The organism is Streptomyces sp. NBC_00045 (assembly GCF_045041095.1).
In the GTDB taxonomy this organism is placed as follows: domain Bacteria; phylum Actinomycetota; class Actinomycetes; order Streptomycetales; family Streptomycetaceae; genus Streptomyces.
Genome location: NZ_CP108271.1, coordinates 2,404,213 through 2,460,863 on the forward strand (window position 1 = coordinate 2,404,213; position 56,651 = coordinate 2,460,863).

Sequence of the window (56,651 nt, forward strand, 5' to 3'; positions counted from 1 at the left end):
TGCGCTCGTCGCCGATGCGCATCTCGACGGTCCCGACCAGGCCGGTGCTGCGCCCGGCCCCGCGCAGGCCGCCCTCGACGAGGTACGCCGTGGTGGTCTTGCCGGAGGTGCCGGTGATGCCGATCTGGAGCAGGTCTTCACCGGGACGGCCGTAGATCGTTGCGGCGAGCTCACCCATGCGGGCGCGCGGGTCGGCGACGGCGAGGACCGGCAGCCCGGTCGCGGACGCACGCTCCGCGCCCGCCGGGTCGCTCAGCACGGCCGCGGCGCCGAGTGCGGCCGCCTGGGCCGCGAAGTCGGCGCCGTGCAGCTTCGCGCCGGGCAGGGCCGCGTACAGGTCGCCGGGGCGCACCGCACGGGAGTCGTGCGTGATCCCGGTGATCTGCTGCGCGGCGCCGGCGCCTGCGCCGGGGGCTTCGATGCCCAGCAGGGTGGCCAGCTCGCCCAGAGGGGTCGGGCGGGCGGTCACGGGCCGGGGCGCTCCCGGCGGCGTTGCCGGGGCGTCTTCCTGGGCGGTTCTGGGCTGATCAGCGTGGGGCACGGCGGTGAGCGTACCGGGCGCGGCGGGCCGCTCGCGAAGTGAGGGCCCGGCCGCGCTGGCGGCGGGCGACGGGTTCCCGGGTTTCGGGGTGATCGTTGTCACTGATGGTGCCTCACGGATTTCTGGCGGGCCGGCGGGCCCGCCGGGTCACTGGCCGGGCTGCCGGCTGGGCTGGGATGCGGGCGGGGGGCCGGCGTCGAAGGTGACCGGGAGCCCGGCGGGGGCGGTTCCGGTCGGGGCGACCTGGAGGGTCTTGAGGGCGAACTCCATGACCTTCTTGTAGATCGGGCCGCAGATCTGGCCGCCGAAGTAGTTGCCCTTGGTGGGGTTCTGGATGGCGCAGTACACGGTGATCCGCGGGTTGTCGGCGGGCGCGAACCCGGCGAAGGAGGCGGTGTAGCCCTTGTAGCGCCCGGTGGCCGGATCTACCCGGTTGGAGGTGCCGGTCTTGCCGCCGACCCGGTAGCCGGGGATGCGGGCCTTGGTGCCGGTGCCCTCCTGGTCGTCGACGACCGACTCCAGCATCTCGGACAGGGCCTTGGCGGTCTCCGGGCTGATCACACGGTTCTGCTCGGGTGCCGGGGCCGGGGTGAAGCGGCCGTCGGGGCCCTTGGTGCCGCGGACCAGGGTGGGTGTGATCCGGACTCCGCCGTTGGCGATCGTCGAGTACACGGAGGCCGCCTGCATGGCGTTGAGGGACAGGCCCTGGCCGAAAGGGATCGTGTACTGCTGGGAGGTGGACCAGGCCTCGGGCCGGGCGAGGATGCCCCGGGACTCGCCCGGGTAGTTCAGGCCGGTGGGCTGCCCGATGCCGAACTTGTTCAGGTACGAGTAGAGGACCCGGTTGGCCTCGGGCTGGGTGGCGCCGAGCTGGCCGGTGGCCAGGATCGTGCCGATGTTGGAGGACTTGGCGAGGACCCCGTTGAGGGTCAGGTACCAGGTCGGGTGGTCGATGTCGTCCTTGAACAGCCGGTCGCCGCGGTGCAGCCGGTTGGGCACCTCGACGTGCGTTTCGGGCGTGGCCTTCTTCTCCTCCAGTACGGCGGCCATCGACATCACCTTGGCGGTGGAGCCGGGCTCGTACACGTCCTGGAGGGCCGCGTTGCCCATGGCGGCGGAGCTGGCCTTCGACAGGTCGTTGGGGTCGAAGCCGGGGGCGTTGGCCATGGCCAGCACCTCGCCCGTGCGGGTGTCCTGGACGACGACGTAGCCGCGGTCGGCCTCGGACTTGGCGACCTGCTCGGTGATGGCGCTCTGCGCCGCCCACTGGATGTCGCGGTCGATCGTCAGCTCGATGTCCTCGCCGGGCACGGCGGGCTTCTCGCTGGACCCGGCGGTGGGCACGCGGCGGCCGCCGGACTGGGCGTACGTGATCGCCCCGTCCTTGCCGGCCAGCTTCTTGTCGAGGGAGGACTCCAGCCCGCCGGCGCCCTTGCCCTCGGCGTTGACGTAGCCCAGTATCCCGGCGGCCAGGTCCCCGTTGGGGTACACGCGCTTGCTGCTGTCCTCGTTGAACACGCCGGCGAGGACGTTGGCGCCGGGGCCGTTGTTCTTCTTGTCGGCGGCAGCCTTGTCGGCGAAGACCCGCTTGAGGTCCTTGATCTGGTTCCAGACCTGCGGGGTCTGGCGGCGGGCCAGGACGACGTAGCGGGTGTTCTTGGTCTTGAGGCGGGCCGTGAGCTCCTTGGCGTCCTTGCCGAGGATCGGCCCGAGCAGGGCGGCGGCCTGCTCGGGGGCGTCCGGAGCCTTGCTGTCCTGCGGGGTGAACATCTTCGGGTCGGCGGTGATGTCGTACGCGTCGACGCTGGCGGCGAGGGCCACGCCCTTGCGGTCGGTGATCTCACCGCGCTCGGCGGCCAGGGTGTAGCTGGCGAAGCGGTTCTCGGAGGCCTTGGCGGAGTACGCGGAGGCGTCGAAGGCCTGCACCTGGAGCAGTCGCACGACGAAGGCCACCATGACGAGGGTCAGCCCGACGCTGACGAGGCGCAGCCGGGGCTTGGGGCTGCCGAGGCGGATGGTGTGCGATGTCCTGGCCGGGACGGGTCTGCGCGTTGCGGGCCGGGAGTTGACGCGGGCCCGATCGGCGCCCCCGGGCCGCACACGCCCGGGTCCGGGCACCCGGCGCCGCACGTCCTGCCCCTTCACGCCGCCACCCCGCACGACCCGGCGCCCGGCCCCGGCACGCCCGGGCCCGTCGACGCGTCCGCGTGCGCCCTGCCGCCGGTGGGCCGGACCGAGCCCGGGGAACGGGAGGGGGGTGGGGAGGGGAAAGCCCCGCGCAGCGGCTGGCCGCCGGGCCTGGCGGGGGCGGGGGCGGGGGCGGGGGCGGGCAATCCGGTGCAGCGTCCCGCAGCAGCTGTCCGCGTCACGGCGTCACCTTCCGGGGGTCGGGTTGGGCTGAGGAGCTCCCCCCGGCACGGGCTGCGCGCTCGGGGGCGTACCGGCCGGGGTGGCGCCGGGGGCGGGCCCCGGGGTCCCGGCGGGGGTGGAGCCGGGAGCCGCGCCGGGGGCGGGCTGGTTCGGGGTCGCCGCCGGCGGTGGCGCGGGGGCCTCAGCCGGCGCCGCGGTCCCGGTGACCTTGCCGTCGGGCCCGATGAAGACCGGGCTGCCGCCGGGGACCAGGCCCAGCTCGTGGGCCCGCCGCTGCAGCGCGTCCGGCGCCGAGTAGCCGTCGACGTCCCGCTGCAGCGCCTGTTCTTCGTCCGTGAGTGCGGTGGTCTCCTTCTTCAGCTTGCTCAGCTGGAAGGAGCCCTGGTTGAGTGCCGAGTTCAGCAGCAGCAGGCTGATCAGGCCACCGGCCAGCAGCGCCACCACCAGCAGGACGAACGGGGTCCGCGCCGCCTGCCCCGAGGGGCCGCCGCGCAGCCGCCCCAGTCCCCCGGCCTTGCTCACAGCCGCGCCTCCCGGATGCGCTCGACGCCGCGGAAGCGGGCCGGGGCGGCCCGCCGGTTCTCGGCGATCTCCTCCTCCGTGGGCAGCTCCGCGCCACGGGTGAGCAGCTTCAGCTTGGGCTGGTACTTCTCCGGTACCACGGGCAGCCCGGGCGGGGCCGTGGAGGTCGCGCCCGCCGCGAAGACCTGCTTGACGAGCCGGTCCTCCAGCGAGTGGTACGAGAGCACCGCGATCCGGCCGCCCACCGCGATCCGCTCCACCGCGGCCGGGACGGCCCGCTCCAGGACCGACAGTTCGCCGTTGACCTCGATGCGCAGCGCCTGGAAGGTCCGCTTGGCCGGGTTGCCGCCCGTCCGCTTGGCCGCCTGCGGCAGCGCGTCGCGGATCAGGTCGACCAGCCGTGCACTGTTCGTGAACGGCTCCTTGTCCCGCTCGCGGACGATCGCCGACACGATCCGCTTGGCCTGCTTCTCCTCGCCGTACTGGCGCAGGATCCGTACGAGCTCGCCCGGCGGGTAGGTGTTGAGAACCTCGGCGGCGCTCATCCCGGTCGTCTGGTCCATCCGCATGTCCAGCGGCGCGTCCTGCGCGTACGCGAACCCGCGGTCGGCCTCGTCGAGCTGCATGGAGGAGACGCCGAGGTCGAACAGGACGCCCTGGACGGTGGGGATGCCGAGCCGGTCCAGTACCTCGGGCAGCTCGTCGTAGACGGCGTGGACGAGGGTGGCGCGGTCGCCGAAGGGCGCGAGCCGCTCGCCGGAGAGCCGCAGGGCCTCCTTGTCGCGGTCGAGGCCGATGAGGTGGGCCTCGGGGAACCGGGTGAGCAGGGCCTCGCTGTGGCCGCCGAGGCCGAGGGTGCAGTCGACGACGACGGCCCCGGGCCTCTCCAGCGCCGGGGCCAACAGGTCCAGGCACCGCTGGAGCATCACCGGGACATGTCGGGACTCGCTAGTCAAAGCGCCCTCTCAGATAACGGCGCGGCAGGCATACGCCGCGCCGCGCACGCGGAGTGTTACCAGGGGGCCGGGCGGCCGGTCAGGGCCGGGCTCCGGCCGGTTCGCGTCACTTTAGTGCAACGGTCGCCGCGGTCAACGAACCGCCCCGCGCGCCGTGCACCCCTCTCGTACGGAACTCGCAAAAGCCGCTTATCACCCGAACGGCGCCGCCACCCCACCCCTGTGGGTTAACTCACAACAAGGACGGTTGACGTTCTTTGTCCACCCTCTCTCCATGCCTTTACCAGCGGTGACCACTAACGTCGTAGGCATGACGACTTCCGCATCCCTGCCCGCAGAGTCCACCACCCAGGCAGCCGGCGGCGACTCGGTCACGGACCGGCTGGTGGCAGCGAACGGACGGTACGCCGCTCAGTTCGAGGATCCCGGTATGGACGCCCGCCCGGTCCTGCACGTAGCCGTGGTGGCCTGCATGGACGCCCGCCTCGACCTGCACAAGGCCCTCGGCCTCGAACTGGGTGACTGCCACACCATCCGCAACGCGGGCGGCGTCGTCACCGACGACACCATCCGGTCGCTCACCATCAGCCAGCGCGCCCTGGGCACCCGCGCGGTCATACTGATCCACCACACCGGCTGTGGCCTCGAAAGCCTGACCGAGGACTTCCGGCACGAGCTGGAGGACGAGGTCGGGCAGCGCCCCGCCTGGGCCGTCGAGGCCTTCCGTGACGTGGACCAGGACGTCCGCCAGTCCATGCAGCGGGTCCGGACGAACCCCTTCCTGCCCCACCGCGACGATGTGCGAGGCTTCGTCTTCGACGTGCACACCGGACTCCTGCGGGAGATCGATCCCGCCTCGTGAGTGACACAAGGCCACAACGCCGTCAAGAATGCGGGAAGACGCCGCCCGGAAAACCGTCCGGGCCGGCGTCCGTGTCGGGGTGGGCCGGAGTGCGCTGAGGGCGTCGGCCCTGCGGAAAGGGCCGAGGAGAACCAGGTGACGACGTATGACGACCGAGCGAGCCTCGCGGATCTGACGAGCACGGCCGAGCGGGTGCGCCGCTCGATCGAGAGCGTGATCGAGGGCAAGCCCGAGGTCGTACGCATCGCGCTGACCGTGCTGCTCGCCGAGGGGCACCTGCTGATCGAGGACGTCCCCGGCGTCGGCAAGACGATGCTCGCCAAGACGCTGGCGAAGTCCATCGACTGCTCGGTGCAGCGCATCCAGTTCACGCCGGACCTGCTGCCCTCCGACATCACCGGTGTCAGCATCTACGACCAGCAGCGCCGCGAGTTCGAGTTCAAGCCGGGCGCGATCTTCGCGCAGATCGTCATCGGCGACGAGATCAACCGCGCCTCGCCCAAGACCCAGTCCGCGCTGCTGGAGTCGATGGAGGAGCGCCAGGTCACCATCGACGGCACGACCTACACGCTGCCCAGCCCGTTCATGGTGGTGGCCACCCAGAACCCGGTGGAGATGGAGGGCACGTACCCCCTCCCCGAGGCCCAGCGCGACCGCTTCATGGCCCGCGTGTCCGTCGGCTACCCGAGCCCCGACGCCGAGCTCCAGATGCTCGACGTGCACGGCGGGGTCTCCCCGCTCGACGACCTCCAGGCCGTCGCGCACGCCCACGACGTCGTCAAGCTCATAGAGGCCGTCCGCGAGGTGTACGTCGCCGAGCCCGTCCGCCGCTACGTCGTCGACCTGGTCTCGGCCACCCGCAGCCACCCGGACCTGCGCCTGGGCGCCTCGCCCCGCGCCACCCTCCACCTGCTGCGCGCCGTGAAGGCCTCCGCCGCCCTGTCCGGCCGGGACTACGTACTGCCCGACGACGTGCAGGCGCTGGCCGCCCCCGTCCTCGCCCACCGGCTGCTGCCCACCACGCAGGCCCAGCTCAACCGGCGCACCGCCGAGCAGGTCGTCCACGACATCCTCCAGCGCACCCCCGTCCCCGCCGCGCACGCCCGCGGCGAGATGCCGCCCGGCGCGGGCATCCGGGGCTTCTGATGAGCGCCGGTGCCCCGCGCGGCGCCGGCGGCGAGGGCCGGGGCGCCGGCGGGCTGCGCGCCTCGCTCGCGGGGCTGACCACCCGCGGCCGGTCCTTCCTGGCCGCCGGGGTCGCCGCCGCCCTGTGCGCGTACGTGCTCGGCCAGGGCGAACTGCTCCGGGTCGGGCTGCTGCTCGCCGTCCTGCCGCTGGTCTGCGTCCTCGCCCTGCACCGCACCCGCCACCGGGTCTCCGGCAGCCGCCGGCTGACCCCGATGCGGGTGCCCGCCGGATCCGAGGCCCGGGTCCAACTGCGCATGGAGAACGTCTCCCGGCTGCCCACCGGGCTGCTGATGCTCCAGGACCGGGTCCCTTACGTACTCGGTCCCCGGCCCCGTTTCGTCCTGGACCGCGTCGAGCCCGGCGGGCGCCGCGAGGTCTCCTACCGGGTCCGCTCCGACCTGCGCGGCCGATACCCGCTGGGCCCGCTCCAGCTGCGGCTGACCGACCCCTTCGGGCTCGTCGAGCTGACCCGCTCGTTCAGCACCTACGACACGCTCACCGTCATCCCGCGCACCGAGGCACTGGCCCCGGTCCGGCTGACCGGCGAGACCTCCGGCTACGGCGACGGCAGCCGCCGCTCCCTCGCCCTGGCCGGCGACGACGACGTGATCCCCCGGACCTACCGGCGCGGCGACGACCTGCGCCGGGTGCACTGGCGTTCCACCGCCCGCTACGGCGAGCTGATGGTGCGCCGCGAGGAGCAGCCGCAGCGCAGCAGGGCCACGGTCCTGCTGGACACCCGCGGCGCCGCCTTCGAGGGCGCCGGACCCGACTCGGCCTTCGAGTGGGCGGTCTCCGGGGCCGCCTCGGCCCTGGCGCACCTGCTCGAACAGGGTTTCTCGGTGCGGCTGCTGACGGACACCGGGACCTCGGTGTCCGGCGACGGCGGCGGCGGCTTCTCCTCCGGCGGACAGGAGTCCGCGGAGGCCGCCGGGCTGATGATGGACACCCTCGCGGTCGTCGGGCACTCCGACGGCGCCGGCCTCTCGCGCGCGTACGACGCGGTGCGCGACGGCGGCCACGGCGGCGGGGCCTTCGCCGGAGCCGGCGGTGACGGGCTCCTCCTCGCCTTCTTCGGGGACCTGGACGACGTACAGACGGAACTGGCGGCCAAGATGCGCGGCCGCTGCGGGGCCGCGGTGGCTTTCGTACTGGACTCCGCGCTGTGGGCCGGACGGCCCTCGAAGGTGGAAGCACGGGTGCGCAGGCTGCGCGACGCGGGCTGGACGGCGCTCGCAGCGCCGCCCGGGGTGGCGTTCGGGGAGCTGTGGCGCCAGGCCGGGAACGCTCCGCTCGGCACGGGTACTTCCGGAGGTTGGGGATGAGCGGGCGAGCGCGCGTGACGCTCTTCGCGATGCTGGCGACGCTGCTCACCTCGTGGTCGCTGGCCTCGCTGGTGGACTCCTCGGGCTGGCTGCTCCAGGCGGCGGCCCTGCTGGCCGTGCAGAGCGGGGTGGGGGCCGGGGCCCGGCGGGTGCCGCTGGGGCGCACGCTCACCGTGGCCGCACAGGTGCTGGTGTCGCTGCTGGTGCTCGTGTTCCTGTTCGCGGGCAAGGGCGAGTCCACCGGGACCGGGCCGGTGGCCTACCTCGTGACGGACTTCGGCGCCCTGTTCCAGCGGGGCGTCCAGGACGTCGGCGAGTTCGCGACCCCCGCGCCGCTGACCGACGGCATCCGGCTGCTGCTGCTCACCGGGGTGCTGCTGATCGGGCTGCTGGTGGACCTGCTGGCGGTGACCCTGCGGACCGCCGCCGCGGCCGGGCTGCCGCTGCTCGCGCTGTACTCGGTCGCCGCGGGGCTCTCCGGCGGCGCCGGGGCCTCCGCGGTCTCCTTCGTACTGGCCGGCTGCGGCTACCTGTTGCTGCTGCTGGCCGAGGGCCGCGACCGGCTCGCCCAGTGGGGACGGGTCTTCGGCGCGGCACCCGGCGGGCGGGCGGCGGAGGCCTCCGGGTACGGCGGCCTCGGGGCCCCGACCCAGGCCGTGGCCCCCGTACGCACCGGCCGGCGGATCGGCGCCGTCGCGCTGGGCATCGCCCTGGCGGTGCCCACGGTGCTGCCCTCGCTCAGCGGCGGGCTGCTCGGCGCGCAGGGCGACGCCGAAGGCGGCGGCACCGGCATCGGCGGGACGATCTCGGCGGTCAACCCGCTGGTGTCCCTCCAGAGCAGCCTGAACACACAGGACAACCGGGTGGTGCTGAAGTACCGCACGGACAGCCCGCAGCTCGGCGAGCAGTACCTGCGGATCCTGGCGCTGGACGAGTTCAACGGCGTGAAGTGGGAGGCTTCCGGGCGGGCCCTGAGCGACGTACCGGAGCGGCTGCCGACCCCGCCGGGACTGAGCGAGCAGGTGCGGGCCACCGGAACCGAGGTGCGGACGAGCATCTCGGCGGCCGACACGTACGCGCAGCGCTACCTGCCGATGCCTTACCCGGCGACGTCCGTGGACATCCCGGGCAAGTGGCGGTTCGAGCCGGCCGGCCGGACCCTGGTCGGGGACCAGCTGGGCAAGGACAGGTTCCAGAACGTCCAGGGCGCCATGTACACGGTGCGCAGTCTGCTGCTGCGGCCGACGGCCGTCGAGCTGCAGGCGGCGCCGCAGCCGGATCCGGCGATCAAGGCCGAGTACACGAAGCTGCCGGACAACCTGCCGCCCGTGGTAGCCGACACGGCCCGCCAGGTCACGAGGGGCGCGAAGGACGACTACGCACGGGCGGTGAAGCTCCAGGACTACTTCGCCGAGGACGGCGGCTTCCGCTACGACACCAAGGTCGCCTCGGGTACGGGGCCGCAGGCCATCGCCCGGTTCCTCGCGGACAAGGAGGGATTCTGCATCCACTTCGCGTTCTCGATGGCGGCGATGTCGCGCACCCTCGGGATCCCGGCGCGGGTCGCGGTGGGCTTCACGCCCGGCGAGAAGCAGTCGGACGGCAGCGTGAACGTCTCGATGCGGGACGCGCACGCCTGGCCCGAGCTGTACTTCGAGGGCGTGGGCTGGACCCGGTTCGAGCCGACGCCGCGCCAGGGCATCACGGTTCCGGACTACTCGCGTCCCGAGGCGCCGGCGCCCCAGCCGTCCGCGCCGACGGCGCTGCCCTCGACGGGAGCGGCCCAGCCGTCGGCGGCGCCCTCGAAGGCGGACGCCTGCCCGCCGGAGGCGAAGAAGCTGGGCGAGTGCGGGGCCTCGGCGCCGCACCAGGACGCGGGCTCCGGTGGCGGTGGCCCGTCGCTGACCGCGGTCCTGGGCTGGACCCTGCCGATCCTGGCCCTGCTGGCCCTCCCGCTGCTGCCGCTGCTGTGGCGCAAGCGGGTACGGGACGGCCGGCTGGCGGCGGGAGGCGTACTGGAGGCCTGGCAGGAGCTGGGTGATGCGGCCTGGGACGTGGGCATCGCCCCGGACGGGGCCCTGTCGCCGCGGCGGGCGGCGGGCCGCGTGGTGGTGCTGGGCCGGCTGGAACTCGACGCAGCCGATGCGGTGCACCGGGTCGCGGGGGCGGTGGAGCGGGCACTGTACGCCCCGCCCGGCGCGGAGGTCTCGTACGAGACCCTGGCGGCGGACGTCCTGCTGGTGCGCGGCGCGCTGCTCGGCTCCCTGAGCCGCGGCTCCCGGCTTCGGGCGCTGCTGCTGCCGCGTTCGGCGGTGCGCCTGCGCTGGGCGGCGGCGGCCCGCTGGGCGGCCCTGACGGCCCGCGCCGCAGCCCCCCTGGCGAAGGCCGCCGGGGTCCTGACCCGCACCCGCGCCCGCCTCCCCCTCCGCAACCGCGGCTGAGTCGAGCCGGCGGGGCCGGCCCCGCCGGCATGCGCGGCGCTGGGGCTCCCCCGGACGAAGTCCCGGGGGCAGAGTCCCGGGGGGGCAGAGTCCCGGGGGCAGAGTCCCGGGGGCCGCCCCGTACAGGCGGGTGCACGCACGGAGCGGCGAGGCTCGATCCCCCCGAGCCCCGCCGCTCCGCGTTCCCTCCCCCGTCCGGCGAAGCCCGGCCCGCACCTGCCGCCCCGTGTCGGCGGTCCGGGCCGGATCCCCGTCCGTTGTCCCCAGTCTGGCGTCCGCGCAGGTGGGGGCCCATCCGCGCCCGTACTCATTTCCGCGCCTAGGTACACGTACTCAGGCGGCGCGGCGAACGACACGCGGAGCGGGCGGCGCCACCAGTTCTACGCCGTCCCGCCGCACCACGGCACCGCCGATCGGGGGGCACCGGCCTCCTCAGCGGTTCCCGCTGACCCGTCCCCGCAGCAGCAGTGACAGGGCCGAGTGCACGTCGTCCAGCGACCTCTCGCTCTGGAACGACTGCCAGTCGAGCGCGGCCACCAGCACCATGCCCACCATCGCGGCGGCCGTCAGCTGCACGTCGATCTCCGCGCTGAGCTCCCCGCGCTCGACGCCCTCCCGCAGCACCGTCTCCACGACGGCGACCGCCTCCTGCCGGACCACCATCAGCGTGGACTGCCACGCCCGGTTGGTCCGCCACAGTTCGGCGACGTACAGCTGGGTGAAGGCCGGGTACCGGTCGATGAAGACGAGACCGGCCCGGATCATCGCGTCGAGCGCCTCGACCCGGCTGCCACCGCGCCGCTCGGTCTCCTCGGCCGCGTCGCGCAGCGAGGCCGTCAGCAGCCCGACGCCGTGCCGCAGCAGTTCCTCGAAGAGTTCGTTCTTGCTCGCGAAGTTGTAGTAGACCGTGCCCTTCGCGACGCCCGCCCGTTCGGCGATCTCGTCGACCGTGGTGGCCGAGAAGCCCTGCTCGGCGATGAGCGTGACGGCCGCCTCGTAGAGCTTCTGGCGGGTCGCCTGCCGGCGGCTGCCGCCGGTACCGGTGTTGCTGGTGTCCATGGCGCTGATTCTCACAGGTCAACCGATCTCTACAGGCTCAGTTCCGGGTGCAGCCGGTCCATCGTCCACACCTGCTTGCCGCGGGCGGCGAGCGCGGTCAGGGCGAGGGAGCCCGCGGTGAAGGCGACCAGGACCGCGCAGCCGACCCAGACCCGGGTGAGGTCGCCGCCGGAGATGAGGCGGCGCAGCCCCTCGACGATGTACGTCATCGGCAGGTAGGGGTGGATCCAGTTGAAGAAGGCGGGGCTGGTCTGAACGGGGTACGTACCGCCCGCCGAGGTCAGCTGCAGCATCAGCACGACGAGGACCAGGATGCGCCCGGCCGCCCCGAACTTCGCGTTGAGCCACTGGACCATCGCCGCGAAGCAGGCGGTGGCCAGCGCGAGGAAGCCGATGGTGAGGGCCGGGCGTTCCATCTCCAGGCCGAGGCCCCAGTGCAGCACGGACATCAGTGCGAGCACCTGCAGGACGCCGATGCCCACCACGGGCAGCCAGCCGGCGAAGGCGATCCGCCAGGGCGAGGCGCCGACGGCGAGGGCGCGCCGGTTCAGCGGCGCGATGAGCATGTAGGCGACCATCGCGCCGACCCAGAGGGAGAGGGGGATGAAGTACGGCGCGAAGCCGGTGCCGTAGTTGGGCGCCTTGTGCAGGGACTGGTTGGCGAGCTTGACCGGGTCGGCCATCACCTGGGTGCGGGTGTCGCGCTGCTGCTGGTCGTAGTCCGGGATCTTGCCGACGCCGTCGTGCAGGCCGCCGGCGAGCTCGCCGGTTCCGTCGACGAGCTTGAACATGCCGCCGTCGAGGCGGTGGGCCCCGTCGCCGAGCTTGCCGACGCCGTCACCGAGGGCCTCGGAGCCGTCGGTGGCCTTGCCGAGGCCGGTGTGCAGCTGGCCCATGCCGGTGGCGACCTTGTGGGCGCCGGTGTTGAGGGCGTTGGCGTCGGCGACGGCCTGGTCCAGCTTGCCGGAGAGGGCGGGGGCGCCCGCGGCGAGCTTGCGGGCCTGCTTCTCCAGGTCGGTGAGCTCCTTGCGCAGGTCGGCCAGATCGCCGTTGGAGTCGTTGACCAGGGTGTCGACGTCGCCGGTGAGCTGGGCGGCTTCGGCGGTGACGTCCTTCAGCCTCTTCATGTCGGCGCAGGTGACCGGCAAGGGCTTTGCGGCAGCGCCCGTGCAGGTGCGGGTGTACGTGTCGGCGGCCAGGGCGGCAGCCTGCTTGCTGACCTTGGCTGCGGCGGGGGCCTTCTTGCTGAAGATTTCGAGGTGGTTGTTGACGACCCGGGCGGTGTCCGCGACGAGCAGCGCGGTGTCGGCGAGCTGCTTGGGGTTGTCGAGGTAGGGACGGACCTGGGAGGCGGTGCCGTTGATCTTGTCCGCGACCTGCTGGGTGCCGTCGGCGATGTCCTTCGTGCCGGTCTCCAGCTTGCCCGCGGCCGAGTCGAGCTTCTTCAGCCCGCCGGTGATCTCGCCGTTCTTCTCCTCGACCGTGTCGAGGCCGTCGGCGATCTCCTTCGCCCCCTGCTGGGCCTTGCCGGCTCCGTCCTTGAGCCGGTCGGCTCCGTCGGCGGCCTCGGCGGTCTTGTCGTGGAGGTCGGAGAAGGAGACGAAGATCTTGTCGAGGAAGCCGCGGGAGGCGTTGGTGGACGCCGCGGAGCGGACCTCGGAGAAGACGGTGCGCGAGATCGATCCGACGATGTAGTTGTTCGCGTCGTTCGTACGGACCTGCAGGGCGCTGGTGGTGGGGTCGTCCCCGGCACTGGAGGTGATCTTCGTGCTGAAGTCGGCGGGCATGGTGAGGGAGAGGTAGTACGTCCCCTTCTCCACCCCCTTGGCGGCCTCGGCGGCGCTGACCTCGCGCCAGTCGAAGGTCTTGCTGTCGTGGAGCTTCTTGGCGATCTCGCCGCCGGCGTCCAGGTGCTTGCCGTCGACGGTGGCGCCCTTGTCGGCGTTGACGAGGGCGACGGGCACCTTGTCCAGGTTCTTGTACGGGTCCCAGAACGAGCACAGGTACAGCGCGCCGTACAGCAGCGGCAGCAGGAGCAGCGCGATGAGAGCGGCGACGGGCAGCTTCCCCCGCCCGAACCGCTTCAGCTCAAGCGCGGCCAGCTTCGGCGAGCGCATCGTCGGCCCCCTTCGTGTCTTCGGTCTTGTCGGTCTTTTCGGTCTTCTCTGTGGTCCCGGCCTTCGCTGTGGCGCCCGTGCGCAGGACCGTCGCGTCGTCCGGCGCGTCGCTGCACACGGCGAGGACCGTGGTCCCGCGGTCGGCGATCGAGCGGAGCAGGGTCCAGGCCTCGGAGCGTTCGGCTTCCGAGAGCTTGAGGTCCAGGTCGTCGAGGGCCAGCAGCCGCGGCGAGCCCAGCAGGGCGATGGCCACGGACAGCCGGACCGCCTCCAGGCGCTCCAGGTCCCGTACGGAGGTGCGCGGGCCCTTGGGCAGCGCGGCGAGGTCCAGTCCGGCGGCGGCCAGCGCCGCCTCGATCCGGGCCCCGGTGCCGGTGCGGCGCTCGGCGCGCGGCCGCAGCAGGACGCGGACGGGGCCCTCGTAGCGGCGCTGGAGCAGGGCTCCCTCGCGCAGCTGCTCGGCGACGGTGAGGGACTGGTCGAGCTCGTTGACCCCGGTGACCGGGCCGAGGGCGGCGATCCGGCGGACCGCGGCCATGTGCTTCGGCAACCGGTGGCCGGCGACCTCGGCGTGGCCCTCGGTCGCCTTCATACGTCCGGTGAGGGCCAGGAGGAGGCAGGTCCGGCCGCTGCCGGAGGGGCCTTCGACCGCGATGAGCGAGCCGGGCGGCACGTCGAGGCCCACCCCGCGGAACACCCAGCCGCGCGGGCCCTTGAGTCCGAAGTCCTCGGCCTTGACGGCCGCACCGTGCGGGCTGTCCACGCCGTCCCCCCTTCTTTTGAACTGACCGGTCAGTTCAAAAACTAGCAGCTTGAGGAGCACCACATGCGCACAGGGGGGCAGTTGACCGGACAGAGCGGGCAAAACAGCAGGTCAGGGCGATTGTCAGTGGTGAGCGTCACGATGGGGGCAGGCACAAACGCAGACACAGCAGTACGCAACGACAGGAGGTTCGTCATGGCCACACCGTCCCCGTCCCCTGTCCACCCCGTCCCGCGCAGGTCGGCAGCACCTCCGGCCGCGCTCGATCTGCTCGCCAAGGCCCGCTCCGGCCTCACCGAGGCCGTCCGGCTGACCCGGCCCAACGAGCGGTACGCCACCGCCCACCTCGCTGCGCTGCGCACCGCCGCGGCCGTGCTCGCCGCGCGCGGGCGGCCCGAGCCGGCCGGCGCGCGGCGCCGGCCCCGGATCCGCAGCGCGTGGGAGGTACTGCCGGAGATAGCGCCGGAGTTGACGGAGTGGAGCGCGCTGTTCGCCTCCGGCGCCGAGCGCCGGGCCCGCGCGGAGGCGGGGATACGGGATGCGGCGACGGTCCGGGACGCGGACGATCTGGTGCGCGCCGTGGAGATGTTCCTGCGGCTGGTCGAGCGGATGCTCGCCCTCCAGCCGCAGGCGCCGATGCTGCCGCAGCCCCGTCCCGATCATCCGCGGCCCGCGGACGCGGGCTGAGCTGCCCTGGGTGACCGGCGGGACATCCCCCAGGCAATAGGGTGGGACACGCATCTCTCACCCCTTGTCGCGCCGAGGAGTCATCAGCCGTGTCGGACACTTCCCGCCCCCGCGCCTCCCTTCGCACCGCCGTGGTGTGGGAGGTCCTCAAGGAGGCACTCGACCGCCGGGTGAAGGCGACCGGGCGGGACGTGCTCGACGTGCTGGACACCGGTGGCGGCACCGGCAAGTTCGCGGTGCCGGTGGCCCGGCTGGGCCACCGGGTGACCGTGGTCGACCCCAGCCCGAACGCACTGTTCGGGCTGGAGCGCCGCGTCGCCGAGGCCGGTGTCGCCGACCTCGTCCGCGGGGTGCAGGGCGACGCCCAGGGCCTGCTGGACGTCGTCGAGCGCGACGCGTACGACGTGGTGCTGTGCCACGGCGTGCTGGAGTACGTGGACGACCCGGCCGAGGGCGTGGCCAACGCGGTCGCCGCCCTGCGCCCCGGCGGCAGGCTCAGCCTGCTGGCCGCCGGCCTCGGCGGGGCCGTGCTGGCCCGTGCGCTCGCCGGCCACTTCACCGAGGCCCGTACGGCCCTCAACGACCCGGCCGGCCGCTGGGGTGCGGGCGACCCGGTACCGCGCCGCTTCACCGCCGAGCAGCTCGCCGAGCTGGTCGGCGGGGCCGGCCTGGAGGTCGGTGCGGTGCACGGGATCCGCATCTTCGCCGACCTCGTCCCCGGCGTCCTGGTCGACACCGAGCCGGGCGCGGTCGAGGCGCTGTTGCGCCTGGAGGAGGCCGCCGCCGAGCTGCCGGCGTTCCACGCGGTAGCCACCCAGCTGCACGTCCTCGGCACCAAGCCCCCGCGCGAGCAGCACGCCTGATCTGCGGAGTTCCTCTCACCGAGTACTGCGGACGCCCTCCGATCCGCCGTTCGGCACCGTATGATCGTTCCCAGTGACCGGCATGGTGGACGGGCCGACGGGGAATAAGCGCCCCAGTGACCGCCCACTCGGCGGTACGGTTTCGCGCAGGGTTTTTCCCGGGCAGCGCCTTTTCGGGCGGCGCCTTTTTCGGGCAGTGTTTTTGTAACCTGGCGTAGAGGGCGGGTGTCACGGGGGCGATTCCCCGCCTATCCTGAAGGGGACCCCTGGTCGCTACCCCCCGCGACCGACGGATGAGGAGGACTCCCGTGCCGCTCTCGGAGCACGAGCAGCGAATGCTCGAGCAGATGGAGCGAGCGCTGTACGCCGAAGACCCCAAGTTCGCGACAGCGCTTGAGGGAAGCGGACTGCGTACGTACACCCGGCGACGGGTCTACCAGGCAGTCGCAGGCATTGTGGTGGGTATCGCGCTCCTCATGACCGGTGTGATCATTCCGAACGTACTCTGGGTCAGCGTGGTGGGATTCCTCGTCATGCTGGGCTGTACGGTCCTCGTGGTCACCGGTTGGCGCAAGGCACCCAAGCCTGGCGAGCAGCCCGTCTCCGGCAGTTCTGGCGGTTCGGCCCATGGCCGGAACCGGCAGCGTCGGTCGATGATGACCCGCATCGAGGAGCGGTGGCAGCGCCGCCGCGACGAACATGGGCAGTAGGGCCACGCAGACATGACGTGAGGGGACGGCCGCCGTGCGGCGGCCGTCCCCTCACGTCTTCGCTCCGCCGGTCCGCCCGCCCGTCCACCGGATCGCCCGCGCCGCGGCCCGGTCCTACGGCATGATGCCCCGGTGAGTGTGCTCCCCCTGGTCTTCACCAGCGGCTGGGCCAGCGGGATCAACGCCTACGCCGTGGTCCTCCTGCTCGGCGCCTTCGGCGCGACCGGACTGACCGACGAGGTCCCCGCGTCCCTCCAGCGCACCGACGTGCTGATCGTCGCCGGTGTGCTGTTCCTCTGCGAGGCCGTCGCCGACAAGATCCCGTACGTGGACTCGGTCTGGGACACGGTGCACACCGTGATCCGTCCGCTGTCCGGAGCGGTGGTCGGCGCCCTGCTGGCCGGCCAGAGCGGCTCGCTCTCCGACATCGCCGCCGGCGCCGTCGGCGGCTCCACAGCCTTGGCCAGCCATTTCGTCAAGGCCGGCACCCGCATGGCCGTCAACACCTCACCGGAACCCTTCAGCAACATCGCGCTGAGCACCGCCGAGGACCTGGCCGTGGCCGGCATCGTCACCTTCGCGATGTTCAACCCGCAGGCCGCCGCGATCATCGCGGCCGTCCTGCTGGCCTCCGGGCTGGCGATACTCGTCTTCCTCTGGACCCGGATCCGCCGCTTCCTGCGCCGCCGGGCCCAGCGCCGCGAGGAGAAACGGCTCGCCGCCGAGGAGCGCGGGGCGGCCGCCCGGGCCCCGGCCCCACCCCGCTGACCTCCCGCTGACCTCCCGCTGACCTCCCGCCGAGCTCCCCCGGTCCCGCTCGGTAGGGTCATCCGCATGGCACGAATTGCGGTGATCGGCGCCGGCATGGGCGCGATGGCTACGGCGGCCCGGCTGGCCGTGGCAGGGCACCAGGTGACGGTGTACGAGCGCAGGTCCACGTACGGCGGCTCCGTCGGCCGGTACGAGCGCGACGGCTTCGCCTTCGACACCGGGCCCGGTCTGCTGCACCTGCCCGCCGTCTACCGCGACCTGTTCGTCAAGACCGGCAAGCGGCCCCTGGAGGACTGCGTCGAGCTGGTCCAGGTCGACCCGGCCGTCCGGCACGTCCTCGCCGACGGCACGGCCGTCACGCTCCCGGGCGGCTCCCGCGGCGGCGCCGCCGCCGTCCTCGACCAGGCCTTCGGTGCGGGCGCCGGCGACCGCTGGAACGGTGTGCTGGGCCGGGCCCGAGACGCCTGGGACGCCACCCGCCGCCCGCTGCTGGAGGAGCCCCTGCGCCCCGACTGGCAGGTGCTGGGGCGCGATCCGTACCCCGCCCTGCGCGGGAGCGGCCTGTTGCGCCGCCGCCCGCCGACCCTCGCCGAAGTGGCCGGGCGCGAGCTGGGCGGGGAGCTCGGCGAGCTGCTGGCCGCCCGGGTGCGGGCGTACGGGGTCGACCCGGCCACCGCGCCGGCCTCGGCGGCCGTGCTCCCGTACATGGAGCAGACGTTCGGCAGCTGGTACGTGCGCGGCGGGATGCGGGCGCTGGCCACCGCCGTGTACGAGCGCTGTCTGGAGCGGAAGGTCACCTTCGTCTTCGACGCTCCGGTACGGGAGGTCCTGGAGCGGGAGGGCCGGGCGGCCGGGCTCGTGCTGTCCGACGGCTCCGGGGTCGCCGCCGACCTCGTGGTCTGCGGCGTCGACCCGCGGCAGCTGCGGGCCCCGGTGCCGGCCGGCGGCGCCCCCGCCCGCGGGCCGGGGGTGGCCAGCCGGCTCACCCTGCTGCTGGCGCTGCGCGGCGCGCGCCCCGCGGACGCCGTCCACCGCACCCTGGTCCACTCCCCCGGCGCCCAGCTGACCGTGCTGCGCCCCGACGACCCGGCCGTGCGGCCCGACGCGGACCACGAGGCGGTCACCGTGAGCGCCGTCTGCGGCCCTGGGGGCGCCTCTGCTGGCCATACGGAGGAGCTGCTGGACCTGGCGGCCCGGGCCGTGCCGGAGCTGCGTGAGCGGCTGTTGTGGGCGCACGCGCGCACGCCCGCGGACATCGAGGCGGAGACCGGCGCACAGGACGGCGCGGTGCCCCCGCCCGCGCTGGCCGGAGCGGACGGCCGGATGCTCTACCCCGCCAACACCACTGCCCTGCCGGGGCTGTTCCTCGCCGGCGGCTGGGCGCACCCCGGCGGCGGCCTCGCGCACGCCGGGATGACCGGGGCGCTGGTGGCCGGGCTGATCGTGGAGGGCGCGGGGTTCCGCGGCTCCCAGTGACACGGGCGCCCCCGGGAGCAACTCCCGGGGGCGCGGCCCGCATCGGTACGGGGGCGTCAGTAGCGGTACTGCTCGTACTCGCCGGTGCCCTGGTACGGGTACTGCTGGGGCTGTTGCTGCGGGTACGGGTTCTGCTGCTCGTCACCGGGGTGGGCCGGGGCGGCCCCTTCGGTGGCGCGTTGCTGCGGCACCCACACTCCGCCGGGCGGGGTGTCCATGGAGTACTGCTGCTGCCCGCCCGCGCCCGCGTACGGGTCGGCCGTGTATTCGGGGTAGGAAGTGTAGTCGTAGGGCTGTTGCGGGATGACGGCCCCGCCGGTGCCGATGTACGGGTCCGAGTAGGCGGCGTAGACCTGCTGTTCGCCGCCCGCCGGATAGCCCGCGGAGTAGTCGTAGCCGCCCTGGTTCTGCGGGGCGTAGGCCTGCGTGTCGTAGTGGGCGGCGTACTGGTGGGCGTCCTGCTCGGCCGTGGAGTACGGCGAGGCGAACGCCGCCGTCCCGCCCGCGTCGGCAGTGGGGGCGAAGCTCTGTATCCCGTACGACCCGGTGTCCTCGGGCAGCGGCTCCGGGCTGTAGAACTCCGCGGCCGCGGCCTGGAACCGCGGTTCGGGCCGCGCCTCTTCGGGCGTGCCGGCGCCGTCCGGGTCCGCCGTCGCCCCGTCGGACCCGTACTCCAGCGCGGTCACCTCCAGCGCGGGCTCGGGGCGCGGACCGCCCGCCCGCCGGCGTCGGGTCTGCCGTACGGGCTTGCCGCCGCGGCGCAGCGCCCAGCCGGCCTCGAAGCCCTTGCGGAAGGAGAGGGTCACCAGGGTCTGGCCCACGGCGAACGCGGCCGCGCCGAGGCCGATGACCGGCACCGACGGCAGCACCACCCCGGCGACCACTCCGAGGAACCCGGCGAACGCGAGCAGCCGCCAGCGCAACCGGGCCTTGTACTGCATCAGGACCTCGGCAAGCAGCCACAGCGCGACGAAACCGAACGCGATGTAGAGGACCGTCATTCCCATGCGTGGCACCTCTCGGTACGGCCAACCGCCCAGGAAACGGGGGCCGGCCGATCAGGCCCGCTGGTGCAGGCCCAGGTTCTCGTAGATTTCGAGAGTCGCCGTGGAATTGTTCAGCGTGATGAAGTGCAGCCCCGGGACACCCTCGGACAGCAGCCGCGCGCAGAACTCCGTGGCGAACTCGATCCCAATGGAGCGTACAGCGGCCGGATCGTCCTTGACGGCGAGCATGCGCTCTTTCACGGTTGCGGGGAAGGCCGCGTTGCTGAGTTGGGGCAGCCGGTCGAGCTGCTTGATGCCCACAACAGGCATGACCTCGGGGATGATCGGGGTCTCGCAGCCCGCCTTCTGGGCGCTGTCGCGCAGGCGCAGATAATTCTCCGGATCGAAGAACATCTGGGTGATCGCATAGTCGGCGCCCGCACGGCACTTGTCCACGAAGTGACGGATGTCCGTGTCCCAGTCCTCCGAGCGCGGGTGCATTTCGGGGAACGCCGCGACGCCCACGCAGAAGTCGCCGGACTCCTTGAGCAGCCGGACCAGGTCGGCGGCGTAGTGCACGCCTTCGGGGTGCGCGACCCAGGGACCCATGGGGTCGCCCGGCGGGTCACCGCGCACGGCGAGCATGTTGCGGATGCCGGCGTCGGCGAACTGGCCGATCACGTGGCGCAGCTCGGCGATGGAGTGGTCGACCGCGGTGAGGTGCGCGACGGGGGTCAGGGTCGTGTCGGCGGCGATCTCCTGGGTGGCCTTGACGGTGCCGCCGCGGGTGGAGCCGCCGGCCCCGTAGGTCACGGAGACGAAGCTCGGGCCCACCGCCTCGATCCGGCGCAGCGCGTTCCAGAGGTTGCGCTCGCCCTTCTCCGTCTTGGGGGCCCAGAACTCGAAGGAGTACGACGGGCTCCCGGACGCCAGCAGGTCACGGACCGTGCGTGCACGGTCCGTACGGGTGGAAGCGGTACCAAGGGCCATACGGGCAGGTTAGACGCGCCTACGCGGACCCCGAAGCCGTGTCCGCCTTTTGGACACGTTTTTGGACACCTGCACGGGCGCCCCGAGAAGACTTAGGCGGAAACGCGCTCCCGGACCCGCTTGGCCAGGTCGGCGGCGACCGCACCCGGATCGGAGGCCTCGGTCAACGCGCGGACGACCACGATGCGGTCGGCTCCGGCGTCGAGGACCTCGTCGAGGTTGCCGGCGTCGATGCCGCCGATGGCGAACCAGGGGCGGGCCGGGGCCAGCGAGGCCGCGTAGCGGACCAGCCCGAGGCCGGGGGCGTACCGGCCGGGCTTGGTGGGGGTGGGCCAGCAGGGGCCGGTGCAGAAGTAGTCCACGCCCGGCTCGGCGACGGCGGCGTCGACCTCGGACTCGGCGTGGCAGGACCGGCCGATCAGGAGGTCCTCGCCGAGGATCGCGCGGGCGGCGGGCACCGGGATGTCGCCCTGGCCCAGGTGCAGGACGTCGGAGCCGATGGCGTGGGCGACGTCGGCGCGGTCGTTGACCGCGAGGAGCTTGCCGTGCCGGCGGGCCGCGTCCGCGAAGACCCGGAGGTGTTCGAGCTCCTCGCCGGCCTCCATGCCCTTGTCCCGGAGCTGGACGATGTCCACGCCGCCGGCCAGGACCGCGTCGAGGAACTCGGGGAGGTCCCCCTGCCGCTTGCGGGCGTCCGTGCACAGGTAGAGCCGTGCGTCGGACAGCTGGGCCTTCACGGACATGGGTACCCCCCGGGGTGGGAGCGGTGCACGGGCCGTCCGGGGCCCGCGCACCGCGGTTGGATCAAATGGCGCGGTTCAGAGGGCGAGCGCCTGGGCGCGGCGCTTCACCTCCGTGCCGCGATTCTCGCTCAGCGCCTGGACGGGGGTGCCGGGCAGGGTGTCGTCGGCGGTGAACAGCCACTCCAGGATCTCCGCGTCGGTGAAGCGGTCGTCGCGGAGCACGGTCAGCAGGCCGACCAGGCCCTTGACGATCTTGTCCCCGTCGATGAAGGCCGCGGGGACCTGGAGGGAACGGTTCTCGCCGCGGCGCACCGCGAGCAGCTGACCTTCCTTGACCAGCTGGCGAACCTTGGTCACTTCGATGTCGAGCATCTCCGCGATGTCGGGGAGGTACAGCCACGCGGGGACAAGGGCATCGATCTTTGCGTCAATCTCGGTCACGGGCACAAGCCTGCCACCTCGGACCGACACCCGGTACCCGAGCCGGCCCGTCCGGGGCGCGGCGGCTCCGCCGCGCCCCGCGCACCGCTCCCGGACGGGGCTCCGGACGGGGCTCCGGACGTTCCGGCGCGGCTCGCAGGCGCGGCCCCTAGACCAGCGCGGATTTCAGGGGCGTGGCGGGGTCCGCGATCTTGGTCGGGTCCACCGGGGCGCCCGTCTCGATCAGCTTCCGCCCCTGCGCCAGGTCCCGCGGCCGGCCCACCGCCAGGACCGCGACCAGCGCTCCGGCCCGCAGCCAGCACACCGACCAGGTCGCCTCGGCGGGGTCCCCGCGCCACATCAGCTCGTCCGCTCCCGCGTGGTGCCCCGCATACTGCACGAAGCGCCCGAACTGCTCCGACCAGAAGTACGGCACCGGGTCGTAGACCTGGGCCGGAGCCCCCGCCAGGATGTTCGCCGCGACCACGCGCGGCCCCTGCAGGGCGTTGTCCCAGTGGTGCACCAGCAGCCGCGCCCCGTAGCGCGCCGAGGGGAACGACGCGCAGTCGCCGACCGCGTACACCCCGGGCAGGGAGGTCTGCAGGTAGGCGTCCGCCGTGACCGAGCCGTCCGGCCCGAGCTCGATCCCCGAGCCCTCCAGCCACCGGGTGGCGGGCCGGGCGCCGATGCCCACGACCACCGCGCCCGCCGGCAGCTCCCGCCCGTCCGCGAGCAGGACCCGCCCGGACTCCACCGAGGCCACCTTGGCGCCGGTCAGCAGGGCGGCCCCCGCCTCCTCGTACCAGCGGGTCATGGGTGCCGCGACCTCCGCCGGCAGCGCCCCGGCCAGCACCCGGTCCGCCGCCTCGACCACGGTCACCGCACAGCCCGCCTCGCGCGCGGCGGTGGCGAACTCGGCGCCGATCCAGCCGGCCCCGACCACCACGGTCGCCGGCGCCGCGGCCAGCACCGGGCGCAGCCGGGCCGCGTCGTCCAGGGTGCGCAACAGGTGCACGCCCTGGACGCCCTCGGACCCGGGCAGGGTCAGCGGTTCGGCGCCGGTCGCCAGGACGAGCACCCCGTACGGGACCGGCCCCGCCTCGGTGTCCAGCTCGCGCTCGGCGGCCCGCAGCCCGGTGACCTCCACACCGAGCCGGAGCTCGATCCCGAGCCCCTCGAAGTCCACGTCGAAGGCGGAGTCCTCGGCCTTGCCGAGCAGTACCGCCTTGGACAGCGGGGGCCGGTCGTAGGGTTGGTGGGGCTCGGCTCCCAGCAGGGTCACGGGGCCGCTCCAGCCCTGCTCCCGAAGGGCGACCGCGGTCTGCACCCCGGCCATTCCGGCGCCGACGATGACGACACCGCTCTGAGTCTGTTCCGTCTGCTCGCTCACACCGCCCAGCCTAGCGATCTGACGCACAGTCAGTAACAGTGGACCCGGGGAGGCAGCCTTACCCGGCCCCGTCGCCGGGGTTAGGCTGGCGGTCGTACCTATCGCGGGAGTCCGGGCGCACCGGGCTGAGAGGGAGGCTGAGCGGCCTCCGACCGTACGAACCTGATCCGGGTCATGCCGGCGAAGGGAGGGGCTGGACGCCCATGCACTCATCTCGGAAGGGAACCGCCGCGGGATCCGCCGCGGGATCCGACGTCCTCGTCATCGGGGGCGGGATCATCGGCCTGGTCACCGCCTGGCGGGCGGCCCGGAGCGGGCTGCGGACCGTGCTCGCCGACCCGGCGCCCGGCGGCGGCGCCGCGCAGGTCGCGGCTGGCATGCTCGCAGCCGTCACCGAACTGCACTACGGCGAGGAGACCCTGCTGGGCCTCAACCTCGCCTCCGCCGCCCGCTACCCGGAGTTCGCCGCAGAGCTTGCCGAGGCGTCCGGCGGGATGGACATCGGCTACCGCGCCTGTGGCACGCTCGCCGTCGCCCTCGACGCCGACGACCGGCTCCACCTGCGCGAACTGCACGCCCTCCAGCGCCGCTGCGGCCTGGAGTCAGAGTGGCTCACCGGCCGCGAGTGCCGCCGCCTGGAGCCGATGCTGGCCCCGGGCGTACGCGGCGGCCTGCGCGTGGACGGCGACCACCAGGTCGATCCGCGCCGGCTGGCGGCCGCGCTGCTGACCGCCTGCGAGGGCGCCGGCGTGGAGATCCGCCGGGCGGGCGCGGAGCGGCTGCTCACCACCGCCGACCGGGCCGTCGGCGCACTGCTCGACGACGGTACGGAGCTGCGCGCGGACCAGCTGGTCCTGGCCGCAGGCTCGCTCAGCGGCCGCCTCGCCGGCGTACCGCCGCAGGTGCTGCCCCCCGTACGGCCGGTGAAGGGCCAGGTGCTGCGGCTCGCGGTACCGGCGCCGTACGCCCCGTTCCTCTCCCGGACGGTGCGGGCGGTCGTCCGCGGCAGCCACGTGTACCTGGTGCCGCGCGAGAACGGCGAGCTCGTCATCGGAGCCACCAGCGAGGAACTCGGCTGGGACACCACGGTCACCGCCGGCGGCGTGTACGAACTCCTGCGCGATGCACATGAGTTGGTACCCGGCATCACCGAGCTTCCACTGACCGAGACCCGGGCCGGGCTGCGGCCCGGCTCCCCCGACAACGCCCCGCTGCTCGGCCCGACCGACCTGCCCGGCCTGCACCTGGCCACGGGCCACTACCGCAACGGGGTGCTGCTCACCCCGCTCACCGGCGACGTGATGGCGCAGCTGCTGACCACCGGCACGGTGCCGGAGATCGCCCGCCCGTTCACCCCGCGCCGCTTCAGCGCCGCACGTCAGGAGTCGTACGCATGACCATCTCCGTCAACGGCGAGCCGCGCGAGATCGCGGCCGGCACCACCCTCGACGCGGTGGTCGCCACCCTGACCGCGGCGCCGTCCGGCGTCGCGGCCGCACTGAACGAAACCGTGGTCCCGCGCGGACAGTGGCCGCTCACGGCGGTGGGCGAGGGCGACCGGGTCGAGGTCCTCACCGCGGTACAGGGAGGCTGAGCACGATGGCGGACGACGCTTTCGAACTGGGCGGCCGGACCTTCTCCTCCCGCCTGATCATGGGGACCGGCGGGGCACCGAGCCTGGACCTCCTGGAACGCGCCCTGATCGCGTCCGGCACGGAGCTCACCACGGTCGCGATGCGCCGGCTGGACCCGACCGTCCAGGGCTCGGTCCTGTCGGTCCTGGACCGGCTCGGCATCGCGGTCCTGCCGAACACCGCGGGCTGCTTCACGGCGGGTGAGGCCGTGCTGACGGCACGCCTCGCGCGAGAAGCCCTGGGCACGGACTGGATCAAGCTGGAAGTCGTGGCCGACGAGCGGACCCTGCTGCCGGACGGGGTGGAGCTGCTGGACGCGGCGGAAACCCTGGTGGACGAGGGCTTCACGGTGCTGCCCTATACGAACGACGACCCGGTGCTCGCCCGCAAGCTGGAGGACGCGGGCTGCGCGGCGATCATGCCGCTGGGATCTCCGATCGGCTCGGGCTTGGGCATCCGCAACCCGCACAACTTCGAGCTGATCTGCGAGCGGGCCGGGGTCCCGGTGGTCCTGGACGCCGGCGCCGGCACGGCCTCGGACGCCGCCCTGGCGATGGAGCTCGGCTGCTCGGCGGTGATGCTGGCTTCGGCGGTGACCCGCGCCCAGTCGCCGGTCCTGATGGCGACGGCGATGCGGGACGCCGTGTCCGCGGGGCGGCTGGCGTTCCGTGCGGGCCGCATCCCGCAGCGCCGCTTCGCACAGGCCTCGTCCCCCACCGACGGCCAAGCCGCCCTCGACCCGGAACGCCCGGCCTTCTGACCCGGCCCTCGAACGTCGGACGGGCTGGAAAAACCGGCCCCGCCGGCGTTCGAGGCGATGGGCGCACCCCCGGCCGGACGTCACAGCTGCGCTGCAACAATCACCACCCTGGCCGGGAGCCCGGAAGGCGCTCGTAGAATCGCCGGGTGGATACGACCCTGGATGACCCCCTCGTCGGGCAGACACTCGACGGCCGCTACCGCGTCGACGCCCGAATCGCGGCCGGCGGCATGGCAACGGTCTACCGGGCCGTCGACACCCGTCTCGACCGCGTGCTCGCGCTGAAGGTGATGCACCCGGCGCTCGCCGCCGACGGCGGCTTCGTCGACCGTTTCATCAGAGAAGCCAAGTCCGTCGCCCGCCTCGCGCACCCCAACGTCGTCGCCGTTTTCGACCAGGGCACCGACGGGCCGTACACCTACCTCGCCATGGAGTACGTGTCCGGCTGCACGCTGCGTGACGTCCTGCGCGAGCGCGGCGCGCTCCAGCCCCGTGCGGCGCTCGACATCCTTGAGCCCGTCCTGGCCGCGCTCGGCGCCGCGCACCGCGCGGGGTTCGTGCACCGGGACATGAAACCGGAGAACGTCCTGATCGGCGACGACGGCCGGGTCAAGGTGGCGGACTTCGGGCTGGTCCGGTCCGTCGACTCGGTCACCAGCACCACCGGCTCCGTCCTCGGCACCGTCTCCTACCTCGCCCCGGAGCAGATAGAGAGCGGCAGCGGCGACACCCGCGTGGACGTCTACGCCTGCGGCGTCGTCCTGTACGAGATGCTCACCGGCTCCAAGCCGCACAGCGGCGGCACCCCCGCCCAGGTGCTCTACCAGCACCTGCACGAGGACGTGCCGCCCCCGTCGGCCGCCGTCCCGGGGCTGCCCGCCGGCCTGGACGAGCTCGTCGCGTACGCCGCCGCCCGCGATCCGGAGCTGCGCCCCGCCGACGCGGCCGCCCTGCTCGGGCTGACCCTCGACGCCCGCGCGCGGCTGAGCGACGCCGAGCTGGACTCGGTACCGCCCCAGGCGTACGCGCAGGTACGGAGCGCCACCGAGGACCGCACCAGCGTGATCGCGCGGTCCGTGGCGGCGCAGCCCGCGAACCCCACGTCGCGGCTGGAGCTCCCGGACCGCGCGCAGGTGCGGCAGGCCCAGGCGGCGCCGCCGGCCCGGCGCGGGCCGCGGCGCGGCACGCTGCTCGTCATCGCCGGGGTGCTGCTGGCCCTCGGCCTGGGCACCGGGGTCTGGTACATCAACGCCGGACAGTTCACCCAGGTACCCAACCTGCTGGGCAAGAGCGAGGCGCAGGCCAAGACCGAGCTGTCCGCGGCCGGCCTCGGCGTGAAGCGGATCGACCGGAAGTTCAGCGACGCCTTCGACCGCGGGACGGTGATGAACTCCGACCCCGCCGGCGGCAAGCGGATCCGCGGCAACGGTGCGGTGGTGCTCACGGTCTCGCGCGGCCCCGAGGTCGTCGTCGTACCGGACGTGAAGGGCAAGACGCTGGAGGACGCGAAGGCCGAGCTGACCAAGAGCGGTCTGGCGCCGGGCCTGGTCACGCAGGCATTCAGTCAGGACGTCGCCCAGGGTTCGGTGATCTCCACCGACCCGACGGGCGGGCAGAAGCGCCCCACCGACACGGCGGTCGCGATCCTGGTCAGCAGGGGCCGGCCGGTACAGGTGCCGAACGTGGCAGGACGGCCCCTCGACCAGGCGCGGGCCACGCTCCAGGACGCCGGCCTCAAGGTCGAGACGGCCGCCGACCAGGTCAATTCGCAGTTCCCGGCCGGTACGGTCGCCAACCAGTCGATCGGCGCCGGCGTCCAGGCCTCGACCGGTGACACGGTGACGCTCACCGTGTCCAAGGGCCCGCGGCAGATCCCGGTGCCGAACGTGACCGGCCAGGAGGCGGACGTGGCCCGCAAGACGCTGGAGGCGGCCGGCTTCAAGGTGAAGGTGGAGCGTCCGTTCCTCTCCTTCAGCAACACGGTGGACGCGCAGTCGGTGCCGGGCGGCCAGGCCGCCCCCGAGGGCAGCACGATCGTCCTGCGGACCAAGGGGCTGTAGCGGTAGATGGACCAGGTGATGCGCAATCCCGTGGGCGGGCACGTCCCCGTCGCCGGCGGGCTCGCTTCGGTGGGGCTGGCGTACGCGCGGGAGATGGGTGCGGAGGCCGTCCAGGTCTTCGTGGCCAATCCGCGCGGCTGGGCGACCCCGGTCGGGAACCCGGCGCAGGACGAGCTGTTCCGTGCGGGGTGCGAGGCCGGGTCGATCCCGGCGTACGTGCACGCCCCGTACCTGATCAACTTCGGCTCGCACACCGAGGCGACCGTGGAGAAGTCGGTGGAGTCGCTGCGGCACTCGCTGCGCCGCGGGCGGGAGATCGGCGCGCTCGGGGTGGTGGTGCACACCGGCTCAGCGACCGGAGGACGCCCGCGCGAGGCGGCGTATGCGCAGGTCAGGGAGTACATGCTGCCGCTGCTGGACGAGCTGGTGCACGACGATGACCCGTTCCTGCTGCTGGAGTCCACGGCCGGGCAGGGCTCCTCGCTGTGCTCCCGGACGTGGGACTTCGGCCCGTACTTCGAGGCGCTCGACCACCATCCGAAGCTCGGGATCTGCCTGGACACCTGCCACATCTTCGCGGCGGGGCACGATCTGGCGGAGCCGGGCGGGGCCAAGCAGACGCTGGACCTGCTGGTGGACACGGTGGGCGAGGGGCGACTGAAGCTGATCCACGCCAACGACTCGAAGGAGGGCGTGGGCGCCCACAAGGACCGCCACGCCAACATCGGCCAGGGTCACATCGGCCGGGACGCCTTCGGCGAGCTGTTCGCGCACCCCGCGATGGAAGGTGTCCCTCTGATCATCGAGACGCCGGGCGGCAAGGAGGGGCACGCGGCGGACGTGGCCCTGCTGAAGGAGCTGCGCGAACTCCACTGACCCGTTGAGGAATACCCCTGGGGGGTATGCGGTTGTGCTCGTACGCAGGACCGTTTTCAGGCGTCCCCAGGGGGTCACGATGGAACACGCACACCACACGCAGGCGGAACACTCACACGCAGAGCATGCGCACCACGGGCACCACGACGCCGGCCGGGCGAGCTGGGCCACGGCCGCCAAGGCCACCCTCCACTGCCTCACCGGATGCGCCGTGGGCGAGGTGCTCGGCATGGTCGTCGGCACGGCGCTCGACTGGGGAAACGTTCCGACGACGATCCTGGCGATCGCCCTCGCGTTCTTCTTCGGCTACGCGCTCACCTTGCGCGGGATCCTCGCCGCGGGCGTGGACCTGCGTACGGCCTTCCGGGTGGCCTTGGCGGCGGACACGCTTTCGATCGCCGTCATGGAACTGATCGACAACGGCGTGATCGCGGTGTGGCCCGGAGCGATGGACGCACACCTCTCGCAGGCGCTGTTCTGGATCGCGCTGGCGGTCTCGCTCGCGCTCGCCTTCCTCGTCACGACCCCGGTCAACAAGTGGCTGATCGGCCGCGGCAAGGGGCACGCGGTCGTCCACCGCTACCACCACTGACGGGCGGGCCCGGCCGGCTACAGCTCGGGGCCGTCCCCCGGCTCCTCCTGGTACGAGTAGCGCTGCTCACGCCAGGGGTCGCCGATGTTGTGGTAGCCCCGCTCCTCCCAGAAGCCGCGGCGGTCGGCGGTCATGTACTCGATGCCGCGGACCCACTTGGGGCCCTTCCAGGCGTACAGGTGCGGAACCACGAGCCGCACCGGGAAGCCGTGCTCCGCAGTGAGCAGTTCACCGCCCTCGTGGGTGGCGAAGACGGTCCGCTCGGAGGCGAAGTCGGCCAGCCGCAGATTGGAGCTGAAGCCGTACTCGGCCCACACCATCACATGCGTGACCTGCGGCGACGGCGGCGCCAGGGCGAGGATTTCGCGGGCGAGGACCCCGCCCCACTCGGCGCCCGGCATGCTGAACTTCGTCACGCAGTGCAGGTCGGCCACGACCGTTTCGAACGGCAGGGCCGTGAACTCCTCGTGGTTCCAGCAGTGCTTCTCGCCGTCGGCGGTGGCACCGAAGACGCGGAACTCCCAGCGGTCCGGCTTGAACTTGGGGACCGGGCCGTAGTGGGTGACCGGCCAACCGCGCTGCAACCGCTGCCCCGGTGGAAGCTCCGGCTGTTCTGCTCCCGGAGATTCCCGGCTTTCCGGCTGACCCATGACTCCATGGTGACAGACGCAGCAGGGTGGTCACGACCAGCTACGACCCTATGAGGGCAAGTCACGCCAACTCGCACTAAGGAGGTACTTACTGGACGACCCCCTGCGGCGGTGCGAGGATGCGCGCACTCCCCCAGCCGCGGCTGGGGCGGTGCCCCAGCCCCGTCACACAGCTGACACTGCCTGGAAGGAGCCTCTGCGATGCAGGGCGACCCCGAGGTCCTTGAGTTTCTGAACGAGCAGTTGACCGGCGAGCTCACGGCGATCAACCAGTACTGGCTCCACTACCGGATCCAGGACAACAAGGGTTGGACCAAGCTCGCGAACTACACCCGTGCCGAGTCCATCGACGAGATGAAGCACGCGGACAAGCTCACCGAGCGCATCCTCATGCTGGACGGGCTTCCGAACTACCAGCGGCTCTTCCACGTACGGGTGGGCCAGACCCTGACGGAGATGTTCCAGGCGGACCGGCAGGTCGAGGTCGAGGCGATCGACCGCCTCAAGCGCGGGATCGAGGTGATGCGCGGCAAGGGCGACGTGACCTCGGCGCGCCTCTTCGAGGACATCCTGGCGGACGAGGAGCACCACATCGACTACCTCGACACCCAGCTGGAGCTCATCGAGAGCATCGGGGAGCCGCTCTACATCGCGCAGCTGATCGAGCAGCCGGAGGGCTGAGTACCGGGGGGCTGCGCGCGGACCTTGTGCGCGGGTCCTGCGCCTGAGCCCTACGCGGCTTCCGCGAGCTCCGGGTCGGCGGCGAGCACGGCGGCCGCATTGCCCTTCTCCAGGAGTTCCCGGCGCGGGCAGGCCCCGCGGCCCAGGAGGCCCTGGATGGTGCGCACGCAGGATCCGCAGTCCGTGCCGGCCTTGGTGACCGAGGCGATCTGGCGGGGGGTGCAGGCCCCGGCAGCCGCGTGGTCCTTGACCTGCTTGTCGGTGATCCCGAAGCAAGAGCAGACGTACACGCGGTTCACCTCCCTGGCAGGAACGGTCTCTGTAGCCATCCCCTATTCGGTGAGGCTTACCTAACCGTACCCAAAGCGAGGCTCGCCCAAAAGCCCTGAGAACGACGGTGGGGCACGGATCACATCGATCCGTGCCCCACCGTCGTACGAAGCCACTTACTGATCGCGGTACATTTCCGCGACCAGGAAGGCCAGGTCCAGGGACTGGCTGCGGTTGAGCCGCGGGTCGCAGGCCGTCTCGTAGCGCTGGTGCAGGTCGTCGACGAAGATCTCGTCGCCGCCGCCCACGCACTCGGTGACGTCGTCACCGGTGAGCTCGACGTGGATGCCGCCCGGGTGGGTACCCAGGGCCTTGTGGACCTCGAAGAAGCCCTTGACCTCGTCGAGCACGTCGTCGAAACGGCGCGTCTTGTGGCCGGAGGCCGCCTCGAAGGTGTTGCCGTGCATCGGGTCGGTGACCCAGGCGACGGTCGCGCCCGAGGCCGTGACCTTCTCGACGAGCTCGGGGAGCTTGTCGCGGACCTTGTCGGCGCCCATGCGGACGACGAAGGTCAGCCGGCCCGGCTCGCGCTCGGGGTCCAGGCGGTCGATGTAGGTCAGCGCCTCGTCCACCGTGGTGGTCGGGCCGAGCTTGATGCCGATCGGGTTGGCGATCTGCGAGCAGAACTCGATGTGCGCGTGGTCCAGCTGGCGGGTGCGCTCGCCGATCCAGACCATGTGGCCGGAGGTGTCGTACAGCTTCCCGGTGCGGGAGTCCGTACGGGTGAGCGCGCCCTCGTAGGCGAGCAGCAGCGCCTCGTGGGAAGCGTAGAACTCGACGGCCTTGAACTCGGCCGGGTCGGTGCCGCAGGCCTTCATGAAGTTCAGCGCGTTGTCGATCTCCCGCGCGAGCTGCTCGTAGCGCTGCCCGGACGGGGAGGACTTCACGAAGTCCTGGTTCCAGGCGTGCACCTGGCGCAGGTCCGCGTAGCCACCGGTGGTGAAGGCGCGCACCAGGTTCAGCGTCGACGCGGACGCGTGGTACATCCGCTTCAGCCGCTCGGGGTCCGGGATCCGGGCCTCTTCGGTGAAGGCGAAGCCGTTGACGGAGTCGCCGCGGTAGGTCGGCAGGGTGACGCCGTCGCGGGTCTCGGTGTCCTTCGAGCGCGGCTTGGAGTACTGGCCGGCGATCCGGCCGACCTTGACGACGGGCACGGAGGCCGCGTACGTCAGGACGGCGCTCATCTGGAGCAGCGTCTTCAGCTTGGCGCGGATGTGGTCGGCGGACACGGCGTCGAAGGCCTCGGCACAGTCGCCGCCCTGCAGCAGGAACGCCTCGCCCTTGGCGACGGCTCCCAGGCGGGCGCGCAGCTGGTCGCACTCACCCGCGAAAACAAGCGGAGGATACGATTCGAGGTCCGCGACGACAGCGCGCAGTGCCTCGGCATCGGGGTACGAAGGCTGCTGCGCCGCGGGAAGGTCTCGCCATGTCGCCTTGGCGACGGGGGCTTGGGTTTCAGCGTTCACGGTCACCTCGTACACATTACGGCGTCTTGCGCCACGTCCAGCCCGGTGCCCACTCCGTGAGACGGGTGTCTCTGCGGGACTCCTGTGGCGGTGCGGGGGCTGCGGCCGCGGCTGCGGGTGGGCTATGGTCGCCAGCATGTACGCGCACTCGAACCAGAACTGGTGGTGGCCCGCTTCCGGCGGCCCACTTCTCGCGCGTACCCACTGACACGCACGACGCGAAGGCCGCCCGAGGGGCGGCCTTCGGTGTTTTCCGGGCCCGGCCGCTCCTCTTCACCTCACCGACGGAGAAGGACGCCGCCCCATGGAACCCAGCCGCCTGCTCGAACTGCTCGACGACTCCTGCCCGCCGTTCGCCCTGCTGCGCCGCCGGACCCCCGGCCGCGACCACGACACCGTCGAGGTGCTGATCGGCGCGGTCCACGAGGCCGGGCTCCTCGCCGAGCTGCCCGTACGGGAGCTGCCCACACTCGCCCTCGTCCCGTTCCGCCAGATCCGGGAGCGCGGGTTCGACGTGCGCGACGACGGCACGCCGCTGACCGTGTTGGCCGCCGAGGAGGCGTACGAGGTCCCCCTCGCGGAGGCGCTGGCCGCGCTGCCGGACCACCCGGTGCACGTCGCGGGCGGCGGCTTCGACGTGCCCGACGAGGAGTACGCGGCCACCGTCGAGCGGGTGATCCGGGACGAGATCGGCCGCGGCGAGGGCGCGAACTTCGTCATCCGGCGCACGTACCGGGGCCGGATCGACGGCTTCGGGCGGGCCGACGCGCTCGCGCTGTTCCGGAGGCTGCTGCTGGGCGAGCGCGGCGCGTACTGGACGTACGTCGTGCACACGGGGGAGCGCACGCTGGTCGGGGCCAGCCCCGAGGTCCACGTGCGGATGTCCGGCGGCACGGTCGTGATGAACCCCATCAGCGGGACGCACCGCTATCCGGCCGGCGGCCCGACCGCCGAGTCCCTCCTCGCCTTCCTCGACGACCGCAAGGAGACCGAGGAGCTGTCGATGGTGGTCGACGAGGAGCTGAAGATGATGTGCACGGTCGGCGACCGCGGCGGGGTCGTCGTCGGGCCGCGGCTCAAGGAGATGGCACACCTCGCGCACACCGAGTACGAGCTGCGCGGCCGGTCCTCGCTGGACGTGCGGGAGGTGCTGCGCGAAACCATGTTCGCGGCGACGGTGACCGGCTCTCCCGTACAGAACGCCTGCCGGGTGATCGAGCGGTACGAGGCCGGCGGGCGCGGTTACTACGCGGGCGCGCTGGCGCTGCTGGGCGTCGACGGGGCCGGGACGCAGACGCTGGACTCCCCGATCCTGATCCGGACCGCGGACATCGCGGCGGACGGCGCGCTGCGGGTGCCGGTGGGCGCCACGCTGGTCCGCCACTCGGACCCGGCGGGCGAGGTCGCGGAGACCCACGCGAAGGCGGCCGGGGTGCTGGCGGCGCTCGGGGTCCGCCCGGCGGCCCCGCGGGCCGGGTCCGCCGCGCCGGGCCTGGCCGGCGACCCGCGGGTCCAGGCGGCCCTGGCGGCGCGCCGCCAGGACCTGGCGCCGTTCTGGCTCCGGATGCAGGAGCGGCCGGCCGCGGAGAGCGGCCACGCCCTGGTGGTGGACGGCGAGGACACCTTCACGGCGATGCTGGCCCATGTGCTGCGGGTGTCGGGGCTGGAGGTGACGGTACGCCGCTACGACGATCCCGGACTGCGGGCGGCGGCCCTGTCCTGGACGGGCCCGGTGGTCCTGGGACCGGGACCGGGCAACCCTGCGGACGCCGCCGACCCGAAGATGCAGATGCTGCGCGGGCTCACGGCGGAGCTCCTGGCGGGTCACCGGTCCGGGCTCCTGGGCGTCTGCCTCGGGCACGAGCTGTTGGCGGCCGAGCTGGGCCTGCCTCTGATCCGCAAGGCGGAGCCGGCGCAGGGGGCGCAGACCCGGATCGACTTCTTCGGCGAGGAGGAGGTGGTGGGCTTCTACAACACGTACACGGCGCACTGCCCCGACGAGCTCGCCGGCCGGCTGGCCGTGTCGGGCGTGGAGGTCTCCCGGCACCCGGTGACGGCCGAGGTGCACGCCCTGCGCTCGGCCGCCGGCGGCTTCGCGGGAGTCCAGTTCCACCCGGAGTCGGTGCTCACCCTCCGCGGCGCGGACCTGCTGCGCGAGCTGCTGGCCGCAGTGACGGCCGCCACGGTCTAGCCGACCGGCCCCGTCGGCCCGGCCCCGGCCGGTGCGCCCCGGTCCGCCGTCCCGGGCCGCCGCACCGGGCCGCCGCACCGGGACGGCGACCCCCGCACGGGTGCGGCCACGGCTCACACGCCCGGCCGGCCCGCCGCCGTGCCGCAGTCGCCGTCGGCGGGACCGGTCGCTCCGGTTGCGGCCTTGGCCTCGCGGCGGGCCCGGACGTCGCGTACGCCCTTCCAGACGATGACCGGCCCGAGCAGGAGCATGGTGCAGAAGGCGAGGGTCCCGTGGGGATAGGCGAGGGCTGTGGCCAGCACCGCGCCGATCCCGTGGTCGGCGGCGTCCAGCGACGGCCCGGTCCGCTGCCCCGGACGGGCCCGCAGCGCCCGGCGCAGCGCGCGGACGGCGAGGAGGAACTGCAGGAGGGCGAGGGCGAGCAGCGCCCAGCGGGCCACCACGGGTATGTTCACGCGACTGAACCTAGCCGCCGGACCCGCGCGGCACGGATGAAGCACACCTGAACTCCGGCCGAACTCGCGTCACGAGGGACACAGGGTGTTCTCGGAGCGGCGGCCGGCCAGGTAGTCGGCCACGTTGCGGACCGTGGCGTCGACGATCTGGCCCACCGCGTCGTGCGTGTAGTACCCCTGGTGCGAGGTGACCACCACGTTCGGGAAGGTGATCAGGCGCGCCAGGGTGTCGTCCTCCACGGCCTCCAAGGACTTGTCCAGGAAGAAGACGCCCGCCTCCGCCTCGTACACGTCCAGTCCGACCCCCTCGAAGCGCCCGGCCCGCAGCTCCGACACCAGGGCCTGCGTGTCGATCAGACCGCCGCGGCTGGAGTTCACCAGGATGGCGTCGTCCTTCATCGTCCGCAGCGCGGCCGCGTCGATGACGTGGTGCGTCGACTCCAACAGCGGTACGTGCAGGCTGATCAGGTCCGCGGAGGCGAGCAGCTCGTCCTTGTCCACGTACTTCATGCCCAGCTCGACGCACGCCGGGTTCTGCACGACGTCCCAGCCCAGCAGGTTCATGCCGAAGCCGTGCGCGATGCGGGTGAACGCCTCGCCGATCTTGCCGGTGCCGAGGACGCCCGCGGTGCGGCCGTGCATGTCGCGGCCCATCAGCCCGTTCAGCCGGAAGTCGAAGTCCCGTGTCCGGTTCGAGGCGCGGACGATCCGCCGGTTCACGGTCATGGCCAGGGTCCAGGCGAACTCGGCCACGGAGTACGGGGAGTAGTACGACACCCGGCTCACCGTCATGCCGAGCTGCCGGGCCACGTCCAGGTCGATGTTGTTGAAGCCGGTGGAGCGCTGGGCGATCATCTTCGTTCCGCCGCCGGCCAGGGTCCGCAGCACCCGCCCGCCCAGGTCGGCGTTCACGCTCGACGAGACGACCTCGTACCCGGCCGCGATCGGGGCGGTGTCCTCGGTGAGGAAGACCTCCAGGCAGCGCGCCTCGTGCTGCCCCGCGGCCGCGAACGCGCTCTCGATCAGCGGCTTCTCGTCGTCCTGCACCCCGAATGCCAGGATTTCCACGTTCGCTCCCGTGCTGCGTGAAGAATCGGACCATGGGTCGTTCGTCACCTTACGGCGCGGTACGACCCACGATCCGTTCACGCGCTCCGGCTCAGCCGAAGAACACGCCGACCTCCTGGTAGAGGGCCGGGTCCACGGTCTTGAGCTTCGCCGTCGCGTCGGCGATCGGCACCCGCACGATGTCCGTCCCCTTCAGCGCGACCATCTTCCCGAAGTCGCCCTCGTGCACGGCGTCGATCGCGTGCAGCCCGAACCGCGTCGCCAGCCACCGGTCGAAGGCGCTCGGCGTGCCGCCGCGCTGGATGTGCCCGAGCACCGTGGTCCGGGCCTCCTTGCCGGTCCGCGCCTCGATCTCCTTGGCCAGCCACTCCCCCACGCCCGACAGCCGCACGTGCCCGAACGAGTCGGTGGTGGCGTCCTTCAGCACCATCTCCCCGTCCTTGGGCACGGCCCCCTCCGCGATCACCACGATCGGCGCGTAGCTCGCCTTGAACCGGGAGGTCACCCACGCGCAGACCTGGTCCAGGTCGAAGCGCTGCTCCGGAATGAGGATGACGTTGGCGCCGCCCGCCAGCCCCGAGTGCAGGGCGATCCAGCCGGCGTGCCGGCCCATCACCTCGACGACGAGCACCCGCATGTGCGACTCGGCCGTGGTGTGCAGCCGGTCGATGGCCTCCGTGGCGATGCCCACCGCCGTGTCGAAGCCGAAGGTGTAGTCGGTGGCCGACAGGTCGTTGTCGATGGTCTTCGGGACGCCGACGCAGGGGATGCCGTACTCCCCGTACAGCGTGGCGGCCACGCCCAGGGTGTCCTCGCCGCCGATCGCGACGAGGGCGTCGACCTCGTACTTGGCGAGGTTCTCCTTGATCCGCCGGACCCCGTTCTCCTGCTTGAGCGGGTTGGTCCGCGAGGAGCCGAGGATGGTGCCGCCGCGCGGCAGGATGCCGCGCACCGCGGAGATGCCGAGGGGGACGGTGTCCCCCTCGACGGCGCCGCGCCAGCCGTCCTTGAATCCGATGAACCCGCACCCGTACTCCTGGACGCCCTTGCGGACGACGGCCCGGATGACCGCGTTGAGACCGGGGCAGTCGCCGCCGCCCGTGAGCACTCCGACCTTCATGGAATCTCCCTTCGCCATGACGGTCACGCTAGTGGTGACCCAGGTCACAACAAGGGCCCTGGAGGGGCAATTCCGTTGGAGTCACGGGTTGTTGCGCACGCATGTTCACTCGTACGAGGACACGGGTGCGGGCGGCGCCACCCGCTAGGCGTCGTCGAGCCCGCGCTCTATCGCGTACCGGACCAGCTCCACCCGGTTGTGCAACTGGAGCTTGCCCAGGGTGTTCTGCACGTGGTTCTGCACCGTGCGGTGCGAGATGACGAGGCGCTCCGCGATCTGCTTGTACGAGAGTCCCTTGGCCACCAGTCGCAGCACCTCGGTCTCCCGGTCGGTCAGTTGGGGGGCCTTCGGCTCGTCGGAGGCGGCGGGCGCCGGGTCGGTGGCGAGGCGCCGGTACTCGCCGAGGACCAGCCCGGCCAGGCCCGGGGTGAACACCGGGTCGCCGGCCGCGGTGCGGCGGACCGCGTCGATCAGTTCCTGGGCGCCCGCGGACTTCAGCAGGTAGCCGGTCGCGCCGGACTTCACCGCCTCCAGGACGTCGGCGTGCTCGCCGCTGGCGGACAGGACCAGGACGCGCAGCGCGGGGTCGGCGCCGACGAGCTCCTTGCAGACCTGCACGCCGGGCATGCCCGGCAGGTTGAGGTCCAGGACCAGGACGTGGGGGGCGGCGGGCACGGCCCGGCGGACCGCCTCGGGGCCGTCGCCGGCCGTGGCGACCACGTCGAAGCCCGCGGCGGCGAGGTCGCGGGCGACCGCGTCCCGCCACATCGGATGGTCGTCGACGACCATGACCTTGATCGCGCCGAGCTCGTTCGGTGCTTCGGGCCCGCCGGCCCCGTCGGTCTGGCTCACTGGGTTCTCCCCCTCGGTACTTTCAGTTCCACTTCGGTGCCCTGCCCGGGGACGGACAGCAGCTCGGCGCTGCCGCCGAGGTCCCGCAACCGGCCGCGGATGGACAGGGCGACCCCCATCCGGCCCTCGCCCTCGGCCTGGTCGAGCCGGCCCGCCGGGATGCCCGGGCCGTCGTCGCGGACGGTCACGATCACTTCGTCGCCCCAGTCCTCGACCAGGATCCAGGCCCGGGCCCCGTCCCCGGCGTGCCTGCGCACGTTGTCGAGGGCGGCCCCGACCGCGGCGGCCAGCTCCTTCGCCGCGGGCACCGGCAGCAGCACCGGGGTGCCCGGCTCGGCGAAGCTGACCCGGGATCCGGCGTGCGGGGCGAGGAGGGTCCTTAGATCCAACTCGCCCCCGTCGGCGCCGGGCTCCTCCACCTCGTACGCGGCGACCAGCGCGCCGAGCGACTCGTCGCGGGAGACCCGGGAGGCGGGCAGCAGCCCGCTGGAGACCAGGGTGCGCAGCGCCACCTCCTGCTCCCCGGCCATCCGGCCGAGCTCGGCGGCCTCGCCGCCCAGCTCGGTGCCGCGCCGCTGGACCATGGCGAGGACCTGGAGGACCCCGTCGTGGATGTCGCGGGCCAGCCGCTCGCGTTCGCGGGTGGCGGCCTCGATCTCCAGGGCGCGGGCCAGGGTGGCCTCACTGGCCCGGGCGACCTCGACGACGTACCCGATGGCGATCGAGGCGACCCAGACCAGCAGCACGTTGTGCAGGGTGTCGCGGGTGGGGTCGCCCCCGTGGACGAGGACGTTGGCCGCGGCCACGAAGGTCGAGGCGAATCCGGCCCAGCGCCAGCCGCCCTTGATCGCGAAGGCCAGGACGGAACCCGCCGTCCAGATGCTGGGGAGGGTGGGCCCGCCCGCGGCGATCCGCTCGTGGGTGTCCGCGTACGGGGTGAGCAGGATGCCGGCCAGGGCGACGGTCAGGTCCGCGCACAGGAAGCGCTTGGTGCAGCTGGCCGCGTTCGCGACCTTGCGGAAGGTGACCAGGGTCCACAGCGCGAGGCCGGCGAGGTAGCCGGCCGCGGCGCCCGGGTGGTCGAACTCCTCGTACGCGGAGAGGAAGAGCAGCACCGCGTAGACCATGGTCAGCAGCCGGTAGCCGGTCAGGGCGCGCCACAACGGCTGCTCGACCGACATGCGCACGACACGTTCGCGTTTCGCCAACTCCCCCACCCCCGCGGGCGGACCTGCCCGTGTCGTGCGAACTACTCGCTCTTGCCGGCCTCGTCGGCCTTGGTTGCCTTGGCGGCCTTCTCCGCGTCGGCGATCTGCCGCTTGGCGGCCGTCGCGTAGATGTCCACGTACTCCTGGCCGGACAGCTTCATGATCTCGTACATGACCTCGTCGGTCACCGAGCGCAGGATGAAGCGGTCGCTGTCCATGCCCTGGTAGCGACTGAAGTCCAGCGGCTTGCCGATCCGGATGCCCGGGCGCATCAGCTTCGGGACGACCTTGCCGGGCGGCTGGATCTTCTCCGTGTCGATCATCGCCACGGGGATCACCGGCGCACCGGTGGCCAGGGCCACGCGGGCCAGACCACCGGGCTTGCCGCGGTAGAGGCGACCGTCGGGTGAACGCGTGCCCTCGGGGTAGATACCGAACAGCTCCCCGCGCTCGATGACGTCGATGCCGCTCTTGATCGCGGCCTCGCCCGCACCGCGCGCACCGGAGCGGTCCACCGGAAGCTGGCCGACGCCCTTGAAGAAGGCCGCCGTCAGCTTGCCCTTGACGCCCGGGGAGGTGAAGTACTCCGCCTTGGCGATGAAGGTGACCTTCCGGTCCAGCACGGCCGGTAGGAAGAAGGAGTCGGAGAACGACAGGTGGTTGCTCGCGAGGATCGCCGGCCCCTCGGCGGGGATGTTTTCGAGGCCCTCCACCCACGGCCTGAAGGCGAGCTTCAGGGAACCCCCGATGGAGAACTTCATTGCGCCGTAGATCAACTCGAAAGCCTTCCTGTGTCTGTCGAACAGACCTTAACCCCTGGCTCGGTGCGGAGCGGTCGACGACCCTGGTCGGTGTCACCCCTGTCGCGTACGGTGAAGTCACACAGCGCTACGCACCCCCCACCCGTCGAAGGAGACCCTGGTGCCCGTCCTCCCTGGAGCCGAGCCGTTCCGCCACGAGGGCGGAGAGGTCGGCGTCCTCCTCTGCCACGGCTTCACCAGTACCACTCAGTCCATGCGCCCGTGGGCGGAGTACCTGGCCGCGCAGGGTCTGACGGTCTCCGTACCGCTGCTGCCCGGGCACGGCACGCGCTGGCAGGACATGCAGCTCACCGGCTGGCAGGACTGGTACGCCGAGGTGGACCGGGCGCTGCGGGAGCTGCTGGAGCAGTGCACGCGGGTGTTCGTCTTCGGGCTGTCGATGGGCGGTGCGCTGACCCTGCGCCTGGCCGCCCGGCACGGGGACGCCGTCAGCGGCATCGTCCTGGTCAACCCGGTCAACAAGGTCGACAACCTGATGGCCTTCGCCCTTCCGGTCGCGCAGCACTTCCTGCGGTCGACGCCGGGCATCGCGAGCGACATCGCCAAGCCGGGCGTCGCCGAGATCGGCTACGACCGGGTCCCGACCCGGGCCGCGGCCTCGCTGCGGCAGTTCCTGAAGCTGGTCGACACCGAACTGCCGCAGGTGACGCAGCCGGTACTGCTGCTGCACAGCAGGCAGGACCACGTCGTGTCGCCGGCCGACTCGACGCGGATCCTCGCGCGGATCTCCTCGACGGACGTCACCGAGACGCTGCTGGAACAGAGCTACCACGTCGCGACGTTGGACCATGACGCGGAGCAGATCTTCGCGGACAGCTATGCGTTCGTCGGGCGGCTCGCGGAGAGCGTCGGCAGGGAGGGGGCGGCCAGCGGTGGCTGAGCACGAGGAGTCCCCGGGGGGTGTCCCCCCGCTGGACGAGGAGGCGGCCTGGGCGGCGATCGTCGCCGGGTACGGGCAGGAGCCGCCGGATCCGCCGGGGGCCAGGCCGTTCCGGCCGATCGAGAACCTGATGCTGCCGGAGGAGGACGTGGAGCCGGCCCCGGAGTCCAAGGGGTCCCCGGAGTCCAAGGGGTCCCCGGAGTCCAAGGGGTCCCCGGAGCCCAAGGGGTCCCCCGAATCCAAGGGGTCCCCGGAATCCCCGGCGGTGCCGTCCGCCGAGCCGCCCGCGCCGCCCGCGCTGGGCAGCTCGGTGGTGTTCGCCCCGGGTGTGGTCCCGGGGCCCGGTCCCGGGACCGGGCCCCGGGACCACACCCCGGAGGAGCCCGACGAGAAGGACGAGGGCCACTTCGTGCCCCCGGAGCCGGAGCTGCCGCAGGCGGACGCGACGGCGAAGTTCGCGTGGCTGGCGGTGGTGGGCGGGCCGGTGCTGCTGCTCGTTGCCGTGCTGTTGCAGTGGGACATGACCTGGTGGCTGACGACGCTGGGCATCGGCGGCTTCCTGGGCGGGTTCGCGACGCTGGTGGCGCGGATGTCTCAGGACGACGACGAGGACGACGACCCGGGCCGCGGCGCAGTGGTGTAGCCGGCGTTCCCCCCGGACCGAGTCCGGGGGGAAAGATCCGGTCCGGCCCGGCCCGCGCGCCGGGACCCCGGTGCGCGCACCCGAACCGTCCGGCGCGGCCACTGGCCGCAGGGTTACGAAGTGGCCGGCAGGCGGAGCGTTGCCAGGACCGGGAGGTGGTCGGTGGCGGCACGCAGGTCCCTGGGGAACACCCCGGGCAGGCCATCGGGCACCCCGCAGGCCAGGACCTCCACCCCCGGAGAGGCGAAGACGGCGTCGATCCGCCGGTCCGGCGCCGCCGCCGGGAAGGTGCGCTCGCCTCCCCACGGGGACACCGTCCAGCAGTCCCGCAGGCTCTCGGTGAGGCGCCCGAAAGCCGGCCCGCCGGGGGTTTCGTTCACATCGGCCGCCACGATCGCGTGCGGCGCCCCCAGTGATGCGGCCCGCTGCGCCAGCAGTCCCGCCTGATCGGCCCGCTCCGCCCGGTCCAGGGACAGGTGCGCGCTGACGGCCCCCACCCGCGCGTCCCCGAAGCGGACCACCGCCGTGGCGAAGCCCCGCCGGTGCTGGCCCGGGGTCAGCGGGAGCAGTACGTCCTCGGTCCGTTCCACGAAGGCCCGCAGTGAGCACAGGAGGAGCGGGCCCGCGGCGGTGGCGCCCCCGCTCAGCACCACCAGGTCCGTCTTCGCGGCGAGCCGCGCCGCGTGCTTGCGCCAGCGGAAGAACCGCGGGGCCTCCTGGACGAAGACCAGGTCGGGGGCGCACGCGCGGATCACCCTGACCAGCGCCTCCTCGTCGTCCCGCATCGAGCGGATGTTGTAGCTGAGGGCGCGGATCACCGCGGAGCCGTCGGGTTCCGTCGCAGAGTTCGGCAGCATGAAGGGCAACATAACCAGACTGCCCGCCGTGCCCCAGGGGGCGCGGCGGGCAGTTCTGTGAACGGGCGGCGTCAGCCCTGGCGGGCCAGGTCCGCCGCGCCGACGAGTCCGGCCTTGCCGCCGAGCTGTGCGGCGAGCACCTGCGCGTGCGGGCGCCACGCGCCGCCGATCAGCCAGCGCTTGAAGGACTTGCGGATCGGGTCGAGGACGAGGTCGCCCTCGTCGGAGACCCCGCCGCCGACGATGAACGCCGACGGGTCGAAGAGCGAGGCCAGGTCGGCCAGGCCGGCGCCGGCCCAGCGGGCCAGTTCGCGGAACGAGTCGATGGCCACCAGGTCACCGGCCCGCGCGGCCTCGCTGATGTGCTTGCCCTCGATGCCGTCGGGGGTGCCGTCGCCCAGCGAGAGGAGGACCGCCGCGTTCTCGGGGGTGGCGTTGGCGCGCTGCTTCGCGTACCGGACGAGCGCGCGGCCGGAGGCGTACTGCTCCCAGCAGCCCTGGCTGCCGCACCCGCAGAGCAGGCCGTCCGGGACGACCCGGATGTGGCCGAACTCGGCGGCCACGCCGAAGCGTCCGCGGCGCAGCTTGTTGCCGATGATGATGCCGCCGCCCAGGCCCGTGCCGAGCGTGATGCAGATGACGTCTTCGTGGCCCTGGCCGGCGCCGAAGCGGTACTCGCCCCAGGCCGCGCAGTTCGCGTCGTTCTCGACGACGACCGGCAGACCGATGCGCTGCTCGACCTTGTCCTTGAGCGGCTCGTGCCGCCAGTTGATGTTCGGCGCGAAGAGCACGGTCGCGCGCTTGTCGTCCACGTATCCGGCGGCGCCGATGCCGACGGCGTCGATGGTGTGGCTGCTGCTGACTTCGGACACTGCGGCGCAGATCGCGTCCGTCACTCCGTCCGCGGTCGGCGGGGTGGGCACCTTGTACGTCTCAAGGATGGTGCCCTCTTCGTCGACCACGCCGGCCGCGATCTTCGTGCCGCCGATGTCGACGCCGATGGTGAGTCCCATTAGTCCCTCGGTTTCCGGTCAAACCCCGCCACGGCCAACGGTACCCGAGGGCAGCAGGGTCTCAGTCGAGATCGATCCGCTGCGCGGGGCCGCTACCGCCCTCGTCGCGCGGATCGGAATGATCGCCGGAGGGCCGGTCCGAGGGTCCCGGGGCGGGTTCGTCGCGGGTCCAGCGTCGCTCGTGGCCCTCGACGGCCGAGCGGTACGCGGCGAGCAGCTCGGATCCAGCGGCCGCGAGGTGGTCGAAGACCTCGGGATTGCGCTCGACGACGGGCTTCGCGGCGGACTTCGCCTGGTTGACGAACTGGCGTACCGCGCCCTGGGCGGCGGCGCCGAGCAACGGATTGTTCAGCCCGGAGACCTTGTCGGCGACGGCCTCGAACAGTTTGAACAGTTCCTCTGCGGCGGTCCCGGTCCCGGCGTCGGCGCCGCCCTGCCGGGCCCTGCGGCGTTCCTGCTCCGCGGCGAGGTCCTCGGCACAGGCCTTGGCCCAGGCGTCTTCGTCGGTGGGACGGTCGGTGGCCTCGCTCATGGCGGACTCTCCTGCGGCAGCTGCTGGACGTGCGGGTGCGTACTACCTTCGACGTTACCCGAACGGGGGTACGCGGTTCAGGGCCTGCGGGGCCACAGGTCCGGGTCCGGGGTGAAGCGGATGCGCAGCTCCCCGTCGGCGAGGGCGGCTCCGGACACCGTGCAGCGGCGCAGCGCCGAGGGCAGCGGAACGATCCTGCGGTACGGGCCGGCCGCGAGCAGCAGCTCGTCTCCGCGCCGCACCAGGTCGAGGTCCCCCTTGTGGGCGCCGGGCAGCGCCACCACCCAGACGAGTACCCCGTCGCCGGCGAGGCGGTCCTCGACCGGCCATGCCCGGCGGGCCGGGGACGCCGGCGCGGGAACCCCCGGAGCGAGCGCCTCCGCGCCGGGGAGCCGGGTCAGGTCATCGGGTCCCAGGGGGTCCCGCCCGAGGTGGCCGAGCGCGAGCACGGGCGTGTCGCCGGCCCACTGGGCGGCGTACTTCTCCTGCTGGGCGGCGAGCCCGGCCAGCCAGGGGTCGGGCGAGCCCTGCGGCACCATCCGGTTGGCGACGATCCCGCCGACCGGGAGCTGTTCGAGGGCGAGGCCGAGCAGTCCGGTCCGCAGCGCGGCATCGGCGCCCGGTCCCGGCTCGGCGACCAGCCGGAGCGAGGTGCCGGCGGACTCCACGACGGCCTGGACGGCAGCCAGCTCCTCGTCCCAGCGCGCGGCGGCCTCGTACAGCCACTGCGCGGGCATGGGTACGCCGGCCAGCTGGGCCAGTACGGGCCGCAGGGCGCGGGCCGCCTGCCGCTCGGCCGGGAGCAGCCGGGCCAGGTAGCGGCGCAGCTGGGCGGGGAGGGCGAGGGTGGCCACGGTCTGGTGCAGCGGGGGCATGTCGACGACGACGAGGTCGACGCCGGGTGCGCCGGCGGCCCGGCGCAGGGCGCGCAGCAGGGCGAACTGTTCGGCGCCGGGCAGTTCGGTGAGCTCCTCGCCCCCCAGCGGCCGGGCCCCGACCATGCCGAGCAAGGCGGATCCGCGCTCCTGGAGGGCCACGAGCTCCTCGCGGAACTCCTCGCCGGAGTCCACGCGGGCCACGAGGACCCCGCCGGCGGGTACGGCGGTCAGTCCCGGCGCGACCTGGACGGGTTGCCCGGTGGGCTCTCCGACCAGTGCGGCCAGGGGGTCGCCCGGGTCTCCGGAGAGCAGCAGCACGCGCTGCCCGGTCCGTGCGGCGGCGAGGGCCGTGGCCGCGGCCACGGTGGTCCGACCGGCCCCGCCGGGGCCGGTGATCAGCAGTGTGTGCATGGTGCAGGTGCTCCTCGTGCGCACCGGCGGAGCCGGGCTCCGTCCGGACCCGGGGTCGTGCCCCGACCCCGCGCCTCAGGCCGATTCGGTGGATTCGACGCGCTTCTTCAGGCCGGCCAGGGCGCGGTCGATGATGACCTTCTCGGCCTTGCGCTTGATCATGCCGAGCATCGGGATCTTGACGTCCACGGTCAGCTGGTAGGTGACCTCGGTGCGCTTGCCGCCTTCGAGGGGGGCGAGCCGGTAGGACCCGTCGAGCTGGCGCAGCATCTGCGACTTGTCCAGGGTCCAGCTGACCTCGTCCGCGCCCTTCCAGCTGTAGGCGAGGGTGTGGTCGTCCTTGATCGCGCCCGCGTCGAGCAGCAGCCGGACCTTTTCCGCGCGGCCCTCGGCGTCCGTGGCGAGCACCTCGGCCTCCTTCACCTCGCCGGTCCACTCGGGGTAGCGGGCGAAGTCGGCGATCACGGCCATCACGTCGGCCGGCGCCGCCTCGATCGTGATGCAGGAGCTGGTGTGTTCGGCCATGGCGGTCGCCCCTCCAGGGAGTGTTCGAGGAAGTGTGCGGCCCAGGGCCGCCGCGTGCAGGCTACCGTGCGTGCGGAGGTCACCACTCCAGGGCCCAGGGCCTTCCGGTGGCGGCGAAGTGCCCGACGTTCACGCATTCCGTGCCGCCGATCCTCATCCGCCGGGCGAGCGGCTGGTGCACGTGCCCGAACAGCGCGTACCGCGGGCGGGTCCGCCGGATCGCCGCGAGCAGGGCCTCACTGCCCCGCTCGAAGCGGCGCGCGACCGTGTCGTAGCAGAGCTCCGGCACCTCAGGCGGGATGTGCGAGCACAGCACGTCCACTTCGCCGAGCGCCTCGACCTTGGCTGCGTACTCCTCCTCGTCCACCTCGTACGGGGTGCGCATCGGGGAGGGCAGTCCGCCGCCGACGAAGCCGAAGACGCGGCCGCCGATCTCCACCCGCTGCCCGTCGAGGACGGTGGTGCCGGGGCCTGCGTACTCGGACCACAGACCCGGGATGTCGACATTGCCGTAGGTGGCGTACGTGGGGTGCGGGAACGCGGCGAACATCTCGGCGTACTGGCGGCGCACGGCGCCCTCGATCAGTTGTTCCCGGTCCAGGCCGGCCCACAGCCGCCGGCCGAAGTCGCGGGCCTCGTCGAAGCGCCGCGCGGTGCGCAGCTCCACGATCCGATCGGCGTTCTCGACGCCGAACAGGTCGGGGAAGATGCCGCGGGAGTGGTCGGCGTAGTCGAGGAAGAGCACGAGGTCGCCGAGGCAGATCAGTGCGTCGGCGCCGTCCCCGGCCCGGGCGAGCGCCTCCGCATTGCCGTGGACGTCGCTGACGACATGGACCCGCGTACTGCTCTTCCTGCCACCCATGCGCTCCACCCTAGGGGGGCCCGGGAACGGCGGGTAGAGGGGGTGGCACAGCCGGCCTACCTGCGGTTACTTCCGAGTCTTCAAGGGGGTCGACTACTGTCGGCATGGCACGGCCGTGTCATGTGACGCACGGAACATCTGGCCGGTTCCCTCTATCCGGAACCCACTACCGGTGGGTAACGTCCGGTCGGTCCACATGGTGGCGATGGCGCCCAGAGGAGCAGCAGTCTTGCGCGAGTTCAGCCTTCCGGCCCTGTACGAGGTCCCGTCGGACGGGAACCTGACGGATCTCATCCGCCGCAATGCCGCGCAGCATCCCGACACCGCGGTCATGGCCCGCAAGGTCGACGGCCGGTGGCAGGACGTGACGGCGACCGAGTTCCTCGCCGAGGTGCGCGCCACCGCCAAGGGCCTGATCGCGGCCGGTGTCCGGCCCGGCGACCGCGTCGCGCTCATCTCCCGCACCCGCTACGAGTGGGTGCTCTTCGACTTCGCGATCTGGAGCGCGGGCGGCGTCACCGTCCCCGTGTACGAGACCAGCTCGCCCGAGCAGATCCAGTGGATCCTCGGCGACTCCGGCGCGGTCGCCGTCGTCGTCGAGAGCCCGGGGCACAGTGCGGCCGTGGCCTCGCTGCGCGACCGGCTGCCGGAGCTGCGCGAGGTCTGGGAGATCGAGCAGGGCGCGCTCGCGACGCTGAAGGCCGCCGGTGCGGACGTCGCCGACGCCGAGGTCGACGCGCGCAGCTCGCTGGCGAACGCCGACGACCCGGCCACCATCGTCTACACCTCGGGCACCACGGGCCGCCCCAAGGGCTGCGTGCTGACCCACCGCAACTTCTTCGCCGAGTGCGGCAACGTGGTGGAGCGCCTGAGCCCGCTGTTCCGCACCGGCGAGTGTTCCGTCCTGCTCTTCCTGCCGGCCGCGCACGTCTTCGGGCGCCTCGTGGAGGTGGCGGCCGTACTGGCGCCGATCCGCCTGGGCTGCGTACCGGACATCAAGAACCTCACCGACGAGCTGCAGTCCTTCCGGCCCACGCTGATCCTCGGCGTCCCGCGGGTCTTCGAGAAGGTCTACAACTCGGCGCGCGCCAAGGCCCAGGCCGACGGCAAGGGCAAGATCTTCGACGCGGCGGCCGAGACGGCGATCGCGTACAGCCGTGCGCTGGACAACCCGGGCGGCCCGTCGTTCGGGCTGAAGCTCAAGCACAAGATCTTCTCGAAGCTGGTCTACAGCAAGCTGCACACGGTCCTCGGCGGGCGCGGCGAGTACGCGATCTCCGGCGGCGCCCCGCTGGGCGAGCGGCTCGGCCACTTCTTCCGCGGCATCGGCTTCACGGTCCTGGAGGGCTACGGCCTCACCGAGTCGTGCGCGGCCACGGCCTTCAACCCGTGGGACCGTACGAAGATCGGTACGGTCGGCCAGCCGCTGCCGGGCTCCGTGGTGCGCATCGCCGACGACGGCGAGGTGCTGCTGCACGGCGAGCACATCTTCAAGGAGTACTGGAAGAACGAGACGGCGACCGCGGAGGCGCTGACCGACGGCTGGTTCCACACCGGCGACGTCGGCACCCTCGACGAGGACGGTTACCTCGCGATCACCGGGCGCAAGAAGGAGCTCATCGTCACGGCGGGCGGCAAGAACGTGGCCCCCGCGGTGATCGAGGACCGGATCCGGGCGCACGCGCTGGTCGCGGAGTGCATGGTGGTCGGCGACGCGAGGCCGTTCGTGGCCGCACTGGTCACGATCGACGAGGAGTTCCTGGGTCGCTGGGCCGTGGAGAACGGCAAGCCGGCCGGGGTCACGGCGGCGGAGCTGCGCGAGGACGCGGACCTCATCGCCGCCGTCCAGAAGGCCGTGGACGACGGCAACGCGGCGGTTTCCAAGGCGGAATCGGTGCGGAAATTCCGCATTCTGCCCTCCCAGTTCACGGAGGAGTCGGGTCACATCACGCCCTCGCTGAAGCTGAAGCGGAACGTGGTGGCGAAGGACTTCGCGGACGAGATCGAGGCCCTGTACCGGGGCTGATCCCGGATGGCCTGCGCCCCGCGGCCGGAGGCCGCGGATCAGCGCGGGTCGGCGAGGATCCGCTCCATGTTCCGCTCGGCGAGCGCGGTGATGGTGACGAACGGGTTCACCCCGAGCGAGCCCGGGACCAGGGAGCCGTCGACGACGTACAGCCCCTGGTAGCCCTTGACGCGGCCGTAGTCGTCGGTCGCGTCGCCCAGGACGCAGCCGCCGAGCGGGTGGTACGTGAAGTTGTCGGCGAAGTTCTTGTTGTCGCCGAACAGGTCGTACCGGTAGATGGTGAAATTGGCCCGGTTGATCCGGTCGAAGAGGCACTTGGCGGCCTGCACGGACGGGGTGTTCTGGTCCCGCCGCCAGTTGAGCCGCGCCGAGTCGCTCGCGGCGTCGTAGGTGAAGTGCCCGCGCTCCGGGTTCTTGGTGATGGCCAGGTACATCGAGATCCAGTGCTCGAAGCCCATCGGCAGCGGGGCGATCTCGGCGAACACCGGGTTGGCGGCGTTGTCCCAGTCGTCGATGCCCAGGGCGGGCATGGTGGCCTGGTTGGCGCCGACCGTGTCCCAGAGGTGGTTGGCCCGGGCGGTCATCACGTTGCCGTTGTGGCCCCAGCCGAGCCCGACCTTCTCGCTGAGCGCGGGCAGGGTGCCGCGCTCGCGGGCGCGCAGCAGGATCTCGGTGGTGCCGAGGCTGCCGGCGCCGAGGAAGAGCTGGTTGCAGCCGAGTTCCCTGACCTGGGTGACCTTTCCCGTCAGATCGCTGGTCCGCACCGTGAGCACGTAGCCCCCGGCCGGGTCCTGGCGGACGCCGACGACGCGCTGCATGGTCTCGATGGTGACGTTGCCCGTGCCGATCGCGGCCGCGAGGTAGGTCTTGTCGACGCTCTTCTTGCCGTGGTTGTTGCCGTAGATGACCTCGCCGGCCAGCGCCGAGCGGGTGGCGGTGCCCGCGGCTTCGCGCTGCATGTACGAGAAGTCGTACACGTTGGGCACGAAGGTGGTCTTCAGGCCGGTGTTCTGGGCGTGCTTGCGGGAGATCCGGGCGAAGCGGTACCACTCCGTGGACTCGAACCAGCCCGGGTCGATGTCGTTGACCCCGAGCGCGGCGCGGGCGCGCGGGTAGTAGGTGCCGTACATCTCGTCGGCGTCGACCTGGGGCAGCACCTCGGAGAAGTAGGAGCGGCGCGGGGTCGGCGCCATTCCGCCGTTGACGAGGGAGCCGCCGCCGACGCCGCGGCCGACGTACACGGACATGTCGCCGTAGTTCACCCGGTCGAGGACGCCGGGGTAGGAGCTGATGTTCCGGTTGACGACGTCGAGCCACAGGAACTGGGCGAGCGGGGCCTCGGTGCGGGTGCGGAACCACATGGAGCGCTGGTCGGGCGCGGAGGTGGAGGGGAAGACCTTGCCGTCCGGGCCCGGGGTGTTCCAGAGCCGGCCCATTTCGAGGACGACGGTCCGTACGCCGGCCTGCCCGAGCCGGAGGGCGGCGACGGCCGAGCCGTAGCCGGAGCCCACGACGATGGCGGGCGCGTATTGCGCGGCGGGGGGCTCGGCGGCGGCGGCCGATTGGAGCCCTATGCGGGTGAAGCCGAGGGCCGCGGCGGTCTGGAGGGCGCCGATGCCCAAGAAGTGACGGCGCGTCAGCTGAGGTGTCATGGCCGCATCATGGGCGGAATCCGGCCGTCCACCCAGAGGCGGTGTTGACAGACTTCTGAGGGACAGTCAGACATGGCGGAGGATCACGGCCCCCGCAAGCGCTCCGGGGCCGGCAGCGGCCCGACCCGCGCCTCAGACCTGCTCGGTCGGGAGGACCACCATCTCCGACACCGCCGTCCGCCGCGGCCGCGTGACGCCGTACGCGATCGCGTCCGCGACGTCCTGCGCCTCCAGCCGGTCGATGCCCCCGAACATCTGCGCCAACGCCTGCTGCATCTCGGGAGAGTTGTGGCCGCGCAACTCGGTGTCCACGGCGCCCGGCTCGACGACGCAGACCCGCACGTGCTGCGGCGCCAGCTCCTGGCGCAGGGCCTCGCTGAAGGCGACCACGCCGAATTTCGTGGCGCAGTACCCCGTGGCCGTGGCCGCGGCCCGGCGGCCCGCCAGGGAGGACACGTTGACGATGTCGGCCACCTGCCGGGGGCCGTCCCCGGCAGCGCTGACGAGGTGCGGCAGGGCCGCGTGGGTGGTGTGCATCAGGGCGGTCAGGTTGACGTCCACCATGCGCTTCCAGTCGGCGAGGGGCGCCTCTGTGGCGTACCCGAGGAGCATCAGGCCCGCATTGTTGACCAGGACGTCGAGGCGCCCGAGCTCCCTGACCGTACGCTCCACCACGCGCGCGGCCTCGGACTCGTCGGCGATGTCGGCGGGCAGGATCAGGGCCGAGCCGCCACCGGCCTCGATCTGGGCCGCCAGTTCCGTGAGCCGCTCCGCGCGCCGGGCGGTGAGCGCTACGGCGGCGCCCCTCCCGGCGAGCGCCAGGGCCGTCGCCCGGCCGATCCCGCTCGAAGCACCGGTCACCAGGGCCACGGTGCCGCGCAGCACGTCGTCCATCGTCCTCACCACTCCCCGCCGGCGCACGACCGTCGTGCACGTCCTCGGACATGCCTTCCGCGCTCGGCGCACGTCGCACGGCCGGGGGCCCGACCCGCCCGGTTCGGCGTAATAGCCGACCAGCACGCTCCGACCCGGCGCAGCTGCGCGGCGCGCCCCGCGGCTCTCAGAGCAGCTCGCGCAGACGGTCGGCCAGCAGGTCCCAGCGCCACTTCTCCTCGACCCAGGCGCGGCCCCGCTCGCCCATGCGGCGGCGCAGCTCCGGGTCCCGGAGCAGGGCGATCACCCGGTCCGCCGCGTCCTCGGGGACCCCGCCCCGGACCACCCAGCCCGTCTCGCCCTCCAGTACGGCGTCCGGCGCCCCGCCCGAGTCGCCCGCGACCACCGGCAGGCCCGTCGCCGAGGCCTCCAGGTAGACGATGCCGAGGCCCTCCACGTCCAGCCCGCCCCGCCGGGTCCGGCAGGGCATCGCGAAGACGTCCCCGGCGCCGTAGTGGGCGGGCAGCTCGGCCCACGGGACGGCGCCCGTGAAGACCACCGAGTCCGCGACCCCCGTGGACGCGGCCAGCGCCCGCAGGTCCGCCTCGTACGGGCCCCCGCCGACCACCAGCAGCACGGCGTCCGGCACCGCGGCCAGGATCCGCGGCATCGCCTCGATCAGCGTGTCCTGCCCCTTGCGCGGGACCAGCCGCGAGACACAGACCACCACCGGCCGGTCCGACAGCCCCAGCCGGGCCCGGACCGCGTCGCCGCCCGACCCCGGGTGGAAGGTCTTCTCGTCCACCCCCGGCGGGAGTTGCACCATCCGCGCCGCCGCCCGGTCCGTCAACGCCGAGGCGATCCGCGAACGCGTGTACTCGCCCAGGTAGGTCAGTGTGTCCGTGCCCTCGCCGATCCGGCGCAGCAGCTGCCGTGCCGCCGGGAGCTGCGCCCAGCCCGCCTCGTGCCCGTGGGTCGTCGCCACGATCCGCTTCGCGCCGGCCCGGCGCAGCGCCGGGCCCATCAGCCCCAGCGGAGCCGCCGCCCCGAACCACACCGACTCGCAGCCGTGTTCGCGCAGCAGCCCGACCGCCCGCCGGGTGACCCGCGGGGTCGGCAGCAGCATCGTCGTCCGGTCGCGCACGACCTGGAACGGCTGCTCGGCATCGAAGGCGGCGGTGGCTTCGCGGCCCTCCGCACCGTGCTTCCAGGTGGAGGCGTAGACGACGATCCGGTCGGGATCCAGCCGCAGCGCCATGTTGTGCAGGAAGGCTTGGATGCCGCCCGGTCGCGGCGGGAAGTCATTGGTCACGATCAGCGTCTTGTGCATCGCCAGCCGACAGTACCGGACGCCCCCGCGCGGCCACCGGCCCAGGCCGCGCCCGCACCGCGCGCAGCCCGTACGGGCCGGCGCCGGCCGGGTCAGGGGGCGGTCAGGTCGTTGCGGAGGGAGGCCTGCCAGGCTGCCGTCAGGGCGGGCGGGTCGGTGTCGGTGGTCTCCCGGAGCGCCACATCCAGCGGTTCGCGGCCCGCCGCCTCGTAGAGCCGGACCAGCGCGGCGTCGCCCCAGCGGGACGCGATCAGTCGGCAGGCCAGCCACGCGCCCTCGTACGCACGGGCCAGCGCCTCCGGGTCGCCGCCGAAGGCGAACGCCCCGTCGGCGGGCAGTGCGCCCGGCAGCTCGCCGCGGCGGACGGCCCGGCCCAGCGCCGGCGCGCCCTGCTGCGGGGTGGTGGTGCCGCCGCGGTACGCAGCCCAGTCGGCGAAGCCCTCGGACAGCCACAGCGGGGTCCGGGCGGAGGTCGCGGCGCGGGTGGCGACGTGCGTGACCTCGTGGGTGAGGATGACCCCGCGGCCCGCGGAGCTGAGTTGCGCCCACCCCTCGGGGTTGACGACGACCCGGTCGGCGGGTGCCTCGGCGGCGCCCACCCGGCCCGTCGTGACGGCCCCCATGCCCCGGTACTCGGCGGCCGGCCGCCCCAACAGCTGCGCCATCCGCTCCAGCGAGCCCGGCACGAGCACCACCACGCGGCCCGCCCACGGCCCCGGCCAGGCGGCGCTCACCGCCGGTACCGCCCGCTCGGCCTCCGCCGCGACCGCGGACAGCGTCCCGGCGTCCTGCCCGCTGCCCAGCACCAGGGAGTGCGCGCCCCGGACCACCGCCACCGGGCCCTGGTCCCACAGCTGGGGTGGTGCGCCCGGTGCGGGCCGGTCCCCGGTGACCCGCCACCGCCCGCCGTCCCGGCTCAGCCGGACCTCGCGCGCCGAACCGGCGGGGGCCGTGTCGTAGCCGGTGAGCCGGTAGTGCAGTTCCGCCCGGGCGGTGGCCTGCGCGCCGCTGCGGCGGACCGCGGAGACCTCGTACGCCCATCCCTCCAGCGGGATCCCGGCGAGCTGTGCGGGCGGCGTCCGCGCCCAAGCGGCGACGGCGTCCCGGACCGCCCGCTCGGCAGTGTCGGGCGCGGCGGGCGCCCCGCACCCCGCGAGCAGCCCGCTCAGCAGGAGCGGCAGTGCGCGTACGAGGAGCCGACGGAGCGGGGACATCCGACGATCGTACGCACGGCCGCGTCAGGGCCGGGTGACGGAGGACACCGGCATCATCCCGACCGGGTCGTAGCGCACCCGCGCCCCCGGGTACGGGGCGTGCACCACCTGGCCGTTGCCGACGTACATGCCGACGTGGCTGGCGTCCGAGCGGTACGTGACCAGGTCGCCGGGCTGCGCCTGCGAGAGCGGGACCTGGCGGCCCGCGTGGCGCTGGGCCTGCGAGGTGCGCGGCAGGGAGACGCCCGCCTGCCGGTACGACCACACCATCAGCCCGGAGCAGTCGAATGCGGAGGGCCCGGTGGAGCCCCAGACGTACGGGCGGCCGACCGCCGACCGGGCGGCCATCACGGCGGTCGCGGCGCGCCCCGAGGACGGGACCGACGCGCCCGGGTCGGGCACGCCCCCCGGCCGGTCGCCCGAGCGTGAGGCCCGCTCGAAGTCGGCCCGCTCCTGCGAGGGCATCGCGTTCAGCAGCCGGCGGGCCGCGGCGAGCTTGGCGGTGACGGCACGCTTCTGGCGGGCCACGTCGGCGCGTACGGCGTCGAGTTCGGCGAGCTTCTGCGAGGCCTCGTGTCGCTGCTGGCCCAGCCGGCGCTGCTCCTTGCGCAGTTCGTCGAGCTGCCGGGCCTGCCGGTCCGTCAACCGGGCGAGCTGGGACGCCCTTTCGAGGTACTCGTCCGGGTCGTTGGAGAGCATCAGCTCGACGGCGGGATCGATGCCGCCGGAGCGGTACTGGGCTCCGGCGAAGGCGCCGAGGACGCCGCGCATGGTGTTGATGCGGTCCTGGCCGCGGGCCAGTGCGTCCTGGGCCCGGTCGATCTCGGTGCGCAGCCCCTCGGCCCGCTCGCCCGCCTTGTTGTAGCGCTCGGTGGCCTGTTCGGCCTCCTCGAAGAGCCGGTCGACCTGGGCGCGGGTGCCGGCCGGGGGCTCCTGCGGCAGGGCCGGGGCCGCGCTCGCCGTCGCGCCCGCCATCGCTACCGCGGCGGTTGCGGCGACGGTGAAGACGGTGACCTTGGTGCTCCGGTCGAGGCTGCCGAGCCCGGTCCGGCGATGGGACGCCACGTGGAACCGCTCCCTTCCGCTGCGCAGGACCGGGTCCGCCCCCCGTGGACGGCCGTGTGCCGGGCTCCGCGCTGGCAGACAGTAACCGCGCGACCACGAACCGACCAACGACCGCCGGGGGCCGCGCACGCCGACGCCCCGCCGGAGACGCAGGTCACCGGCGGGGCGTGTGGTCACAGCGGGGCCGCGGAATTCGCCCGGATGGGCGGTGTGCGGCACGTCTCCCCGGGCCGGGGAGCGCGGGATCAGCCGACGCGGACGCCGAACTGGAAGGGCATGTTCTTCATGGCCTCGTACCGAACGCCGCCGGTCGGGTTGGAGGCGTGGAAGACCTGGCCGTTGCCCGCGTAGAGACCCACGTGGTGCAGGTCGTCGTAGAAGAAGACCAGGTCTCCGGGCTGGAGCTCGCTCATGCCGATGCGCGTGCCGTCGTTGGCCTGCGTGTAGGTCGTGCGGCTGATGTCGACGCCGGCCTGGCCGTAGGCCCACTGGGTCAGGCCCGAGCAGTCCCACGAGTCGGGACCGGTGTCGCCCATGTGGTAGCGGTCGCCCTTCTGGGTCAGCGCGGCGGCAAGGGCGGCCCCGGCCCGCCCCGAGCCCTTCACCGCACCGGGCTTGGCGCCCCCGCCGGCGGCGTCCGCGGCGGCCTGGCCGTCCTTGGCCGCGTCGCTCTTCAGCTGGCTGCGCTCGTCCGCGGTCAGCGTGTTGAGGAGGGCCTGGGCGTCGGCGAGCTTGGCCTGGGCGGCCGCCTTCTTCTCGGCGAGCTCCTTGCGGACGGCTTCGAGGTCGGCGAGCTTGCCGGTGGCCTCCTGGCGCTGCTGCGCGAGGCTGCGCTGCTTGGCCTGGATCTTCGATATCGCCTCGACCTGCTTGCCGCTCAACTGCTGGAGCGTGGAGGCCTTGTCGAGGAAGGCGTCCGGGTCGGCGGACAGTAGCAGCAGCACGGACTGGTCGAGGCCGCCGCCGCGGTACTGGGCGGTCGCCATCGAACCGAGGGTGTTGCGCAGGCTGTTGAGCTCGTCCTGGCCGCGCGCGACCCGGTCCTGGAGCTGCGAGATCTCCTTCTCCAGCTTTTCCTGGCGCTCTTTGGCCCCGTTGAACTTCTCGGTGGCCTGCTCGGACTCCTCGTAGAGGGCGTCGACCTTGCTCTTGACCTCGTCCTTGTTCGGCTTGTCCGGTGCGGCCATGGCCGACTGGGAGGAGAGGGCGACGGCCGCAGTGGCGAGGGCGGTGAGCACGCTCACACGGGTGCGGGTCGGCGGCTTGGGTCGACGGTGGGACGCCACGAACGCGAGCTCCTTTTTCCTGGAGCCGCCGAAGACGGTCGCAAGGCTCGGCAGCGCGCCTCCGTCGTCACCCCGAATGAGTGAACTGCCGCACGAAGGTTTGAGGTGACCCTAGTGACCTCGCTGCGATCAGTTCAAATCCTGTCGGGAAAAACTTCCTCCCCGACCAGGTTCTTTACCTACAGCCCACGCTCCGTACAGGGCACTTGACGGTACGTTCCCTGACGCCCATACCAAATCGGGCATTCCAGCAAGGAGTTACGAAACGCGCGAAAGCCGCTTCAGCAACAAAGCGGACGCAACCGGCCGGGCACCGGCCTTCGCCACGCCGTCGGCCACCTCGCGGTCGGTGGACACCACGACCACCGGCCGGCCGGGCGGCTCCGCCCGCACCAGCTGGCGGATCAGCTCGTCCGCCGTCACCCCGGGCTTGGAGAACAGCACCCGCACCCCGCGCGGCGGCGCGAGCAGCACCGGGGCCGCCAGTTCCGCGCCGTCGAACACGCACGTCATCTCCGCGCCGGTCTGCGCGGCCAGCATCGACAGCCCGCCCAGCAGCCGCAGCCGCTGCTTCTCCAACGGCATCGTCGGATAGCCGGTCTTCGTCACGTTGTAGCCGTCGACCACCAGATGGACCTGGGGCAGCGCCAACAACTGGTC

Annotated in this window: 54 protein-coding genes and 1 riboswitch (2 of these 55 only partly in view); of the genes, 20 read left to right on the plus strand and 34 right to left on the minus strand. The window is 72.8% G+C overall.

Annotation, left to right across the window (positions count from 1 at the left end; all coding sequences use genetic code 11):
- The 4 genes from OHA65_RS11345 to rsmH form a co-directional block, all read right to left on the minus strand.
- On the minus strand, positions 1-643 hold the start of the coding sequence (locus OHA65_RS11345) for a UDP-N-acetylmuramoyl-L-alanyl-D-glutamate--2,6-diaminopimelate ligase (RefSeq protein ID WP_327283003.1). 1,070 nt of this gene lie to the left of the window's left edge; 643 of the gene's 1,713 nt are visible here — the first part of the coding sequence; the start codon lies at positions 641-643; its stop codon lies off the left edge, out of view.
- A gap of 45 nt (positions 644-688) precedes the next feature.
- Positions 689-2,701, minus strand: coding sequence for a peptidoglycan D,D-transpeptidase FtsI family protein (locus OHA65_RS11350; protein WP_371646624.1), 2,013 nt, complete (start codon positions 2,699-2,701; stop codon positions 689-691).
- Positions 2,702-2,914: 213 nt separating this feature from the next.
- The gene (locus tag OHA65_RS11355) at positions 2,915-3,433 is read right to left on the minus strand and encodes a hypothetical protein (RefSeq protein ID WP_327283005.1); all 519 of its coding nucleotides are present in this window, start codon (positions 3,431-3,433) and stop codon (positions 2,915-2,917) included.
- Positions 3,430-4,359 (minus strand): 16S rRNA (cytosine(1402)-N(4))-methyltransferase RsmH, encoded by a 930-nt coding sequence (gene rsmH / locus OHA65_RS11360; protein WP_327283006.1) that lies wholly within the window; start codon positions 4,357-4,359, stop codon positions 3,430-3,432. Before rsmH ends, OHA65_RS11355 begins: the two co-directional genes overlap by 4 nt.
- A 340-nt stretch (positions 4,360-4,699) precedes the next feature.
- Between rsmH and OHA65_RS11365 the strand changes: the two genes are divergently transcribed.
- From OHA65_RS11365 to OHA65_RS11380, 4 genes are all read left to right on the plus strand, one after another.
- Complete coding sequence (locus OHA65_RS11365; RefSeq protein ID WP_327283007.1) at positions 4,700-5,251, plus strand: carbonic anhydrase; 552 nt, start codon at positions 4,700-4,702, stop codon at positions 5,249-5,251.
- A gap of 135 nt (positions 5,252-5,386) precedes the next feature.
- Positions 5,387-6,397 carry a MoxR family ATPase gene (locus OHA65_RS11370; RefSeq protein ID WP_327283008.1) on the plus strand — a complete coding sequence of 337 codons (1,011 nt, stop codon included), beginning with the start codon at positions 5,387-5,389 and terminating at the stop codon, positions 6,395-6,397.
- A complete protein-coding gene (locus OHA65_RS11375; RefSeq protein ID WP_329313242.1) occupies positions 6,397-7,764 on the plus strand; it encodes a DUF58 domain-containing protein in 1,368 nt (455 codons plus the stop codon). Before OHA65_RS11370 ends, OHA65_RS11375 begins: the two co-directional genes overlap by 1 nt.
- Complete coding sequence (locus OHA65_RS11380; RefSeq protein WP_371646627.1) at positions 7,761-10,205, plus strand: transglutaminaseTgpA domain-containing protein; 2,445 nt, start codon at positions 7,761-7,763, stop codon at positions 10,203-10,205. The genes OHA65_RS11375 and OHA65_RS11380 overlap by 4 nt, the downstream gene beginning before the upstream one ends.
- A 432-nt stretch (positions 10,206-10,637) precedes the next feature.
- On the opposite strand, the gene OHA65_RS11385 is transcribed toward OHA65_RS11380, so the two are convergent.
- From OHA65_RS11385 to OHA65_RS11395, 3 genes are read right to left on the minus strand one after another with little or no spacing between them, the layout of a single operon-like run.
- The gene (locus tag OHA65_RS11385; protein WP_327283011.1) at positions 10,638-11,264 is read right to left on the minus strand and encodes a TetR/AcrR family transcriptional regulator; all 627 of its coding nucleotides are present in this window, start codon (positions 11,262-11,264) and stop codon (positions 10,638-10,640) included.
- Positions 11,265-11,293: 29 nt separating this feature from the next.
- Positions 11,294-13,381, minus strand: a complete 2,088-nt coding sequence (locus OHA65_RS11390) for a YhgE/Pip domain-containing protein (RefSeq protein ID WP_327283012.1) — start codon at positions 13,379-13,381, stop codon at positions 11,294-11,296.
- Entirely contained in the window at positions 13,353-14,144 is a 792-nt protein-coding gene (locus tag OHA65_RS11395; protein WP_327283013.1) for an ATP-binding cassette domain-containing protein, read from the minus strand. The genes OHA65_RS11390 and OHA65_RS11395 overlap by 29 nt, the downstream gene beginning before the upstream one ends.
- Before the next feature lie 195 nt (positions 14,145-14,339).
- Here OHA65_RS11395 and OHA65_RS11400 point away from each other — a divergent pair, with 195 nt between their 5' ends.
- From OHA65_RS11400 to OHA65_RS11420, 5 genes are all read left to right on the plus strand, one after another.
- Entirely contained in the window at positions 14,340-14,831 is a 492-nt protein-coding gene (locus OHA65_RS11400) for an SAV_6107 family HEPN domain-containing protein (RefSeq protein WP_327283014.1), read from the plus strand.
- An 89-nt stretch (positions 14,832-14,920) separates the two neighbouring features.
- Positions 14,921-15,694: a methyltransferase gene (locus OHA65_RS11405; protein ID WP_327283015.1), complete on the plus strand. Its 774-nt coding sequence runs from the start codon at positions 14,921-14,923 to the stop codon at positions 15,692-15,694.
- A gap of 308 nt (positions 15,695-16,002) precedes the next feature.
- Complete coding sequence (locus OHA65_RS11410) at positions 16,003-16,404, plus strand: DUF3040 domain-containing protein (RefSeq protein WP_327283016.1); 402 nt, start codon at positions 16,003-16,005, stop codon at positions 16,402-16,404.
- Positions 16,405-16,536: 132 nt separating this feature from the next.
- The gene (locus tag OHA65_RS11415; RefSeq protein ID WP_328762487.1) at positions 16,537-17,172 is read left to right on the plus strand and encodes a DUF4126 domain-containing protein; all 636 of its coding nucleotides are present in this window, start codon (positions 16,537-16,539) and stop codon (positions 17,170-17,172) included.
- 66 nt (positions 17,173-17,238) lie between these two features.
- Positions 17,239-18,651 (plus strand): NAD(P)/FAD-dependent oxidoreductase, encoded by a 1,413-nt coding sequence (locus tag OHA65_RS11420; RefSeq protein ID WP_327283018.1) that lies wholly within the window; start codon positions 17,239-17,241, stop codon positions 18,649-18,651.
- Positions 18,652-18,707: 56 nt separating this feature from the next.
- Here OHA65_RS11420 and OHA65_RS11425 read toward each other — a convergent pair whose 3' ends face one another.
- The 5 genes from OHA65_RS11425 to OHA65_RS11445 form a co-directional block, all read right to left on the minus strand.
- Positions 18,708-19,658, minus strand: a complete 951-nt coding sequence (locus OHA65_RS11425; RefSeq protein WP_405761812.1) for a hypothetical protein — start codon at positions 19,656-19,658, stop codon at positions 18,708-18,710.
- 51 nt (positions 19,659-19,709) lie between these two features.
- Positions 19,710-20,627, minus strand: a complete 918-nt coding sequence (gene metF / locus OHA65_RS11430; RefSeq protein WP_327283020.1) for a methylenetetrahydrofolate reductase [NAD(P)H] — start codon at positions 20,625-20,627, stop codon at positions 19,710-19,712.
- Between the two features lie 92 nt (positions 20,628-20,719).
- On the minus strand, positions 20,720-21,370 hold the full coding sequence (gene thiE, locus OHA65_RS11435) for a thiamine phosphate synthase (protein WP_327283021.1): 651 nt from the start codon (positions 21,368-21,370) through the stop codon (positions 20,720-20,722).
- 75 nt (positions 21,371-21,445) lie between these two features.
- Entirely contained in the window at positions 21,446-21,811 is a 366-nt protein-coding gene (locus tag OHA65_RS11440; RefSeq protein ID WP_266577684.1) for an Rv2175c family DNA-binding protein, read from the minus strand.
- Positions 21,812-21,959: 148 nt separating this feature from the next.
- Positions 21,960-23,180: an FAD-dependent oxidoreductase gene (locus OHA65_RS11445; protein ID WP_327283022.1), complete on the minus strand. Its 1,221-nt coding sequence runs from the start codon at positions 23,178-23,180 to the stop codon at positions 21,960-21,962.
- Positions 23,181-23,273: 93 nt separating this feature from the next.
- Positions 23,274-23,386, plus strand: a riboswitch (TPP riboswitch).
- Between OHA65_RS11445 and thiO the strand changes: the two genes are divergently transcribed.
- The 6 genes from thiO (at position 23,384) to OHA65_RS11475 (ending at position 29,102) form a co-directional block, all read left to right on the plus strand.
- The gene (gene thiO / locus OHA65_RS11450; protein ID WP_328762491.1) at positions 23,384-24,577 is read left to right on the plus strand and encodes a glycine oxidase ThiO; all 1,194 of its coding nucleotides are present in this window, start codon (positions 23,384-23,386) and stop codon (positions 24,575-24,577) included. Its footprint overlaps the riboswitch before it by 3 nt.
- Positions 24,574-24,774: a sulfur carrier protein ThiS gene (gene thiS / locus OHA65_RS11455; protein WP_328762492.1), complete on the plus strand. Its 201-nt coding sequence runs from the start codon at positions 24,574-24,576 to the stop codon at positions 24,772-24,774. Before thiO ends, thiS begins: the two co-directional genes overlap by 4 nt.
- Before the next feature lie 5 nt (positions 24,775-24,779).
- Positions 24,780-25,574 carry a thiazole synthase gene (locus tag OHA65_RS11460; RefSeq protein WP_327283024.1) on the plus strand — a complete coding sequence of 265 codons (795 nt, stop codon included), beginning with the start codon at positions 24,780-24,782 and terminating at the stop codon, positions 25,572-25,574.
- Positions 25,575-25,720: 146 nt separating this feature from the next.
- Positions 25,721-27,634, plus strand: coding sequence for a Stk1 family PASTA domain-containing Ser/Thr kinase (gene pknB, locus OHA65_RS11465; protein ID WP_327283025.1), 1,914 nt, complete (start codon positions 25,721-25,723; stop codon positions 27,632-27,634).
- A gap of 18 nt (positions 27,635-27,652) precedes the next feature.
- Positions 27,653-28,510, plus strand: coding sequence for a deoxyribonuclease IV (locus OHA65_RS11470; protein WP_327283026.1), 858 nt, complete (start codon positions 27,653-27,655; stop codon positions 28,508-28,510).
- 79 nt (positions 28,511-28,589) lie between these two features.
- On the plus strand, positions 28,590-29,102 hold the full coding sequence (locus OHA65_RS11475) for a DUF4396 domain-containing protein (RefSeq protein WP_328762494.1): 513 nt from the start codon (positions 28,590-28,592) through the stop codon (positions 29,100-29,102).
- A 17-nt stretch (positions 29,103-29,119) separates the two neighbouring features.
- On the opposite strand, the gene OHA65_RS11480 is transcribed toward OHA65_RS11475, so the two are convergent.
- A complete protein-coding gene (locus tag OHA65_RS11480; RefSeq protein ID WP_327283028.1) occupies positions 29,120-29,752 on the minus strand; it encodes a sulfite oxidase-like oxidoreductase in 633 nt (210 codons plus the stop codon).
- A 201-nt stretch (positions 29,753-29,953) separates the two neighbouring features.
- On the opposite strand from OHA65_RS11480, the gene bfr reads away from it, so the two are divergent.
- The gene (gene bfr / locus OHA65_RS11485) at positions 29,954-30,433 is read left to right on the plus strand and encodes a bacterioferritin (RefSeq protein ID WP_327283029.1); all 480 of its coding nucleotides are present in this window, start codon (positions 29,954-29,956) and stop codon (positions 30,431-30,433) included.
- Between the two features lie 50 nt (positions 30,434-30,483).
- Here the strand turns inward: bfr and OHA65_RS11490 are convergent, their stop codons facing one another.
- Entirely contained in the window at positions 30,484-30,723 is a 240-nt protein-coding gene (locus OHA65_RS11490) for a (2Fe-2S)-binding protein (RefSeq protein WP_328762495.1), read from the minus strand.
- A 156-nt stretch (positions 30,724-30,879) separates the two neighbouring features.
- The gene (locus OHA65_RS11495) at positions 30,880-32,244 is read right to left on the minus strand and encodes a class II 3-deoxy-7-phosphoheptulonate synthase (protein WP_371646636.1); all 1,365 of its coding nucleotides are present in this window, start codon (positions 32,242-32,244) and stop codon (positions 30,880-30,882) included.
- 289 nt (positions 32,245-32,533) lie between these two features.
- Between OHA65_RS11495 and OHA65_RS11500 the strand changes: the two genes are divergently transcribed.
- Positions 32,534-34,420, plus strand: a complete 1,887-nt coding sequence (locus OHA65_RS11500; RefSeq protein ID WP_405755682.1) for an anthranilate synthase family protein — start codon at positions 32,534-32,536, stop codon at positions 34,418-34,420.
- 113 nt (positions 34,421-34,533) lie between these two features.
- On the opposite strand, the gene OHA65_RS11505 is transcribed toward OHA65_RS11500, so the two are convergent.
- The 6 genes from OHA65_RS11505 to OHA65_RS11530 form a co-directional block, all read right to left on the minus strand.
- Positions 34,534-34,875 (minus strand): hypothetical protein, encoded by a 342-nt coding sequence (locus tag OHA65_RS11505; RefSeq protein ID WP_328762496.1) that lies wholly within the window; start codon positions 34,873-34,875, stop codon positions 34,534-34,536.
- 69 nt (positions 34,876-34,944) lie between these two features.
- Positions 34,945-35,943 carry a 2-hydroxyacid dehydrogenase gene (locus OHA65_RS11510; RefSeq protein ID WP_327283034.1) on the minus strand — a complete coding sequence of 333 codons (999 nt, stop codon included), beginning with the start codon at positions 35,941-35,943 and terminating at the stop codon, positions 34,945-34,947.
- A gap of 91 nt (positions 35,944-36,034) precedes the next feature.
- Entirely contained in the window at positions 36,035-37,063 is a 1,029-nt protein-coding gene (locus tag OHA65_RS11515; RefSeq protein ID WP_327285618.1) for a 6-phosphofructokinase, read from the minus strand.
- A 144-nt stretch (positions 37,064-37,207) separates the two neighbouring features.
- Positions 37,208-37,852 carry a response regulator transcription factor gene (locus OHA65_RS11520; RefSeq protein WP_327285619.1) on the minus strand — a complete coding sequence of 215 codons (645 nt, stop codon included), beginning with the start codon at positions 37,850-37,852 and terminating at the stop codon, positions 37,208-37,210.
- 59 nt (positions 37,853-37,911) lie between these two features.
- Complete coding sequence (gene macS / locus OHA65_RS11525) at positions 37,912-39,123, minus strand: MacS family sensor histidine kinase (protein WP_371646642.1); 1,212 nt, start codon at positions 39,121-39,123, stop codon at positions 37,912-37,914.
- Positions 39,124-39,164: 41 nt separating this feature from the next.
- Positions 39,165-39,884 carry a lysophospholipid acyltransferase family protein gene (locus OHA65_RS11530; RefSeq protein ID WP_327285620.1) on the minus strand — a complete coding sequence of 240 codons (720 nt, stop codon included), beginning with the start codon at positions 39,882-39,884 and terminating at the stop codon, positions 39,165-39,167.
- A 160-nt stretch (positions 39,885-40,044) separates the two neighbouring features.
- On the opposite strand from OHA65_RS11530, the gene OHA65_RS11535 reads away from it, so the two are divergent.
- Positions 40,045-40,824 (plus strand): alpha/beta fold hydrolase, encoded by a 780-nt coding sequence (locus OHA65_RS11535; RefSeq protein ID WP_328762498.1) that lies wholly within the window; start codon positions 40,045-40,047, stop codon positions 40,822-40,824.
- Positions 40,817-41,467, plus strand: a complete 651-nt coding sequence (locus OHA65_RS11540) for a hypothetical protein (protein ID WP_405761814.1) — start codon at positions 40,817-40,819, stop codon at positions 41,465-41,467. Before OHA65_RS11535 ends, OHA65_RS11540 begins: the two co-directional genes overlap by 8 nt.
- Before the next feature lie 113 nt (positions 41,468-41,580).
- On the opposite strand, the gene OHA65_RS11545 is transcribed toward OHA65_RS11540, so the two are convergent.
- The 6 genes from OHA65_RS11545 to OHA65_RS11570 all read right to left on the minus strand — a co-directional run bounded on the left by OHA65_RS11545 (position 41,581) and on the right by OHA65_RS11570 (position 46,545).
- Positions 41,581-42,324 (minus strand): endonuclease/exonuclease/phosphatase family protein, encoded by a 744-nt coding sequence (locus OHA65_RS11545; protein ID WP_405761816.1) that lies wholly within the window; start codon positions 42,322-42,324, stop codon positions 41,581-41,583.
- 71 nt (positions 42,325-42,395) lie between these two features.
- On the minus strand, positions 42,396-43,337 hold the full coding sequence (locus OHA65_RS11550) for an ROK family glucokinase (protein WP_327283039.1): 942 nt from the start codon (positions 43,335-43,337) through the stop codon (positions 42,396-42,398).
- A 61-nt stretch (positions 43,338-43,398) separates the two neighbouring features.
- Positions 43,399-43,869 (minus strand): DUF5304 domain-containing protein, encoded by a 471-nt coding sequence (locus OHA65_RS11555; RefSeq protein WP_327283040.1) that lies wholly within the window; start codon positions 43,867-43,869, stop codon positions 43,399-43,401.
- A gap of 77 nt (positions 43,870-43,946) precedes the next feature.
- Complete coding sequence (locus OHA65_RS11560; protein ID WP_328762500.1) at positions 43,947-45,158, minus strand: ArsA-related P-loop ATPase; 1,212 nt, start codon at positions 45,156-45,158, stop codon at positions 43,947-43,949.
- Positions 45,159-45,233: 75 nt separating this feature from the next.
- Positions 45,234-45,683: an SRPBCC family protein gene (locus OHA65_RS11565; RefSeq protein ID WP_327283042.1), complete on the minus strand. Its 450-nt coding sequence runs from the start codon at positions 45,681-45,683 to the stop codon at positions 45,234-45,236.
- A 79-nt stretch (positions 45,684-45,762) separates the two neighbouring features.
- Complete coding sequence (locus OHA65_RS11570; protein WP_327283043.1) at positions 45,763-46,545, minus strand: metallophosphoesterase; 783 nt, start codon at positions 46,543-46,545, stop codon at positions 45,763-45,765.
- A 229-nt stretch (positions 46,546-46,774) separates the two neighbouring features.
- Between OHA65_RS11570 and OHA65_RS11575 the strand changes: the two genes are divergently transcribed.
- On the plus strand, positions 46,775-48,571 hold the full coding sequence (locus tag OHA65_RS11575; protein ID WP_327283044.1) for a long-chain fatty acid--CoA ligase: 1,797 nt from the start codon (positions 46,775-46,777) through the stop codon (positions 48,569-48,571).
- Between the two features lie 38 nt (positions 48,572-48,609).
- Here the strand turns inward: OHA65_RS11575 and OHA65_RS11580 are convergent, their stop codons facing one another.
- The 7 genes from OHA65_RS11580 to OHA65_RS11610 all read right to left on the minus strand — a co-directional run.
- Positions 48,610-50,223 (minus strand): GMC oxidoreductase, encoded by a 1,614-nt coding sequence (locus OHA65_RS11580; protein ID WP_328762501.1) that lies wholly within the window; start codon positions 50,221-50,223, stop codon positions 48,610-48,612.
- A gap of 132 nt (positions 50,224-50,355) precedes the next feature.
- On the minus strand, positions 50,356-51,117 hold the full coding sequence (locus OHA65_RS11585; RefSeq protein WP_327283046.1) for an SDR family NAD(P)-dependent oxidoreductase: 762 nt from the start codon (positions 51,115-51,117) through the stop codon (positions 50,356-50,358).
- 166 nt (positions 51,118-51,283) lie between these two features.
- Positions 51,284-52,426, minus strand: a complete 1,143-nt coding sequence (locus OHA65_RS11590) for a glycosyltransferase family 4 protein (RefSeq protein ID WP_327283047.1) — start codon at positions 52,424-52,426, stop codon at positions 51,284-51,286.
- A 92-nt stretch (positions 52,427-52,518) separates the two neighbouring features.
- Complete coding sequence (locus OHA65_RS11595) at positions 52,519-53,640, minus strand: hypothetical protein (RefSeq protein ID WP_328762502.1); 1,122 nt, start codon at positions 53,638-53,640, stop codon at positions 52,519-52,521.
- 24 nt (positions 53,641-53,664) lie between these two features.
- On the minus strand, positions 53,665-54,705 hold the full coding sequence (locus OHA65_RS11600) for an NlpC/P60 family protein (RefSeq protein ID WP_327283049.1): 1,041 nt from the start codon (positions 54,703-54,705) through the stop codon (positions 53,665-53,667).
- A 245-nt stretch (positions 54,706-54,950) separates the two neighbouring features.
- Positions 54,951-55,991 (minus strand): NlpC/P60 family protein, encoded by a 1,041-nt coding sequence (locus OHA65_RS11605; RefSeq protein WP_327283050.1) that lies wholly within the window; start codon positions 55,989-55,991, stop codon positions 54,951-54,953.
- Positions 55,992-56,249: 258 nt separating this feature from the next.
- Positions 56,250-56,651 carry the final stretch of an NYN domain-containing protein gene (locus OHA65_RS11610; protein WP_327285621.1) on the minus strand. Its footprint extends 963 nt past the window's final position, so only the last 402 of its 1,365 coding nucleotides appear in the window; the start codon falls outside the window, past its right edge; it ends in the stop codon at positions 56,250-56,252.

Coding starts and splice junctions, on each gene's coding strand:
- thiS (WP_328762492.1), top strand. CDS start 24,574: ATGACCATCTCCGTCAACGGCGAGCCGCGCGAGATCGCGGCCGGCACC.
- OHA65_RS11595 (WP_328762502.1), bottom strand. CDS start 53,640: ATGTCCCCGCTCCGTCGGCTCCTCGTACGCGCACTGCCGCTCCTGCTG.
- bfr (WP_327283029.1), top strand. CDS start 29,954: ATGCAGGGCGACCCCGAGGTCCTTGAGTTTCTGAACGAGCAGTTGACC.
- OHA65_RS11460 (WP_327283024.1), top strand. CDS start 24,780: ATGGCGGACGACGCTTTCGAACTGGGCGGCCGGACCTTCTCCTCCCGC.
- OHA65_RS11560 (WP_328762500.1), bottom strand. CDS start 45,158: ATGCACACACTGCTGATCACCGGCCCCGGCGGGGCCGGTCGGACCACC.
- OHA65_RS11480 (WP_327283028.1), bottom strand. CDS start 29,752: ATGGGTCAGCCGGAAAGCCGGGAATCTCCGGGAGCAGAACAGCCGGAG.
- OHA65_RS11570 (WP_327283043.1), bottom strand. CDS start 46,545: ATGGGTGGCAGGAAGAGCAGTACGCGGGTCCATGTCGTCAGCGACGTC.
- rsmH (WP_327283006.1), bottom strand. CDS start 4,359: ATGCTCCAGCGGTGCCTGGACCTGTTGGCCCCGGCGCTGGAGAGGCCC.
- OHA65_RS11390 (WP_327283012.1), bottom strand. CDS start 13,381: ATGCGCTCGCCGAAGCTGGCCGCGCTTGAGCTGAAGCGGTTCGGGCGG.
- metF (WP_327283020.1), bottom strand. CDS start 20,627: ATGGCCCTTGGTACCGCTTCCACCCGTACGGACCGTGCACGCACGGTC.
- OHA65_RS11470 (WP_327283026.1), top strand. CDS start 27,653: ATGCGCAATCCCGTGGGCGGGCACGTCCCCGTCGCCGGCGGGCTCGCT.
- OHA65_RS11380 (WP_371646627.1), top strand. CDS start 7,761: ATGAGCGGGCGAGCGCGCGTGACGCTCTTCGCGATGCTGGCGACGCTG.
- thiO (WP_328762491.1), top strand. CDS start 23,384: ATGCACTCATCTCGGAAGGGAACCGCCGCGGGATCCGCCGCGGGATCC.
- OHA65_RS11365 (WP_327283007.1), top strand. CDS start 4,700: ATGACGACTTCCGCATCCCTGCCCGCAGAGTCCACCACCCAGGCAGCC.
- OHA65_RS11565 (WP_327283042.1), bottom strand. CDS start 45,683: ATGGCCGAACACACCAGCTCCTGCATCACGATCGAGGCGGCGCCGGCC.
- OHA65_RS11425 (WP_405761812.1), bottom strand. CDS start 19,658: ATGGGAATGACGGTCCTCTACATCGCGTTCGGTTTCGTCGCGCTGTGG.
- thiE (WP_327283021.1), bottom strand. CDS start 21,370: ATGTCCGTGAAGGCCCAGCTGTCCGACGCACGGCTCTACCTGTGCACG.
- OHA65_RS11375 (WP_329313242.1), top strand. CDS start 6,397: ATGAGCGCCGGTGCCCCGCGCGGCGCCGGCGGCGAGGGCCGGGGCGCC.
- OHA65_RS11500 (WP_405755682.1), top strand. CDS start 32,534: ATGGAACCCAGCCGCCTGCTCGAACTGCTCGACGACTCCTGCCCGCCG.
- OHA65_RS11590 (WP_327283047.1), bottom strand. CDS start 52,426: ATGCACAAGACGCTGATCGTGACCAATGACTTCCCGCCGCGACCGGGC.
- OHA65_RS11515 (WP_327285618.1), bottom strand. CDS start 37,063: ATGAAGGTCGGAGTGCTCACGGGCGGCGGCGACTGCCCCGGTCTCAAC.
- OHA65_RS11520 (WP_327285619.1), bottom strand. CDS start 37,852: ATGGTCGTCGACGACCATCCGATGTGGCGGGACGCGGTCGCCCGCGAC.
- OHA65_RS11475 (WP_328762494.1), top strand. CDS start 28,590: ATGGAACACGCACACCACACGCAGGCGGAACACTCACACGCAGAGCAT.
- OHA65_RS11385 (WP_327283011.1), bottom strand. CDS start 11,264: ATGGACACCAGCAACACCGGTACCGGCGGCAGCCGCCGGCAGGCGACC.
- OHA65_RS11550 (WP_327283039.1), bottom strand. CDS start 43,337: ATGGGACTCACCATCGGCGTCGACATCGGCGGCACGAAGATCGCGGCC.
- OHA65_RS11420 (WP_327283018.1), top strand. CDS start 17,239: ATGGCACGAATTGCGGTGATCGGCGCCGGCATGGGCGCGATGGCTACG.
- OHA65_RS11580 (WP_328762501.1), bottom strand. CDS start 50,223: ATGACACCTCAGCTGACGCGCCGTCACTTCTTGGGCATCGGCGCCCTC.
- OHA65_RS11585 (WP_327283046.1), bottom strand. CDS start 51,117: ATGGACGACGTGCTGCGCGGCACCGTGGCCCTGGTGACCGGTGCTTCG.
- OHA65_RS11530 (WP_327285620.1), bottom strand. CDS start 39,884: ATGAAGTTCTCCATCGGGGGTTCCCTGAAGCTCGCCTTCAGGCCGTGG.
- OHA65_RS11400 (WP_327283014.1), top strand. CDS start 14,340: ATGGCCACACCGTCCCCGTCCCCTGTCCACCCCGTCCCGCGCAGGTCG.
- OHA65_RS11555 (WP_327283040.1), bottom strand. CDS start 43,869: ATGAGCGAGGCCACCGACCGTCCCACCGACGAAGACGCCTGGGCCAAG.
- OHA65_RS11545 (WP_405761816.1), bottom strand. CDS start 42,324: ATGCTGCCGAACTCTGCGACGGAACCCGACGGCTCCGCGGTGATCCGC.